General features: G+C 65.5%; 39 protein-coding genes and 1 tRNA gene (1 of these 40 running past the window's edge). 14 read left to right on the top strand and 26 right to left on the bottom strand.

The features are described from left to right. The 8 genes from ACYOEI_RS31335 to ACYOEI_RS31300 form a co-directional block, all read right to left on the bottom strand. Nucleotides 1-204 carry the start of a SpoIIE family protein phosphatase gene (locus ACYOEI_RS31335; RefSeq protein ID WP_462853735.1) on the bottom strand. The gene continues 999 nt to the left of window position 1, outside the view, so 204 of the gene's 1,203 nt are visible here — the first part of the coding sequence; it begins with the start codon at nt 202-204; the stop codon falls past the left edge of the window. A 12-nt stretch (nt 205-216) separates the two neighbouring features. After that, nucleotides 217-1,245: a chemotaxis response regulator protein-glutamate methylesterase gene (cheB, locus tag ACYOEI_RS31330; RefSeq protein WP_462853734.1), complete on the bottom strand. Its 1,029-nt coding sequence runs from the start codon at nt 1,243-1,245 to the stop codon at nt 217-219. Beyond that, the gene (locus ACYOEI_RS31325) at nt 1,242-3,698 is read right to left on the bottom strand and encodes a hybrid sensor histidine kinase/response regulator (RefSeq protein ID WP_462853732.1); all 2,457 of its coding nucleotides are present in this window, start codon (nt 3,696-3,698) and stop codon (nt 1,242-1,244) included. Before ACYOEI_RS31325 ends, cheB begins: the two co-directional genes overlap by 4 nt. Then, on the bottom strand, nt 3,695-4,390 hold the full coding sequence (locus ACYOEI_RS31320) for a chemotaxis protein CheW (RefSeq protein WP_462853730.1): 696 nt from the start codon (nt 4,388-4,390) through the stop codon (nt 3,695-3,697). Before ACYOEI_RS31320 ends, ACYOEI_RS31325 begins: the two co-directional genes overlap by 4 nt. Next, a complete protein-coding gene (locus tag ACYOEI_RS31315) occupies nt 4,387-5,667 on the bottom strand; it encodes a CheR family methyltransferase (RefSeq protein WP_462853729.1) in 1,281 nt (426 codons plus the stop codon). The genes ACYOEI_RS31320 and ACYOEI_RS31315 overlap by 4 nt, the downstream gene beginning before the upstream one ends. Next, complete coding sequence (locus tag ACYOEI_RS31310) at nt 5,667-6,128, bottom strand: chemotaxis protein CheW (protein WP_462853727.1); 462 nt, start codon at nt 6,126-6,128, stop codon at nt 5,667-5,669. The genes ACYOEI_RS31315 and ACYOEI_RS31310 overlap by 1 nt, the downstream gene beginning before the upstream one ends. 42 nt (nt 6,129-6,170) lie before the next feature. After that, nucleotides 6,171-8,240 carry a methyl-accepting chemotaxis protein gene (locus ACYOEI_RS31305; RefSeq protein WP_462853726.1) on the bottom strand — a complete coding sequence of 690 codons (2,070 nt, stop codon included), beginning with the start codon at nt 8,238-8,240 and terminating at the stop codon, nt 6,171-6,173. A 69-nt stretch (nt 8,241-8,309) separates the two neighbouring features. Beyond that, nucleotides 8,310-9,590, bottom strand: a complete 1,281-nt coding sequence (locus tag ACYOEI_RS31300) for an urea ABC transporter substrate-binding protein (RefSeq protein WP_462853725.1) — start codon at nt 9,588-9,590, stop codon at nt 8,310-8,312. 699 nt (nt 9,591-10,289) lie between these two features. Between ACYOEI_RS31300 and ACYOEI_RS31295 the strand changes: the two genes are divergently transcribed. Continuing rightward, entirely contained in the window at nt 10,290-12,254 is a 1,965-nt protein-coding gene (locus ACYOEI_RS31295; RefSeq protein WP_462853723.1) for a HEAT repeat domain-containing protein, read from the top strand. Nucleotides 12,255-12,322: 68 nt separating this feature from the next. Here the strand turns inward: ACYOEI_RS31295 and ACYOEI_RS31290 are convergent, their stop codons facing one another. Beyond that, nucleotides 12,323-13,678: an enolase C-terminal domain-like protein gene (locus ACYOEI_RS31290; protein WP_462853721.1), complete on the bottom strand. Its 1,356-nt coding sequence runs from the start codon at nt 13,676-13,678 to the stop codon at nt 12,323-12,325. Nucleotides 13,679-13,950: 272 nt separating this feature from the next. Beyond that, a complete protein-coding gene (locus tag ACYOEI_RS31285) occupies nt 13,951-14,445 on the bottom strand; it encodes a hypothetical protein (protein WP_462853720.1) in 495 nt (164 codons plus the stop codon). A 226-nt stretch (nt 14,446-14,671) separates the two neighbouring features. Here ACYOEI_RS31285 and ACYOEI_RS31280 point away from each other — a divergent pair, with 226 nt between their 5' ends. The 6 genes from ACYOEI_RS31280 (at nt 14,672) to ACYOEI_RS31255 (ending at nt 23,372) form a co-directional block, all read left to right on the top strand. Next, complete coding sequence (locus ACYOEI_RS31280; protein WP_462853718.1) at nt 14,672-16,558, top strand: FAD-binding oxidoreductase; 1,887 nt, start codon at nt 14,672-14,674, stop codon at nt 16,556-16,558. Nucleotides 16,559-17,337: 779 nt separating this feature from the next. Further along, nucleotides 17,338-17,751, top strand: coding sequence for a ComEA family DNA-binding protein (locus tag ACYOEI_RS31275; RefSeq protein ID WP_462853716.1), 414 nt, complete (start codon nt 17,338-17,340; stop codon nt 17,749-17,751). A 15-nt stretch (nt 17,752-17,766) separates the two neighbouring features. Then, the gene (uvrB, locus tag ACYOEI_RS31270; RefSeq protein ID WP_462853715.1) at nt 17,767-19,836 is read left to right on the top strand and encodes an excinuclease ABC subunit UvrB; all 2,070 of its coding nucleotides are present in this window, start codon (nt 17,767-17,769) and stop codon (nt 19,834-19,836) included. Nucleotides 19,837-19,939: 103 nt separating this feature from the next. Further along, on the top strand, nt 19,940-20,854 hold the full coding sequence (nadC, locus tag ACYOEI_RS31265) for a carboxylating nicotinate-nucleotide diphosphorylase (RefSeq protein ID WP_462853713.1): 915 nt from the start codon (nt 19,940-19,942) through the stop codon (nt 20,852-20,854). 74 nt (nt 20,855-20,928) lie between these two features. Beyond that, a complete protein-coding gene (locus ACYOEI_RS31260) occupies nt 20,929-21,888 on the top strand; it encodes a biotin--[acetyl-CoA-carboxylase] ligase (RefSeq protein ID WP_462853712.1) in 960 nt (319 codons plus the stop codon). A 269-nt stretch (nt 21,889-22,157) separates the two neighbouring features. After that, complete coding sequence (locus tag ACYOEI_RS31255) at nt 22,158-23,372, top strand: hypothetical protein (protein ID WP_462853710.1); 1,215 nt, start codon at nt 22,158-22,160, stop codon at nt 23,370-23,372. Between the two features lie 60 nt (nt 23,373-23,432). Here ACYOEI_RS31255 and ACYOEI_RS31250 read toward each other — a convergent pair whose 3' ends face one another. The 6 genes from ACYOEI_RS31250 to ACYOEI_RS31225 form a co-directional block, all read right to left on the bottom strand. Next, a complete protein-coding gene (locus tag ACYOEI_RS31250; protein ID WP_462853708.1) occupies nt 23,433-24,485 on the bottom strand; it encodes a protein-glutamate methylesterase/protein-glutamine glutaminase in 1,053 nt (350 codons plus the stop codon). Between the two features lie 491 nt (nt 24,486-24,976). Further along, complete coding sequence (locus ACYOEI_RS31245; protein WP_462853706.1) at nt 24,977-27,367, bottom strand: hybrid sensor histidine kinase/response regulator; 2,391 nt, start codon at nt 27,365-27,367, stop codon at nt 24,977-24,979. A gap of 13 nt (nt 27,368-27,380) precedes the next feature. Next, nucleotides 27,381-29,024: a methyl-accepting chemotaxis protein gene (locus ACYOEI_RS31240; protein ID WP_462853705.1), complete on the bottom strand. Its 1,644-nt coding sequence runs from the start codon at nt 29,022-29,024 to the stop codon at nt 27,381-27,383. Nucleotides 29,025-29,195: 171 nt separating this feature from the next. Continuing rightward, nucleotides 29,196-29,831 carry a chemotaxis protein CheW gene (locus tag ACYOEI_RS31235; RefSeq protein WP_462853703.1) on the bottom strand — a complete coding sequence of 212 codons (636 nt, stop codon included), beginning with the start codon at nt 29,829-29,831 and terminating at the stop codon, nt 29,196-29,198. Then, a complete protein-coding gene (locus ACYOEI_RS31230; RefSeq protein ID WP_462853701.1) occupies nt 29,828-31,366 on the bottom strand; it encodes a CheR family methyltransferase in 1,539 nt (512 codons plus the stop codon). Before ACYOEI_RS31230 ends, ACYOEI_RS31235 begins: the two co-directional genes overlap by 4 nt. Then, a complete protein-coding gene (locus tag ACYOEI_RS31225) occupies nt 31,363-31,854 on the bottom strand; it encodes a chemotaxis protein CheW (protein ID WP_462853699.1) in 492 nt (163 codons plus the stop codon). The genes ACYOEI_RS31230 and ACYOEI_RS31225 overlap by 4 nt, the downstream gene beginning before the upstream one ends. Nucleotides 31,855-32,162: 308 nt before the next feature. Here ACYOEI_RS31225 and ACYOEI_RS31220 point away from each other — a divergent pair, with 308 nt between their 5' ends. Beyond that, the gene (locus ACYOEI_RS31220; protein WP_462853697.1) at nt 32,163-32,567 is read left to right on the top strand and encodes a carboxymuconolactone decarboxylase family protein; all 405 of its coding nucleotides are present in this window, start codon (nt 32,163-32,165) and stop codon (nt 32,565-32,567) included. 273 nt (nt 32,568-32,840) lie between these two features. Here the strand turns inward: ACYOEI_RS31220 and ACYOEI_RS31215 are convergent, their stop codons facing one another. The 6 genes from ACYOEI_RS31215 to uvrA all read right to left on the bottom strand — a co-directional run bounded on the left by ACYOEI_RS31215 (nt 32,841) and on the right by uvrA (nt 44,626). Then, on the bottom strand, nt 32,841-33,686 hold the full coding sequence (locus ACYOEI_RS31215) for a leucine-rich repeat domain-containing protein (RefSeq protein WP_462853696.1): 846 nt from the start codon (nt 33,684-33,686) through the stop codon (nt 32,841-32,843). A 400-nt stretch (nt 33,687-34,086) separates the two neighbouring features. Next, entirely contained in the window at nt 34,087-34,992 is a 906-nt protein-coding gene (gene ftsY / locus ACYOEI_RS31210) for a signal recognition particle-docking protein FtsY (RefSeq protein WP_462853694.1), read from the bottom strand. Between the two features lie 83 nt (nt 34,993-35,075). Next, a complete protein-coding gene (locus ACYOEI_RS31205; RefSeq protein ID WP_462853692.1) occupies nt 35,076-35,981 on the bottom strand; it encodes a PHP domain-containing protein in 906 nt (301 codons plus the stop codon). Further along, complete coding sequence (locus ACYOEI_RS31200) at nt 35,974-36,405, bottom strand: TIGR03067 domain-containing protein (RefSeq protein ID WP_462853691.1); 432 nt, start codon at nt 36,403-36,405, stop codon at nt 35,974-35,976. The genes ACYOEI_RS31205 and ACYOEI_RS31200 overlap by 8 nt, the downstream gene beginning before the upstream one ends. A 55-nt stretch (nt 36,406-36,460) precedes the next feature. Further along, nucleotides 36,461-37,084 (bottom strand): transcription antitermination factor NusB, encoded by a 624-nt coding sequence (gene nusB / locus ACYOEI_RS31195; RefSeq protein ID WP_462853689.1) that lies wholly within the window; start codon nt 37,082-37,084, stop codon nt 36,461-36,463. 1,149 nt (nt 37,085-38,233) lie between these two features. Further along, nucleotides 38,234-44,626 carry an excinuclease ABC subunit UvrA gene (uvrA, locus tag ACYOEI_RS31190; RefSeq protein WP_462853688.1) on the bottom strand — a complete coding sequence of 2,131 codons (6,393 nt, stop codon included), beginning with the start codon at nt 44,624-44,626 and terminating at the stop codon, nt 38,234-38,236. Between the two features lie 808 nt (nt 44,627-45,434). Here uvrA and ACYOEI_RS31185 point away from each other — a divergent pair. Next, the gene (locus tag ACYOEI_RS31185; RefSeq protein WP_462853687.1) at nt 45,435-45,776 is read left to right on the top strand and encodes a hypothetical protein; all 342 of its coding nucleotides are present in this window, start codon (nt 45,435-45,437) and stop codon (nt 45,774-45,776) included. A gap of 362 nt (nt 45,777-46,138) precedes the next feature. Here the strand turns inward: ACYOEI_RS31185 and ACYOEI_RS31180 are convergent. From ACYOEI_RS31180 to ACYOEI_RS31170, 3 genes are all read right to left on the bottom strand, one after another. After that, nucleotides 46,139-46,209: transfer RNA gene (locus ACYOEI_RS31180), tRNA-Cys, on the bottom strand. 587 nt (nt 46,210-46,796) lie between these two features. Continuing rightward, nucleotides 46,797-47,210 carry a hypothetical protein gene (locus ACYOEI_RS31175; RefSeq protein ID WP_462853686.1) on the bottom strand — a complete coding sequence of 138 codons (414 nt, stop codon included), beginning with the start codon at nt 47,208-47,210 and terminating at the stop codon, nt 46,797-46,799. A 1,576-nt stretch (nt 47,211-48,786) separates the two neighbouring features. Beyond that, nucleotides 48,787-49,641 (bottom strand): HEAT repeat domain-containing protein, encoded by an 855-nt coding sequence (locus ACYOEI_RS31170; protein ID WP_462853684.1) that lies wholly within the window; start codon nt 49,639-49,641, stop codon nt 48,787-48,789. Nucleotides 49,642-50,004: 363 nt separating this feature from the next. On the opposite strand from ACYOEI_RS31170, the gene ACYOEI_RS31165 reads away from it, so the two are divergent. From ACYOEI_RS31165 to ACYOEI_RS31150, 4 genes are all read left to right on the top strand, one after another. Then, nucleotides 50,005-51,615, top strand: coding sequence for a DUF1549 and DUF1553 domain-containing protein (locus tag ACYOEI_RS31165; RefSeq protein ID WP_462853683.1), 1,611 nt, complete (start codon nt 50,005-50,007; stop codon nt 51,613-51,615). 115 nt (nt 51,616-51,730) lie between these two features. Beyond that, nucleotides 51,731-51,964: a type 2 periplasmic-binding domain-containing protein gene (locus ACYOEI_RS31160; protein WP_462853682.1), complete on the top strand. Its 234-nt coding sequence runs from the start codon at nt 51,731-51,733 to the stop codon at nt 51,962-51,964. Nucleotides 51,965-52,813: 849 nt separating this feature from the next. After that, a complete protein-coding gene (locus ACYOEI_RS31155; RefSeq protein WP_462853680.1) occupies nt 52,814-54,133 on the top strand; it encodes an esterase/lipase family protein in 1,320 nt (439 codons plus the stop codon). Nucleotides 54,134-54,420: 287 nt separating this feature from the next. Next, a complete protein-coding gene (locus ACYOEI_RS31150) occupies nt 54,421-55,110 on the top strand; it encodes a PIG-L deacetylase family protein (RefSeq protein WP_462853678.1) in 690 nt (229 codons plus the stop codon). Between the two features lie 57 nt (nt 55,111-55,167). Here the strand turns inward: ACYOEI_RS31150 and ACYOEI_RS31145 are convergent, their stop codons facing one another. Continuing rightward, on the bottom strand, nt 55,168-56,886 hold the full coding sequence (locus ACYOEI_RS31145; protein WP_462853677.1) for an RNA polymerase sigma factor: 1,719 nt from the start codon (nt 56,884-56,886) through the stop codon (nt 55,168-55,170). A 391-nt stretch (nt 56,887-57,277) separates the two neighbouring features. Between ACYOEI_RS31145 and ACYOEI_RS31140 the strand changes: the two genes are divergently transcribed. Beyond that, nucleotides 57,278-57,671: DUF1501 domain-containing protein (locus ACYOEI_RS31140; RefSeq protein ID WP_462853675.1), on the top strand; the 394-nt coding region annotated here is incomplete at its 3' end.

Below are 57,671 nucleotides of genomic sequence, written 5' to 3'. Positions count from 1 at the left end.
GTCCGGCATCACGAGGTCTTGGAGGATGACGGTGGGGCCGATCTTGTCGGCGGTCTCGATGGCCTTGGTGGGGTCTTTGCAGTAGTGGAAGACGATGCCGTCGTCGCCGACGAGCATCCGGCGGACGGCCTCGCCGATCATCGGCTGGTCGTCGACCAACAGGACGGTGATCTTATGCTCGGTGAGTGACGGTTCGACGCTCATCCGACGAGTCTCCTAGGCGGAGGTCTTGGTCCGCAGGTGTGAGACGAGGGCCTCGGCGATCCGGCCGACGGGGAGGACTCTCGAGGCGGCGCCGAGTTCGACGGCCGCCTTCGGCATCCCCCAGACGACGCTCGTCGCCTGATCCTGTGCGATGGTTTGCCAGCCTTCCTGCCGGAGCGTCAAGAGCCCCGAGGCCCCGTCGCGGCCCATGCCGGTCAGGAGCACGGCCAGGCCCGGGTCGGGCCAGTGGGCGGCGACGCTGGCGAAGAAGACGTCCAAGGAAGGGCGGAAGCTGCAATCGACCGGGTCGGCCGAGTACCACAAGGTACGGTCGGCGGCCATGACGAGGTGGTCATTCGTTGCGGCGAGGAGGACCTTGCCGGGCTCCGGACGTCGTCCCTCGACGACCAGGGAGACCGGCAGCGGCGAGTTGGCCCCAAGCCAGTGCGCCAGGCTCGGGGCGAAGGCCGCGTCGACGTGCTGGACGATGATGACGCCGGCCGGCCAGCCGGCCGGGATCCCGGAGAGGATGTCGGCCAGGGCCTTCGGGCCTCCGGTCGAGGCCCCCAGGAGCACGAGGTCGCCCAGTCGTTGCCGGGCGACGGGCGAGGGCGTCGAGCGCCGGGCGACGTTCGGGACCGAGGGCTTGCCTATCAGCTTCGCGACGGTCCTGATCTTCTCGAGCAAGGGCGAGGCCCCCGCGACCTTCCCGGACGGCCCGAGTGCCGGCGTGTCGACAGCATCCAAGGCCCCGTGACCCATTGCTTCGTAAACTTTGTGGATATGATCGCTAACCGATGCGGTCACGACGAGAATCGCGCAGGGGGACTCGGCCATGATCCGTCGGGTGGCCTCGGCCCCGTCGGTCCTGGGCATGATGAGATCCATCAGGATCACATCCGGGCGGTCCTTGCGGGCGAACGCGACGGCCTCGTCGCCGTCCTTCGCGAGCCAGGCGACCTGGTTTTCCGGGACCGACTGGACGACGCGACGAAGCGCCTCGCGGGCCATGGCGACGTCGTTGGCGATCCCAATCCTCATCCGCGAGCCTCGCCGATCAAGTCGACTACCGTGCGCAAGAACGTCTGGTCGTGGAAGCTGCTCTTGGTCAGGTAGGCGGTCGCCCCGGCATCGAGGCCGCGCATCCTGTCTTCTTCACGATCTTTGTACGAGATGATGACCACCGGCAGCGACTTGAGCAAGGGGTCCTGCTTGATCTTCCGGACGAACTCGATCCCGTCCATGCGTGGCATGTCGACGTCGCTCACGACGAGGTGGTAGAGGCCGCTGCGGACGGCGTTCCAGCCATCCATGCCATCCACGGCGGTGTCGACCGAATATCCCTGATTTTCGAGGAGCTGACGCTCGAGCTCCCGGACGGTGATCGAGTCGTCGACGACGAGGACTCGCTTCACGACCCGCTCCTGCCGAGCGGCGGTCGTCGGTTCGAGCCGTTTGAGCCGGCGCCCGGCGAGGAGGTTGTCGATCGACCGGACGAGGTCCTCGACGTCGATGATGAGGACGGGCCAGCCGTCTTCGAGCACCGACGCGCTGCTGATGTCGGGGACCTTGCCGAGCCTGGGGTCGAGCGGCCGGACCTGGAGGTCGCGCTCGCCCAGGAACGCGTCCACGACCATCCCGAACCGCTGCCCGCGGTCGCTGACGACGACGACCGAGAGATCCCCCTCCTCGGCTTCGACCGGCGGGAGCTCGAGGACCTGGGTCGCCGAGACGAGGCCGACCGGCTGGTCGTCGAGGACGAAATGCTGCCGGCCTTCCAGGACCTGGAGCGAGCTCTTGGGGACCTCGAGGATGCGGTCGATCCGGGTCAGCGGGAAGGCATAAGGCTCGCCGCCGATGTTCACGAGCAGGGCTCGGATCACCGACATCGTGATCGGGAGCTGGAGGGTGAACGACGTCTCTCGTCCCTGCTGCGAGGCGACTCGGACCGTGCCCCCGACCTCGCGGACCATGCTCTGCACGACGTCGAGGCCGACCCCTCGTCCCGAGAGGTCGGTCACCTCTTCCTTGGTCGAGAATCCGGGGAGGAAGAGGAATTCGAGGATCTCGGCCTCGCCCAACTGCGCGGCCATCGACTCGGCGACGAGCCCGCGTTCGACGATCCGGGCCCGGACCTTCTCCGGGTTGATCCCCTTGCCGTCGTCGGTGAGGGTGACCTGGAGCCTCCCCGCGCGGTGCCTCGCCTCGAGGCGGATGGTGCCGGTCTCGGGCTTGCCGGCCGCGAGCCGCTCTTCCGGAGTCTCGAGGCCGTGGTCGAGCGAGTTGCGGATCAGGTGGTTGATCGGGGCCTCGAGCTTCTCGAGGATGTCGCGGTCGACCCCGGTCTTCTCCCCTCGGATCTCGAGCCGGACCTTCTTGCCCAACTGCCGGGCGACGTCGCGGACCATCCTGGGGAACCCGGAGACACCGTCGGCCAGGGGGCGGACTCGGCTGGCGAGGACCTCGTGGTGGAGCCTCCCCGAGAGGTCTTCGATCCTCCTGGCAAAGTCATCGAACTCTTCGAGCTTCTCGTTGAGCAACTGCCGGCAGCGCCCCGCCTGCTGCTTCGCCCGCGAGACGACGTCGCGCTCGCGGGCCGGGTCGAGCCCTTCGGTCGACCAGCGGTCCTCCATCTGCCGGAGGCTCTCCCAGAGGGCCGTCTGGCTGTTCTTGAGCGCCAGGAGCGAGTCGACGAACGGCCGGAGCCGCCTGGCCTCGACGAGCGACTCGCCCGCGAGCCCCATCAGGTGCGTGAGGCTGTCGGCCGTCACCCGGACCACCCGCTCTGCCTGCTCGACGGCCCGTGCCTGTGCCGGAGCCGCCTTCGGAGGCTCGCTCGGCGTCGGCTTCGGCGTCGGCGTCGTGGTTTGCGTCGGCTTGGGGGGCGGTGCTGGTGCGGGAGGAGTCGGAGCCTCAGCCGTGGCCGGCGCAGGGACCTGGGCCGCGGCGGCCCCTTCCGATTCCGAGGCGACGCCGGGAGGCGTTTCCTCGAGGATCTCCGGCGTCGGAGCCGGCTCGGGGGGGGGCGGTTCTTCGGGGACGGTGTCCGGCGGGGCAGGGGGGGGAGGCTCGGATGAGACCGGAGTCTCGCCCGTGAGGATGGCCGCGACCTCGGCGATCGTCGCCTCGATCCGGGCGGCGTTCTCGGCCGCCCACGACTCGACCTCCTCCTCGGCGACCAGCGAGCACTGGGAGAGGAGGTCGATGCCTCGGAGCAGGATATCGACGTGGTGCGGCAGGATCCGGATCTTGTCGTGCTGGGCGGCGACGAAGCAGTCTTCGAGGACGTGGGCGACCTTGACCGCGGCGTCGAGCCCGACGATCCGGGCGGCCCCCTTGATGGAGTGCGCCGCGCGCATCATCGACTCGAGCGAGGACGGCGAGGCGTCGCCCCCTTCGAGCGCGAGCAGGCCTTCGGAGAGGACGGCCACCTGGCCTTCCACCTCGGCCCGGAAGAGCTCCATCAATGAGAATCCGCTCAGGTCGTCGCTCACTGCCCGAGGCTCCGAAGCGCGGCGAGGACGCGATGCTCGTCGAGCAGGCCGATGGAATGTCCACGCCAGGTGAAGACGGCCTGGCTGAAGCTGCTGACCTTGGTCAAGGTCGAGGGGACGACCCGGAGCTGCCCCCGGGGGATCCGCCCGACCCCGCGCACCTCTTCGGCCGGGAATGCCCAGCGCTTCGACTTCGACTCGACGACCACGAGCCTGGGCGTGATCATCCGGCCGGCGTCCTCGGTCGACTCCTTCGCCAGGGTCGATTCATCGGAGTCGACCCCGAGCAGGCCGTGCATCGAGACGCAGAGCTGCAACTGTCCCCGGACGTTCACGAGCCCCAGGAGCGTCTCGTCGGTCCGGTGCGGGATCCGGTGGACGGGCCGGGGGTGGGTGACTTCCGCGAGGACCTTCGTGCTGAGCGCGAGCCATTCGCCGAGGAGCCGGAAGACCAGGACGCTGAGCGAGTCGGCGTCGATGACCTGCTTCTCTCGGCCGAGCAGGCGGGTCCACTCGGCGAGGTAGCCGGCCGGGGCGGGACGGTCGAAGAAGGTCCGGGCGGCCGACGAGTAGACCGGGCAGCTCCGGCAGTGGACGTGGACCTCGAGCTCGGGGCAGCTCCGGTCGCCGCCGATCCCGATCCGCCTCCAGCAGTCGACGACGGGCAGCTCGGAGTCGAGTCCGTTACTCATCGCGCCCCTTTCCGCTGCGAGGCCCGTTCGGCCCTGCGACGGTAACCGGCCTCGGCCGACGGGTCGCCGCGCTTCTGAGCGTTCAGCGCGAGCGCGAGGAGCGCCTCGTCGTGCTGGGCGTCGAGATAAACGGCCTTGAGCAGGCAGGCGTCGGCCTGATCGGCCCGCCCCGTTGCCTGGTGGATCATGCCGAGCAAGAAGTAGGCCTGGGCACTCGGGCCCCGCTCGCGGTTCGATTGCTCGCAGAGCCGGATGGCCTCGTCATATCGCCGTTGGTTGGCACACTCGGTCGCCCGCTCCAGCAAGCCAGGGGCTGGGACGTTCGGGGCTTGGGTTGCTTCGAGCCCCGGCGAGGTATGACCAAGGTCGGCCCTGGAGGAGAAGAGCTTTGGCCGGGCCGTCGCGGTCTGGCGGAGGTCCGCGGGGCGATGCGGCCGGGAAACGACGGGGCGGGTCGGCACCGGTTCGGGAGTCTTCGCCAACGCCGACACGCGGCGATAGGCGAAGCATCCCCGCTCCGGGATCGGGGCGAAGCGAGGCGTGAGGATCGCCAGGGCCTCGGAGTGCCCCGCGAAGAGGATCCCGGTCGGGGCCAGAAGCCGGTCGAGCGTGGCCATCGCCCGTTCTCGGGCGTCCGGGGTCAGGTAGATCAGCAGGTTCCGGAAGAAGATGAAGTCATAAGGAGCTTCGTATTTCAGGAGACCGGCGTCGAGCAGGTTCCCGCGGTGGAAGCGCACGGACGCCTTCACGGCGGGGTCGAGCTCGAAGCCGTTCGCGGTCGGGCGGAAGTGCCGACGGTAGTCGGGGAAGGCCTTGCTTCGGAAAGCGTTCTCGCTATAAACCCCGCGCCTCGCGCGGTCGAGGACCCGCGTGCTGATGTCGACGCCGTCGATGTGGAAGCGGTGCGTCGGGAGACCAACCCCTTTGAGGGCGAGCGCGATGGAGTATGGCTCTTCGCCCGAGGCACAAGGGAGGCTCAGGGCCCGCAAGGGGGGCTGGGATGGGTCGCGGAGCCAGCGCTCGCGGGCGAGGCGCTGGACGAGCTCGAAGGGCTGGACGTCGCGGAAGAACCAGCTTTCCGGGATGACGACCTCGTCGATCAGGGCCTGGAGCTCCTCGCCGGAGCCCTGGAGGGCCGCGACGTACTCCTCGACCGACGCGACCCCTCGGGCGGCCCGGCGCGTCTCCACGGCCTTGGCGATGGTGCCGGCACCGACCGCGGCGGGGTCGAGGCCGATCTCTCTCGAGAGCAGGTCTTCGACGCGAGTTCGCCACATCACGACGCCTCCAATGCCCCGAACAAGGCCTCGCGCAACGCCTCCGGCAACACCTGCTCGACGTCGATTAATTGGACCAGGGTCTCGTCCGCCTGGATGATCGGTCCCAGGTACGGGGCTCCGCTCAGGGGCATCGCGGGGAACATCGCCCGCTTCCCCGACACCGATTTCAGGTCGTCGACTCGCTCCGCCATCAATCCGAGCAAGAACGGCGCCCCTCCCGCGACCGGGCTCTGGACGAGGATGATCCGGGTGCTCAATCGATCCCGGCACGGGTGGCCGTCGATCAACTGATTCATGTCGATCACGGGTGCCATCGTATCACGGTAGTGGAAGAGTCCCGCCAGATATTCCGGCGCGTGCGGGACGGCCCGAAGGTTCACCCGGGGCACGACCTCGACGACCTTCTCGGCGTCGACGGCGTAGGCGTCATCGGCGATTTTGAAGACCAGCAAGAGCATCGTTGCACCTTCGCAGTAGGGACGTCTTCGTCGTTGTCGACCTCAGAACGAGTCGGGGCCCGTCGGGGCCTCGGCCGGGCCGAGGGTAAAGCGCGAGACCTCTTCCTTCAGGCCGTTCACCGCCTCGCGCAGGTGGGTGTTGGCCTCGTTGAACTCGCGGAGCGACCCGGCGGTCTGGTTCGCCCCTTCGCTGAGCCGGACCATCGCCTCGCGGATCTGGTCGGCCCCCTGGGACTGGGCCCGCATCCCCTCGTTGACCTGGTCGAATCGCGCCGTGAGGGCCTGCACGGCTCCGATGATCTGCCCGAGCTGCTCACCGATATGGTTGACCTCGGTGACCCCCTGGCGGACCTGGTCGCTGAACTTGTCCATCTCCATCACGCCGGCCGAGACGCTGTACTGCATCTCCTTCACCATCCGCTCGATGTCGAGGGTCGCGACGGCCGTCTGGTCGGCGAGCCTGCGGATCTCCCGGGCCACCACGAGGAAGCCTAGGCCATATTCGCCGGCCTTCTCGGCCTCGATCGCCGCGTTGATCGACAGGAGGTTCGTCTGGTCGGCGACCTTGGTGATCGTCGTGACGACGAGGTTGATGTTCCCGGCCCGCTCGCTGATGACCGAGAGCTTCGAGCCGATCGAGCTCGTCGAGTCGGCGAGCTGTCGCATCGTCCGGTCCATGCCCGAGAGGCTGTCCTGGCCGGATGTGGCCATCGAGGCGGTATGCTCGGCGACGCTGCTCACGTCGTTCATCGTCTTGAGCAGCTCCTGGCTGGTCGCCGAGATCTGCCGGACGGCGGCGACGGCCTGGTGCATCGAGGCGCCGTATTCGTTGACGGTCTGCTCCTGTTGCCTCGAGGTCGCGGCGATCTCCGTCGCCGTGGACATGAGCGCAACGCTCGACTTCTGGATCCGGCCGATGAGCGAGCGGAGGTACTCGGTCATCGTGTCGATCGCGGTAAGGAGCTGCCCGGGTTCGCCCGTCGCCTTCTCGGTGACCTTGGACGTGAGGTCACCCGCGGCGACCCGCGCGGCGACCTGTGCGGCGTCGCGGATCGGCCTCGAGAGCGAACGTGCCACCAACCGGGCGACGAGGATGACCGGCACGCCCGTCAGGATCAGCAGGGCGATCGTGGCGTACCACTGGTGCCGGATCGGCGCATAAGCTTCGGCGATGTCCTGCTTCACGACCATCGCCCAGCGGAACGAGGGGATGTAGGTCCAGACGGCGATGACAGGCACGTCGCGGTCGTGTGCGTAGTCCACGACCTCGCCCGAGCCCCGCTCGCCCTGGACCCCCTTCTGGAGCCCGAGGGAACGTTCGCTCCCCATCGGGATCTTGTGGCGGAAGCTCGCCTCGGGGTCGGATCGCATCGGGGCGGCGACGATCACCTCGTCGCCCGACCGGATCGCGACCTGGGTCTCGCCCGTCAGGCCGAGCCCGGTGTAGTCTTCGACGACCTGGTAGATCTGCTCGTTGTTGAGTTGGTAGACGATCACGCCGACCACGGTCCCGGCGTCGTTCAGCACCGGGCTGGCGATGAACAGCGCGGGGGCCTTCAGGCCGGGATAGATCTGGTAGTCCGACATCTCCGACTGGAGCAGCGTCCGGGCGCGATCGAATACGCCGGCGAGCTCGGTCTCCTTGAGCGGGCCGGACTCGATCGAACGGCCGATGTCGAGGTCGTCGTGGAGCCGGAAGAGGAGGTCTCCCTCGGGGGAGAAGAGGTAGAAGTTGGGGTACTCGAACGCCTCGGCGATGTAGGTCAGGAGCGGTCCCAGGTCCTTCTTGACCTCCTGATATTCGGGCGAGTTCATCCCGCCAGGCTTCTTGATCCCATCGCCGAAGCGGGTGGACGACATGACCATCGTCCGGGTCCGGGCCATCGCCGTGACGCTGCGGAGCCGCTCGGCCGCGAACGTCTCGAGGGTGGCAGACTTCGCCTCGGAGATGACCGTCAGCTCGCGGAGGATGGATTGCTCGAGCGCCTTGCCCGAGATCCAGGAGGACACGCCGGTCAGCAAGGCGCAGGGGATCAGGGCGATCGCCAGGAACCACGAGAGGAGGCGGCCGGCGATGGAGCTGTTGATGCGTGAGAGGCTCAGTCTCGGCATGGTCGTCTCGTTACGGGTCGGCGAGTTCGAGGGGGCATCGCAGGCGGGGGTTGTCCCTTCGGGGCCCGATCAGCCCGGTGTGATCGGGCTCACCTTGCGGTGCGGGTTGGCCCAACTGTTCCCCCACTGGGTGTAGAGGCCGTTGAGGAAGGCCTCCCAGTCCGTCTTCGAGCGAGAAATCGGGTAGGGGACGGGGCGCACCGGCTTGTCGGAGGTCCAGACGATGTCGAATTGCCCGTCCGCCCGCATCTTCGCGATATAGACCGGCCGCCAGGTGTGCTGGGTATCCGGGTCGACCGAGACGACCCCTTCCGGCGCGTTCAGGCTCTGGCGGAGCAGGAAACGCCGGACCGTGTCGACGTCCTCGGTCCCTGCCTCGCGGACCGCCCCCGCCCAGAAGAGGACGCTGTTGTATGCGGCCGTGATCACGTCGCTCGTCACCCGGTCCTGGCCCCACCTGGCCTTGAACCGCTTGACGAACGAGATGTTCTCGGGGCGGTCGATACTCTGGAAATAGTTCCAGGCGGCGTAGTTGCCGACCATGTCCTTCGCGGAGAGCTTGCGGAGCTCGTCCTCGGCGATGCTGAAGGAGATGACCGGCGTCTCCTCCGGGCGGATCCCCGCCTGTCGGAGCCGTTCATAGAAGGCCAGGTTGGAGTCGCCGACCACCGCGCTCAGGATCACGTCGGGCTTCGTCTTCTTGATCTTCGCGATCGCGTCGTCGACGTCGTCACTCCCGAAGAAGATGTATTCCTCGCCGACGATCTCGGCGTTCAGCGCCTTGAGCTGGTCCTTGACGATCGCGTTGACGGACTGGGGCCAGACGTAGTCGGAGCCGACCAGGAAGAACTTCCTCGCCTTCAAGATGTCGTAGCTCCACTTCACCGTCGGGATGATCTGCTGGTTGGGCGCCGCGCCGGTGTAGACGATGTTGGGCGACTGCTCGAGGCCCTCGTAGGCCATCGGGTAGATGAGGAGGTGATCCTTCTCCTCGACGACCGGCAGGACGTTCTTCCGGCTTGCCGAGGTCCAGCACCCGAAGATGACGCTGACATGGTCCTGTTCGATCAGCTTCCGGGCCTGGATCGCGTAGGTCGGCCAGTCCGACCGCCCGTCGGCGACGATCGGCTTGATCTCCCGCCCGAGCACCCCGCCTCGAGCGTTGATCTCCTCGATCGCGAGCAGCTCGGCCTCGATCATCGATTTCTCGCTGATCTTCATCGCGCCGGTTTCCGAGTGCAGGATCCCGACGTAGATCGGCTTGGTCGACCTGGCGTACGAGCTCAAGGCTAACCAGCCCAGCACCCCGATGGCCGAGACGACGACGATGGAAACCAGGAAATGTCTCATTGGCTCACGCCCCCGCCTAAACAACCCTGAGACCTCTTCAGGGCATGGCCGGGAGGCCCACCCCTCGCGTTCCCCTTAACTACGCTCGGACGGTTCGGCCGGCCCACGGATCTCGCGCTCCTCGAACCGGTGTGTTGATTTGAAAGAGGACACCCTAGATTGTCTCGTCATCGTAGATTACCTAGTTTGTCTTCCTGGTGCAAATCGTAGGTTTAGATTTCGAGGGTCTTCGGTCGGGGCTTCGGCCGGTGTCCAAGGCAAGTTGTGCGGGGCAGGGCGTCATTCAAGATGGCTTGGGCGACGGTTCGCCGTCCGTCTCGGGGCGGAAGTCGAGCTCTGGTTGGTCGGTCGGTTAGGCCTGCGGGAATGCTCTCAATGGTCGGTTGGCGCTGAATTCTTTCGTGGTTTCGACGGTTCGGCGAAGTTCACTGGGCGTTGGGGCGTTTTATTGATAATGTTTGCCTTGTTAGAATGGTAGCACCACTCCAGGCGCCCTTCGCGAAAAAATGATCCCACTCGGCGCCGATGCCGAGTTCTTCGCAAAGGCCCCGTCCGTGGACAAGGAGTGGCCGAGCTGTTGTGACGGGCCGAGGGCAACCGCCTTCAAGCCCCCGCGGTCGAGATGGCGCGAACGGTTAGAGCCTCCCCCCCCTCTATCAGTCGCAGGCGATAATCGGACCCGAGGCAAAGGGAAGGGATATGGCGATTGTTTTCGATTGCGAGCAGTGCGCCAAACCGTTCGATGTCGACGACCGCTTAGCCGGGAAGCGCGGGAAATGTGCCCGATGCGGGCACGTCTTCATCATCCCGTCGGCGACGATCGCCCCCCCCGCACCCCGACCATCGAGTCGTCCTGCCATGGCCGCCCAGAGGCCGGCCCCGGCCCGGACGCCACCGAATAAGCCGTCGCCGCCGCCGAAGCGACGCCCGGCCACGGCCCCCGCCGTCGACGATCCTTACGGCTTCGACGACGAATATGAGGCACCGCTCCCCTCATTAAGTGAACTTGAGGACGAAGTCCCGATCCGGCACCCGATGCGGGGCGGATATACGCCGAAGCAAGAATCGTCCCGACGACACCAGAATGAGTACGGGCTGGTCTTGGGGATGCCGGCCTGGGGCTACCTCGGCCTCTGTGTCGCGATCGGGGGGATTTCGGCGATCCTCGTCACGCAGACGTCGCCGCCGACCTCGACACTGATCATCGGGCTCGTGGTGGTCCTTGGTATGGGACTATCCTTGGTCGGGTCGATCATCTCCATCGTCAAGGCATTCCAGGAGAGTGTCGAGACCGGACTGCTGCACTTGTTCGTCCCCTTCTACGCCCTGTATTACCTGATCACGCGATGGGGGGTGATGCGGGCCTCGTTCTTCATGTCGCTGGGAGGGAGCGCAATGTTCATCAGCGTTGCGATCTTCGTTCCGGCGATTGCGGCGGCGCAGCATGCTGCCGAGCTCGCTCGGCAGCAAAATGCCGCCCTCGCGGCGAAGGCGGACAATCCGGCGGCCGGCCAGTGGGCACCCCCCCCGGCGCAGGGGGGTGGTGTCGCGAACGCCCCTGTTCAGCAGGTCGCCAATCGACGATCGCCGTCGGGGCTCCGCTATGAGCAGGATCTCAACAACCTCGTCTCCATCCTCGACCAGGCGACGGCCCTCTACGACTCGATGCGCGACCGGTTCTCGGTGCTTCGCGGGGAGTCGCGCCTGAGGAGGATGGAGATGCAGCTCAAGATGACGTTCGGGCTCCGGCCGCACCGGACGATGATCTTCGCCCCGGGCGAGATGGAGCGACTGAAGGCATCGCACGGGGAACGCGTCCGGTCGGCGCTCACGAGGCTCTTCGCGGCCCAGAATCGATTCCGGACGTTCACCCACCAACCTGCCGTGGTCTCGGCCTACCCGAAGCTTCCCGACGGCAGGCCCGACATTGATATCCTCTTCCCCGCGGGTGTCCCCGTGGGAGATCCGGTCGTCGCGACGCCTTCGCCGGCTCCCGCCCCGACTCAGGAGTCGAGCGAGCCTGCCGGCAACCACATCCCGGCGAACGAGGTGAATCGACCGGCGGTCGTCGATGAGCCGCCCGCCAGCGGCGACTTCGTCGATGTCGTCCTGCACGACCTGTCATCAGCCTCGCCCCAGAAACGGAAGGCGGCGTTGGGAAGGCTGTCGAGGGCACCGGCCAACGACCGCCGAGAGGAAGTTGCCAAGGCCATCGAGCCCATGCTCCAGAATCCCGAGGTCTTCGAACGAATCGAAGCGGCCAAGGTCCTTGCGGTCTGGGGAGGCCCGGAGAACATCCCGGTGTTGGTCAAGGCGCTCAAGGATCCCGAAGTCTTCGTGCGCTGGGCCGTCCTCGACGCGCTCAAGTTGCTCAAAGATCCCAGCTCGGCCGATGCCATCGCCGACGCGATGAAGGGCAACCACGACCGCGCCAAGGCCGGCGAGGCCCTCCGGGAGATCGGGACCCCCGCGGAGGACGCGGTCCTCAAATGCCTCAACAGCGGCGAGATGTTCCTCCGGATGGACGCGTGCAAGATCCTCGCGGACATCGGGACGAGCAAGAGCATCCCCGCCCTCCGCAAGCTCGCCCAGCGTCGCAACGGCCTCGACAGCATGGCCGCCCGCGACGCCTTGAACCAGATCGGAAACCAGAGCCAACGCTGATCGCCGGCCCAAGGCGCGCTGAATACCCTCCCCTGTGACGCGGGACACTCCTGTCCCGCGGCTCCAACTCAGAGCAGTTCGCCGGTCCAGCCCGGTTCGAGCTTGCGCATCAGGGTCGCATCCTCGCGATCCCGCATACCGCACTTCTTGAAGACCTCGTGGGCGCGGGCGAGCTTGTCGCGATCGAGGGAGACGCCGAGCCCCGGACCTTCGGGGACGGCCATCATTCCACCCCGGATCGCGAGCTTGGGACCCTCGATGATGTCGGCGTCGTCGGGCAGCCAGGGGTAGTGCGTGTCGCTGGCCGAGGTCAGTTGGGGTACCACGGCGCCGAGGTGAATCATCGCCGCCATGGTGATCCCCGCGTGGTTGTTGCTGTGCTGGCCCAGGGTCCACCCCGCGACCTCGGCGATCGGCCCGAGCGCGAGGCAGCCGGCGTACCCGCCGAAGTAGTGCAGGTCGGTCAGGAGGACGTCGATCGGCTTGAGCCGGAGCGCCTCGGGGATGTGCTCGAATCGGGTCACGCACATATTCGTGCTCATCGGCAGGCCCGTCGCCTTGCGGACCTCGGCCATCCCCTCCTGGCCTCGGACGGGATCTTCGTAATACTCCATCGGCAGCCCGACCATCCCCTTGCCGATCCGCTTGGCCGTCTCCACCTTCCAGCGGCCGTTGGGGTCGACGCGGAGTGGACAACCTCCCCCGAGCGTCGCATTCATGGCCTTCAGCGACTCAAGCTCGAGGTCCGGTGAAAGCACGCCCCCCTTCAGCTTGAAGAAGCGGAACCCCCAACGCTCCCGAAACGCCTTGGCCATCGCGGCCATCGCCTCGGGCGTCCGGACCTCTCCCCAGGAATCCAGGGCCCGATCGCCCCGGCCCCGAGCGTCCGCCAGGTGGGGATCGGCAAGAATCGTGGGGTGGTCGGCGGCATACCTATAGAACAAATACGCGGCGAACTCGACCGAGTCGCGAGCGGGCCCACCCAGCAACTCGCTGAGCCGTCGCCCCGTCGCCCGACCGCACGCGTCGAGACACGCGACCTCGATCCCCGCATAGCACGCCGGGCTCAATGCCAGCAGCTCTCGGGCGAAGCCGCGATACGCGAAGGCGTTTCGTCCCATCACGACCGCCCGAGCCTTCTCCAGGGCCTTGGTCGTCCCCTCTCCCCCCGTCGTTTCCCCGATCCCGACGAGCTTGCCGTCCACCTCGAGCTCAACCATGTTCCGCAAGAAATACGGCCCGTGGCACCCGCCGATGTTCAGCAAGGGCGGATCCGGCAACGCGATCGGCGTGATCTTCAAACCCGTGATCGTCAGCGGAGAGGTCGCCCGACCGACCGGGCCGTCCGCCCCCAACGCCCGAGATCCCGTACCCAGGAGCCCGACAGCCGCCATGCGTAACCAGTCGCGCCGGTGGAGAGTCATCGCTCTGGTCCTTATGTCACTCGAGAATCGCCTTGGGAAGTTTGATCAAGTTACCTCGACGGTGAGTCCTTGACAATTGCGACCAACGAGGCCTGCTGACCCCGATCTTAGGTCCCTCGATGCGATCCCGTGACTGGTCGACGCTTGACCGACACTAGGCGAACCTGTCGCCGTGAGTTGCCACCTTGAGGAAGGTTCATCATTGGGTTGCAGTGCTCAAGGCAAGGGAGGCCGCATGCCGAAATCGTGTCGGATCGGCTTTGGACCCAATGCTACAGATTGAGTTCAACATCATAAACGAAGACCTGCTCGAAAGGCCTGTATTCCAGGGACCTTCGGTTTCCGTTCACTTCCTCTGATCGCTTGATCACAGGGAGCGGATACCGGCCGTTGACGGTGTCTTTAGGTCCGCCGACGCGGTTCATTCCCCAGATGATCTCGAACCATTCTTCGGTTGGCCGGTTCTTGGGCATCCGGAACACGACTCTTCCGTCGCCGGCCCAATCTCCCTCTTTGGCGCTAACGACCTGGGCCTCGGCGGGGATCGACATCAAAGAGTCGGCCTTCATTTTCGGGGTCACGGTGTGATTCGGACGGGTTGCCGCAAGTCTGATTTCCATGGCAACCAGTACCACGATTCCGACGGCGCTGATGATGCCTGTCCTTTTCCAACCAAAGATCCAGCCGCCAAGAACCAAGCAGGATAAACTGCCCACGACGACGAAAGCCAATAAGGCTAAGACGATGAAAACGCCCATCATCGGCATCCAAGAGTCCTTTCGTTTCGTCGTTCGACAAAAGATCGGTCCTACGGTCGTGTGTCGGTACCACCCGACTCATCGTAGTTCTGCGTGCCCTTGCGTCAGTCCGAGAAAATGGTCGTTCGACGAGGCAAGATCGGCACTTTCGATAAACCTGTGAGATTTGTTGCCTGAGAAGGTCGCTGCCGGGTTAAATTAGAGGAGGTTTCGATTTAATCGGAGGATGTATGAGATGAACAGCCGCGAACGCGACGCCTGGATCCCGGAAACCGTGGAACCCTGGACGATCACGAACGTCCATCGGGATGAGGCGGCGTGTCGCGTCGTGGTGTTCCTGGAGCGAGCGGCCGATTCGCCCCTGTCTTGCCCCGAGTGCGGCCGTGCCTGCGATGGCTACGATCTCCAACGCCGGCGCTGGCGGTATGTCGATGCGGACCAGTTCCAGGTCACGCTGGACGTGAGCGTGCCTCGCTGTTCATGCCCCGAGCATGGGGTCAATCCGATCCGCGTGCTCCGGGCCGAGTTGGGCGATTCTATGACCGATATCGTCGAATGTTCCGAAGCTGACCCTCACGACGTTCTGCCCGTCCACGGGTGGGATCATGCCAGTCGCCGAGGCTTCTTCATGTCGACGATCAAAGCCGCTGCCGCCCTCTTTGTGGGAGGCGCGTTCCTGCCGGAAGGCGACGGGAGAGCCGAGGCGGCCGCACCGGCCGAGTCCGATTGGGGGGCGCTTCGGGGTCGCATCAAGGGTGAAGTGATCCCGGCGAACGCCCCGGGATTTGCCGGGGCCCGCGACGGCCTTGTCTGGAACAAGATCAAGCCCGACCGCTCTCCGGATGCGATCGTCCGGGTCAAGGACGACCGCGACGTCATCGAAGCCGTCAACTTCGCCCGGGAAAACGGCCTGAAGGTCGTGACCAAAGGCGGCGGACACACCTGGTGCGGCCTGGCCGCTCGCCACGGTGGCATCACCATCGACCTCTCCGCGCTCACCGAATCGAGCATCGACGTCGCGAGTCGGACCGCCGTGATCCAACCCGTGATCAGCAATCGCGAACTCGCCCGCCGCCTGGGCGAGCACGGCCTGGCCTTCCCGACCGGCCATTGCCCCACGGTCAAGGCCGGCGGCTATCTCCTCAACGGCGGCATGTCCTGGAACATGGGGCACTGGGGGCCGGCCTGTTTGAGCGTCGAGGCCATCGAGCTCGTCACCGCCGACGGCAGGTTGGTCAAGGCGAGCGCCACCGAGCATCCAGACCTCTTCTGGGCGGCCCGAGGCTGCGGGCCGGGCATGTTCGCCGTGGCGACGCGGTTCCACCTCAAGTGCTACCCATTGCCCAGGGCCATCGCCTCGAGCACCTATTTCTTCTCGTTGAACGACCTGAAGGAAACCGTCGACGACGTCGTGGCCCTCGGGCGGACGATGCCCGACAACGTCGAGCTCTCGATCTTCCTGATCCAGGCCCCCTCCGAACTCGCCCACGCCTGCAAGGACCGCAACGGCAGGGTCTGCATGGTCGCCGCCGTGGCCTTCGGGATGAACAAGGAAGAATCCGAGGCCGCCCTCACGCCCCTCGACAAGGGCGAGGTCGTCAAAAAGGCGCTCGCCCGGACGTTCAACGAGCCTTCCAGTTTCGACCAGTTGGCGGTCGCCTCCGGGGCAACCTGGCCCGAGAACCATCGCAACCTCTGCGAGAACCAGTGCTCCAAGGCTAATCCCTCCGACATGCTGATGGCCTTACGTGACAAGTTCGTCGACGCGCCTTCCGCCAAGTCCGTGATCGTCTTCTGCCAGAGCACCGGGCCCAGGAATCTCCTCGAACCCCATCCCGAGGTCGCCCTCTCGATGGACGCCACCTCCTACGGCGGGTTGTGGACGATCTGGGAGAAGGAAGACGACGATGCCGCGAATCGGAAGTGGCACGATGAAGTCATCGCGATCATGAAACCCTTCACGAGCCAGCACTACATCGGCGAGACCGACATCGTCCAGGACCCCACGCGAGTTCAGGAGTCCTACTCCGCCGAGAAGTGGAGGCGGTTGGAAGCGATTCGCGACAAGTACGATCCGGATCACGTCTTCTTCGGATTCTTGGGTGGGACGAGCAAAGTCTGAACGCTGAGTCCTGGCCCGAGACCGTTGCTGGCGGGGGCTACGCGGCTGACTCTCGCTCTAGACGACATCCCGACAAGCGAGATTGAACCACAAAGGACAGGCATAGCGAAGGATCGTTTCCACGACGGTTCTAGAGGTTGGCGGACGTGAGCCCCGGCTCTCGCGACCACCTCGGGCCGTCGGCTACGCCGATCTGAAACCCGACGTCTGTGCCGACACAGCGGTTTCACCGAAGATCGCGCGATTGCACGGCCTGGGGTGCATGAGGTGGCGGCCCCGACAATGAGTAGGTGCACACTCGGCCTTGGTACGCATCTCAGTCGGTCGGACACCCGTTGAGGTCTGTGACGCACCCCTGTCACCAAACCCGTAAGAACGAGAGTTAGCGAACCCGGATCGTAACGAGCCTGACAGGGGTTCAGTATGGCGATAATACGAAACATTTGTATGAAAATCCCTGTGTCGCCGATGGCCTTCGAGGCAACCAGCCGTCGGTGTATCGCGAGGATTGAGGCGGTGGGCCGGTCCTGATCCGCACGAGTTCCGAAGAACACGGAGCACCCACGAATCTGTTCACAGCCCCGATTTCGCTCCATGAACTAAGGACGTCTTTGAGGGCTTATCGAGATTAGGGACCGTCCTGCCTTGCCCGGCGAGACCCCAGTGGCGTCATCCCTTGAGAGTCGGGCCGTGCGGACTTATACTGGGGCCGATCGTGAACGCCTGACTCGCAAGGACGGGACGGGGATCGGAATTGCTCGCGGCGTGAGAGGACCGGCATGACCCTCGCTTCGACCGGGAGCCCTTGGGGATGGAACGCCCCGGCTCGCGTGGTGCTGGTTGCCCTGGCGTTCGCCGGCGCGGTCGGGCTCGGGGTCGTCTCGCCGAGGGAGGCCCCGAGGGATTCGGCCTTGCCGGAGCTGGTCGTCGACCCGAACACGGCGCCCCCGGCGGTCCTGGGGGCTTTGCCGAGGCTGGGACCGGCCCTCGTGGCGAGGATCGTCGAAGCCCGGGAAGTGGCCCCGTTCCGGTCGCTCGACGACTTCGACGACCGGGTCCGCGGGATCGGCCCGGCGACGATCGCCGCGCTCCGACCCCATCTTCGCATTCGCAACGAAACCGCCGCGCCGGCTTCGGAGAAATTACCCTCCGGGCCCTCGGCTTCATCACGGATGGCCCATAACGACCGTTGAGTCGATCGGACGACCATGTCAGACTTCCAGTTGGCGGCCCCTTACGGACCGGCCGGCGACCAGCCCAAGGCGATCGAAGGGCTTGTCCGGGGGATCCGGGACGGGCATAAGCACCAGACTCTCCTCGGCGTGACCGGCTCCGGCAAGACCTTCACGATGGCCAACGTCATCGCGCAGATCAACCGCCCCGCGCTCGTCATGTCGCACAACAAGACGCTCGCCGCCCAGCTCTACGGCGAGTTCAAGGAGTTCTTTCCCAACAACGCCGTCCGCTACTTCGTCAGCTATTACGACTACTATCAGCCCGAAGCCTACATCCCCCAGCGCGACATCTACATCGAGAAAGACGCCTCGATCAACGACGAGATCGAGCGGCTCCGGCTCGCGACCACCAGCGCCCTGGTCAGCCGCAACGACGTCATCGTCGTGTCCAGCGTCTCGAGCATCTACGGGTTGGGCTCCCCCGAAGACTATCGCAAGATGATGGTCCGGCTCGAAGTCGGGGGGATCATCGACCGCGACGAGATGCTGTTGAGACTCGTCGACATCCAGTATGACCGCAACGACATCAGCTTCGAACGCGGGAAGTTCCGGGTCCGGGGCGACGTCGTCGAGGTCTGGGCCGCATACGAGGAGGTCGCCTACCGGATCGAGCTCTTCGGCGACGAGATCGAGACCCTCGCCGTGATCGACCCCCTGACGGGCTCGGTCCTCGAGAAGAAGACGGAGATGTATATCTATCCGGCCAAGCACTTCGTCTTGCCCGAGGAGCGGATCAAGGGGGCCGTCGAGGCGATCCAGCAGGAGCTCGAGGAACGGCTCAAGACGCTCAAGGACCAGGGGAAGCTCCTCGAGGCGCAACGGCTCGCGGCCCGGACGCGCTACGACATGGAGATGCTGCTCGAGTCCGGCTATTGCTCGGGCATCGAGAACTACAGCCGGCCGCTCTCGGGACGCCCGCCGGGGTCGACCCCCAATACCTTGCTCGACTTCTTCCCCGCCGGCAGCCTCATGTTCATCGACGAGTCGCACGTCTCCATCCCCCAGGTCCGGGGGATGTTCGCGGGCGACTTCAGCCGCAAGAGCACCCTGGTCGAACACGGGTTCCGGCTCCCCAGCGCCCTCGACAACCGCCCCCTGCGGTTCGACGAGTGGGAGCAGAAGCTCGGCCAACGCGTGTATGTCTCGGCGACTCCCAGCGATTATGAAATCGCGATGTCCGGCGGCGAGGTCGTGGAGCAGGTCATCCGCCCGACCGGCTTGATCGACCCGGTCGTCCGAGTCGAGCCGGCGCGTGGCCAGGTCCCCGCACTCTTGCAGGAGATCAAGAAGCGGGCCGAGAAAGGGGAGCGCGTCCTGATCACGGCGCTCACCAAGCGGCTCGCGGAAGACCTCAGCCGGTTCCTCAAGGAACAGGGGCTGCGGTCCAAGTGGCTCCACTCCGAACTCGACGCGATCGAGCGGGTCAAGATCCTCCGCGAGCTCCGCGAAGGGGCCTTCGACTCGCTCGTCGGCGTCAACCTGTTGCGCGAGGGGCTCGACCTCCCGGAAGTCTCGATGGTCTGCATCCTCGACGCAGACAAGGAAGGGTTCCTCCGGAGCGAGACCTCCTTGATCCAGACGATCGGCCGCGCCGCCCGACACGTCAACGCCGAGGTCGTGCTCTATGCGGACACGGTTACGCAGTCGATGCAGCGAGCCATCGACGAGACCCTCCGCCGTCGGGCGCTGCAACTCGCGTACAACGCCGAGCACGGCATCACCCCCGAGTCGATCGTCAAGGCGATTCGGCGCGGGATCGAGGAAGAGATCCAGGCGAAGGCCGAGGTCCGCAAGGCTGTCGGCCGGGACGAGAACACCGACGCCACCGAGGAATACCTCAACGAACTCGAGGCCGAGATGCTCGCCGCCGCCGAGAACCTCGAGTTCGAACGCGCCGCAGCCCTCCGCGACCGGATCATGCAGCTCCGCGCCAAGCAGGGCGGGGGGACCGCACGCCCATCCGCCAGCCCCCAGGCCACCAGTGCGAAGGACAAAGCGCGAGCGGGCGGGAGCAAGAAGGGGCCGCGCAAGGCGAAACAGTGACGATATCCAAGACGCAGGGGTGCGTGCCAGGTTGGCGAGGTCGGTTCGTCCCGCAGGAATCCGGGCCGCCTGTCCGCCCCGGCGTGGTTCGTTCGAGGTAGGGATGGAAACGAGATTCGGGAACGTCGAACGTCAGAACGCCGAGACCCTGATCGAACTGGCCTTGGCCGAGGATCTCGGCGAGTTGGGCGACATCACCGCGACCGCCACGATCCCCCGGGAGGCCCAGGGTGTTGCCCGCTTCGTGGCCCGCTCGGAAGGGGTGATCGCCGGGTTGCCGGTCCTCGAGTTGCTGGCCCGCCGATTCGCGCTCGAGGCCGGCTGGTCGGCCGTCGCGAAGGATGGCGATCGAGTCCGTCCCGGCGATGAGGTCGCTCGGGTCGCAGGCGACATGCGCTCGCTCCTGGCGATGGAACGCTCGGCGCTGAACTTCCTCCAGCGCCTCAGCGGCGTGGCGACCCTGACGGCCCGGTTCGTCGCCGAAGTGGCCGGGACCAAGGCCGTGATCCTCGACACCCGCAAGACCACGCCCGGCTGGCGTGCGCTCGAGAAATACGCCGTCCGCTGCGGAGGAGGCCGGAACCACCGGATCGGCCTGTATGACGCGGTCCTGATCAAGGACAACCACCTCGCCTGGCTCGCCTCGGGGTCGGATCCGATCGGGACCGCAATCTCGTCGGCCAGGGCCCGGGCCCCCGAAGGCACGGTCGTCGAAGTCGAGGTCGACTCGCTCGAGCAACTCGACCGGGCGCTCGAGTGCGCCCCCGACATCATCCTCGTCGATAACCTCGGCGCCGAATCCCTCGCCGAAGCAGTCCGGCGACGCGACGCGAACGCCCCCGGCGTCCTCCTCGAAGCCTCTGGTGGTATCACACTCGCGACTGTCGGCGCACTCGCCCGGACCGGTGTTGATCGTATTAGTGTCGGGTCGCTGACACATTCGGCACCGGCTCTGGATATCGGGTTGGATTACGGGGAGGGTTCACCACAAAGGCACAAAGGACACAAAGATCATTAGAAAATAAAGTTGAAATTGTTGATTTTATTGAATTTGACTTTGTGTCCTTTGTGCCTTTGTGGTGAACCCTCCCCATGAACATCCCGCTCCTCCGACAACTACGAGAGGCCCGAGGCGAGTTCGTCCCCCTCGACGGCCTGTCCGGGGCGGACCTGGATGAGCTCGAGGCGTTCGGGTTTGCGTTCGAGCGGCACCCGTATTGGGGGGTGGCATATCGGGGGCCGGCGGCCCGGCTCTGTCCTGACCAGATTGAGGACGGCCTGGGGACGCGCCGGGTGGGGCGGAGGGTCGCGATCTGGAATCGCGTGGGCAGCACCAACGACGTCGCGGCGCGGGCGTCGGCGTCGTCGGCGAACGAGGGGCTCGTGGTCATGGCCGAGGAGCAGTCGGCCGGGCGGGGGAGTCGCGGGAGGGTCTGGACGGCCCCGAAGGGCTCTTCGTTGCTGATGTCGATCTTGCTCTTCCCCCCCTCCTCCCTGGCGGAGACGGGCTGGCTGACCGCGCTCGGGGCCGTCGCCGTGGCCGAGGTCGTCGCCGAGTGGACCGGCCTCGAGACACGAATCAAGTGGCCGAACGACGTCCGGGTCCGCGGCCGGAAGATCGCCGGCATCCTCGTCGAGCGAGGTGCCGGGGCCGTCATCGGGGTCGGGGTCAACGTCAACCTCGAGCGGCGTGACTTCCCCGAACCGCTCCGCGAGACGGCGACCTCCCTGAGGATCCTCAAGGGCGAAACGGTCGACCGCTCCGAACTGGCGCGCGAGTTGATCCGTCGCGTCGACGACTGGTATGAGGCCGGCCTTCATCGAGGGCCCGAGAGCCTGAACCTCCCCTGGCGTAATCGGAGCGAACACCTCGGCCAGTTCGTCTTCGTCGACACCCCCTCGGGGCGATTGGAAGGACGCGTCGAGGACCTCGATCTCCTCCGCGGACTCACCCTCGCCCCGAGCGACGGCTCGCCTTCGCGACGGATCGCCGCCCACAACATCCTCGCCCTCTCGGCTTCCCATGTCGAAGCGGTAGAGCCCTCGGCTTAGCGCTGCGTCAACGGCGCAAGTTGCGGGCCGAATTGACGGCTTCGTTCGCAGAAGGATCCTCCCCTCGGTAGGCGGGGCACTCTTGCCCCGCGGATTTCGCCGATCCCCCCGGTAGGCCCGTCGCCTCGGCTTTCGCAGGAGGAGCGGGGCAAGAGTGCCCCGCTTACCGAGGGGAGGCCTCAGGCCGCGTCCACACCGGGAGCGGGACAGGCCTTCAAGACCGCGGCATTTCTTGAAACCAGGGCGGGCTCGACGTTGTATTGACTGTCATGAACGACTTTATGGTTGCGGACGCGCCGTTCGGAGCGCCGGCCGCGGTCGAGGGCTCTGGGACGATCGCGTTGCCATCCGACGGGGATCTCTCCGAAACGGATCGCGTCGCGAGGCGAAGTCGTTGGCGACGGCTCAGGGATGGGGTTGGCTCGGTCTGCGAATGGGGCTTCGGCGCCCTGGCGATCGTGCTCGGGCTGGCATTCCTCGCGGCGCTCCCGGGCCTGCAACTCCTCAGCTTCGGGTATCTCCTCGAGTCGGGGGGCCGGGTGGCGCGCACGGGCAGGATCCGCGATGCCTTCATCGGCGTGCGACTCGCGGCGAGGCTCGGGAGCATGGCCGTCGGCCTCTGGTGCATGCTCTTGCCCGTCCGCTTGACGGCGTCACTCGCGCGCTCGGCCGAGATCATCGACCCGGGCGGGGTGATCGCCAGGCGTTGGCAACTCGGATGGATCGTCTTGACGACCCTTGTGACCCTCCACGCGATCGCCGCGTGTGCCCGAGGGGGCCGGCTCCGGGACTTCTTCTGGCCGTTCGGAACACCGGGTTGGCTCCTACGACGGCTGAGACGCGGTGGACTGTACACGTCGACTCGAGACGCCGCCTGGAATTTCGTCGCCGCGTTGCACCTGCCCTATTACCTCCGCATGGGAACCCTCGGCTTCATCGGGACGTCGCTCTGGCTGGTCCTGCCGGTGACCTTCATCGCGATGGGCCGACGTGCCCCGCTTGTCGGGTTCCTGGGAGGCCTCTTGCTGGGAATCGTTGCACTCGCATTGCCGTTCTTGCAAATGCGGTTCGCCGCCGAAGGCCGGTTCAAGGCGTTCTTCGAGTATCGATGTGTTCGAGAACGGTTCCGTCGGGCCCCCTGGGCGTTCGCCGTCGCGGCGACGCTGACGCTGACCTTCGCAGTCCCGCTCTACCTGCTCAAGATCGAGATGATCCCTCGCGAGACGGCGTGGCTCCCGAGCCTGCTCTTCCTCGCGTTCATCGTCCCCGCCCGGACCTTGACCGGCTGGGCCTATGCGCGGTCGGGAAGTCGGGATGTCCCCCGGCACTGGTTTTTCCGCTGGACGGGCCGGGCCTGGATGCTGCCGATGGGCCTGCTCTACGCCCTCATCGTCTTCTTCACGCAATTTACCGCCTGGCAAGGCATGTGGAGCTTGTACGAACAGCACGCGTTCCTCTTGCCTGTGCCGTTCCTCAACATGTGAATCGGCCTTCCCAGTGACCAGGCCAAGGGTCGACGCCGGTTCGGTTGCGCCTCGAGGAGGTCAGACGAGGGTCGTGAGCCGGTGGGCGATGAGGTCGATCGGGAGGACCTGGTTGGCGACCCCCGCGTCGATGGCGCTTTTCGGCATCCCGTAGATGACGCAGGTCGCTTCATCCTGCGCGATCACGTGTCCGCCCATCTGTCGGACCGAACGGAGTCCGGGGAGGCCGTCCGAGCCCATGCCCGTCAGGATGACGGCCAAGGTCGAAGCGCCGAAGGAGGCCGCGACCGAATCGAACAGGAAGGTCGCCGACGGCCGGAATCCCGCGATGGGCTCGGCGTCGGAGAGCAGGGTCGTCCCTTTCTTCGAGACGCCCAGGTGCCGATCATCGGGGGCGATATAGACGGTGTGCGGCAAGAGTTCCTCGTCATGTCCCGCGACTCGGATGTTCAAACCGCTCGAGGTGTTGAGCCAGGACGCCAGGCCTTCGGTGAAGCCGGGGGTGATGTGCTGGACGATCAAGACCGGCACGGAGAAATCGCGAGGCAACGCGGTGATGAGTTGCTGGAGCGCCGCCGGCCCCCCCGTCGAGGCGCCGATCGCCACGATCCGACCTCTGACGTCTTTTCGGCTGGCGAGGCTCGGCGTGGTAGGCGACGGGATGAGGGCCGCCGATGGCATCGTCGCGGCCGAAGTGCGCCAGTGCCGGACGACTTTCACCTGCGACATGGTCTTTACGGCGGCGATGATCCGCCGGGCCGCGGTTTCGAACCCGAGGGAGACCGGGGATGGCGGCTTGTCCAGGACGTCGAGGGCGCCGATGCGGAGGGTCGAGAGCGAGGCGTCGACTTCGCGGGCCTTATTGCTTGCCGTGATCATGATGATCGGCGTCGGCGTCGTGATCATGATCTCCTTGGTCGCCGCCAGGCCATCCATCCGAGGCATCAGGATATCCATCGTCACGAGGTCGGGCCGAAGCTTCGCGGTCATCGCGATCGCCTCGAGGCCATCCGAAGCCTCTCCGACGACCTGGATGTCAGGGTCCTCGCTCAGGATGCGCACGAGAAGCGCACGGACCGTCGCCGAGTCATCGACCACGAGCACTCGAATCACTGGCCTCATCCCTCCCGAGAGGACCGCCTGGATCTTAGGCCGAGGCGGTGCAGGGGCCTCGACGAGCGATCCCGAGACGACCCGGCTCTCACCGACGCCGCACTCCGAGCGACGACAACGAAACGTGTCTGCGACCGAGGGGTGAGATTCACACCACTGCGGTTCGGCCTGAATGTCGAATCAAGCGACGCGACGCCTGGGTGACCCATCCCCGTGCCCGGCACTCTCCTGACATCTTAAGAGCGTTATTTTTTCGAGGCCAGGGCTCGCCCGCCCCCTCGCAGGGATTCCTGAGGCGGGGGCGTCGCGACCGGCCCAACGGTCAGGCTCAGAGTGCGGCCTTCGAAGGTCGCGGTCCTCGGTTCTCGGGGCCGAAGGTGGGGACGAGGCGGGTTCGAGGTCGTCAACGCTGTTCCATCCGCCATAACATGCAAGGCCGGTGCCATTCGGCACAATCCATGGATTCCCTCGAGCGGAGGGCCGATGATCGATCAGAGGAGCTGGGTGACCGTCTCGAGGAGGTCGTTCTGATCGAAGGCCCCCTTGACGATATAAGCGTCCGCGCCGACCTCGATCCCTCGGGCCTTGTCTCGCTCGCTCGCCCGGGAGCTGATCAGGATCACGGGGAGCTTGGCAAATCGGGCGGACGCGCGGATGGCCTGGGTCAGCGAGAAGCCGTCCAGCCGGGGCATCTCGATGTCGGAGACGACGAGGTCGGCCCCCTGATCCTGGATCAGTCGCCAGCCGGCCTCGCCGTCGATGGCCGTCGAGACTTCGAAGCCGGCGGCTTCGAGGATGCTCTTTTCCAGGGTCCGCGTGGTCACCGAGTCGTCGACGACGATCACCCGTTTTCGCGCCTCGACCGAGGCCGCTTCGGGCGAGGAAATCGCAAGTCCGGCCCCTCGGCCGCCGAGCCCGGAGCGGACGAGCCCGGCCACGTTCAAGACCAAGGCGATCCGGCCCGAGGGGAGGATGGTGGCCCCGGAGATGTTCCGAACCCGGCGGATCCGCTCCCCGAGATTCTTGACGATGATCTCCTGCTCGGTCAGCAGTTCTTCGACCACGAAGGCCATCTTACGTTCGCCGGACGAGACGACCAGCGCGGGATACTTGCCCTTCAGCGGGGCCCCATGGGCCGAGAATCCCAGGGCCTCGGACATGGGCACGATCGGGATGGGGGGGCCGCCCAATGTCAGCATCGGCCGCCCCTCGACCGAGCGGAGGTCCGATGTGTCGACGCGTACAAGCTTGTTCACGTTTACGCTCGCCAGTGCATAAATCTGGCCGCCCGCCTTGACCAGGAGAGCCCGGAGGGTCGTCAGGGTCAGCGGGACGACCAGCGTGAGCCGCATCCCCCGACCGGGCTCGCTCGCGAGCTCGATCGTGCCGTGGAGCGCCTCGAGCCGGCTCTTGACCACGTCGAGGCCGATCCCCCGGCCCGAGATGTTGGTGATGATCGTGGACGTGGAGAATCCGGGCAGGAAGATCAGGTCGGTCAGATCTCGCGAATCGGCCGGCTCGGCGATCCCCCGGCGCCTCGCGGTCTGCTGCAGCCCTTCGCGATCGAGTCCGCCGCCGTCGTCGGCGACCACGACCTCGACCTGGTCCCCCCTGAGCGCGGCCCGTACGACGACCCGCCCGATCCTCGATTTCCCGGCCGCGAGCCGGCGGTCCGGCGTCTCGATCCCGTGGTCGACCGCGTTCCGGACGAGGTGGAGGAGCGGGTCTTTGAGCCAACCCAGGACCGAGCGGTCGAGCTCGACATCTCCCCCTTCGACGACGAACTCGACGAGCTTGCCGGCCTCTCTCGCCACGTCCCTCACGACACGCTCGAGACCCTGGCAGGCCTCGGCGAACGGGAGCATCCGGACCCGGCGCACTTCCTCGTCGAGGGCCCCGGCCGCCCTCGCGAGCTGGCGGCGGTCCCCGGCCATCTTGGCGACGAGCGTCTCGAGCTGGTTCTCGAGCTCGGCCAAATGCTCGCCGGCACGCAAGACGGTCTGGATCGCCCGACGCGGGATCGTGCTGGTCTCGGAGGGTTCGCCGTCCCGGTTGAAGGACGTCTGCAGCAGCTTGGCCGCACCACGCCACTCGTCCGACCAGTGGGACAATGAGTCCCGGAGCACCGCGAGGTCGTCGGCCTGGGACTCGACCCGCCGACGCGCCACGTGGAGTTCGCCGCTGCTGGCCAGCATCGTGTCGAGCTTTTCCGCCGGGATCCGGACGAACGCCGCCGCACCGGCAGGCCGTTCCGGCTCGGCCGAGGTCGCCGTCGCCGCCGCGACCACCGGCCCCTCGGTCTTCGTCTCCGTCGGCGGCTCCGGGAGAGTCGGCGGAGCGGGGGGGGGCTCGGCCGGCTCCGTGGGTGGGACGGTCGGAGCCGAGGGTGGGGGTGGGAGCGAGCGAGACTCCAGGAAGCGGGCCGGCGGAGCGGAGCTCGGCGGATTCGACGCCGTGGCCCGCGACGCCCTCGTCGGGAGGTCCTCGGCCGTCGCCTTGAGCCGGGTCAGAAGGCCGGCCAGTGGCGAGCCGGCCAGGTCGCGTTGTTCGCGCAACCGACTCCCGGCGTCCTCGATTGCGTCGGCCGTCTGGAACAGGAGCCCGAATAGCTCCGACGGGAAGGGGGTCCCAAGGTCTCGGACCCGGGTGAGGATCTCTTCGAGTTGATGGCAGGCCTCCTCGACCACGCCGACCCCGACCGATCGGGCGGCCCCCTTCAGGCTGTGGGCCGCCCGGAAGAGCGACTGGTAACGCTCGGTGTGGTCCGTCCCCAGCGGGTCCTTTTCGAGGGCGAGGAGGTCGTCGTTGATCACGCGGACGTGATCGCCGAGCTCGCCCAGGAATGTGACCATCAGCCGCTCGATCAGCTTGCCGCGGTCCATGTCGACTCGCCCGTCAATCGTTGGTGAGCCCGGCGAGCGTGGCGCCGAGCGAATTCAAGTTCTGGGCCGCCTGCTCGACCTGCCGGGTTGCCGCGAGGTACTGGCGGGCGACCTGGTCGAGGTTCTTCATCGCCTGACTGATCTGCGACATCCCCGTCGCCTGCTGGCCGGCCGACGCCACGATCTGGGCGGCGGCCTGCGAGGCTTCGGTCAGGGTGTCGGCCAGCGTGTTGATCGTCTGCCCCGACTGGCTCCCCGCTCGGATCGCCGAGGCGACCCCCTTGGTCACTTCCTCGGTCGAGAGGACCGCCGTGTTGGTCGCCCGCTGGATCTCCCCCAGGATCTTGCGGACCTGCTGGGTCGCCCGCTTCGACTGGTCGGCCAGCGCCTTGACCTCGCCCGCCACCACGGCGAACCCCTTGCCGTGCTCGCCGGCTCTCGAGGCCTCGATCGCGGCGTTCAGCGCGAGGATGTTGGTCTGGTCGGCGATGTCGTTGACCGTCGTGATGATCTCGCCGATCGCCTGGGCCTGCTCGGCGAGCATGAGGATGTTCCCGGCGGTGGACTCGACCTGCTCCTTGAGCTGATTCATCGCGATGATCGAGCTCTCGATCGCCTGCCGCCCGGACTGGCCGATGTCGATGTTGCGCTGGACGGCCTCGCCGACCCCCTTGGCCCGCTCGGCGGCCTGGGCGGCCGTCTGGCTGATCTCGTCGACGGTGGTGACCGTCTGGGTGATCGCCGCGGCCGACTCCTGGGCCCCGGCGGCCTGCTCGGCCGTGCTCGCGAGGATCTCCGTGCTCGCCGAGGTGAGTTGGGCGACCGTCTCCCGGATCGTGTTCAGGAGCTTCTCGACCCGTTCTCGGCTCTCCCGCTCGACGTCGACGTTGACCATCGTCCTGCGGAGGTCCGAGACCATCTTGCGGACCGCGCCGCCGAGCTCGCCGACCTCGTCGCGCGACTGGATGTCGATCGGATAGTCGAGCTGGCCGCTGCCGATCTTTGCCGAAGCCGTGACCAGAGTCTGGAGCGGCCGGGTGATGCTCCTCGCGATCGCGAGCCCGACCAAGAGCGAAATCAGGAACGCGACGATTGTACCGACCACGATACTTGAAGTGGTGAACCGGGCCGTCGTTGCCGCGTCACGGTCCCGCTCCTGGAGCACTTTGTGCTCCTCTTCCTTCATCTCGGTAACGAGCCTCCGGATGTCGTCCATGACCGACTTTCCTCGGTCCGTCAGGACCACGGCGAGCGCCGCCTCGGCCCCTTTCTCCCGCCGCAGGACGATCGTCTCCTTCAGCTCGGCCAGTTTACTTTCACTCAGGGGCCTGACCAGATCGAGCCGGCGCTGCTGCTCGGGTTCTTCCTTGGTGATCTTCCGGAGATCATCGAAGGCCTGATCGATCGCCTGGGTCGCGGCGTTGTAAGGTTCGAGGTATTGTTCCTTCCCCGTCAGGACGAAGCCGCGCTGCCCGGTCTCGGCGTCTTTGAGGAGCGCGATCACGCCGTCGATCCCCTGGAGCACGTCGTGCGCCCGGGCGACCCGGTGGCCCGTCTCGATCAGCCGGTTGGTCCCCGAATAGGACACCCAACCGACGATGATCAGGAAGGCCGGCGCGATGCCGAAGCCCAGCAACATCTTCCACCGGATCTTCATCGCTTACCTCGCAATTCGACCCCGGAATTGACCCTGAGAGACGGGATGACGCTTTCCCGCCGGGCCCCGAGCTTCGAACTTGTAAAACGAATCGTGAACGTGATAACAAAGTTGTGGAACAAGGATTCGTGAATCATTCACCAACTCGAGGGTCGCCGAGGTCCTCACGACTCACCGGCCTGAATCGTCCCCCTGGTTGATGACGAGGCGTTGGTCTTGGAGCAGGGCGTCGCCGTCGATGACGATGAGGGCGTCGGTCGTGATCCCGCGGAGCAGGTGCCGAGCCGTCCCGTCGAGGGAGCCGGGTGGTGCGAACAGGTCGTCGTGTCGGAGGACCACGACCTCGTGGGCCGCGTCCGCGAGGATCCCGAACTCCTCGTGGTCCTCGCCGAGGACGATGATCCGGGTCTGCTCGGTCGTCTCCTGGCGCACGCCCCCGACGAGGATCCGGAAGTCGAAAACCGCGAGGATCTCACCCCCCGCGTTGGTGACGCCCAGGAGCAGGTCGGCGACCCCCGGGACCGGCGTGTAGTGGCCGAGCCGGGTGATCCGCCGGACGAAACAGGTCTCGATGGCGTAGCGCTCGGAGCCGAGCGAGAAGGTCGCAAGTTCGAGGACTTCGGCGGCGTCCGGCGACTTGATGGGGACCTGGGCCAGCGTCCTCGCCCGTTCGTCAAGGATGGTGCGGACCTGTTCGGCCGTGAGCCGACGGTCCTCGTTGCCGGCCTCGGCCTCGGTCTCATCCAAACTCGCGAGGGGCTCGTTCCGGTCCCTCGACCGTCCGTACGCTCGACTCGTCGCGTTCATCGAGTGCCCTCATCCGAGCCGAGCGATTCCAACTGAGCCCGTGCGGCTTCGGCGAGCCGGCCGGCCAACTCGCCATCGGAGAGGGGCACGACCTCGTCCGCGGGCCTCGAGATGCAAAGCTCCCGGGCGTTCCGAAAGGCACGTTTTGCCCCCGAGGTGTCGCTAAGGCGACGGAGGAGTGCCCCGAGGAAGAAATGGCCGATCGCCAATGTTCGGTCGAGGTACACGACCCGCCTCGCCGCGCCACACGCCTCTTCGTCCCGGCCGAGCTCGGACAGGATCGCCGAACGCAGGAGGTTGAGTTCGCACGAGAACGGGTGCCGAGCGATCGCCTTCGCGGACGCCTCGCCAGCCCCGGTGACATCGACGTTGGCCAACGCCCGGATGTAAAGCGAGCACGCGTCGATATCGTCCGTGAGGCCACGGGTCTTCTCGATCACCCGAGAATAGTCGCCGCGGGCCAGGTCGCGTTTGGCGTCTTCGAGGGGATCGTCGGCCTTCGGTCGGGCAACCGGTTCCTCAACCTTCGGGCGAGACGTTGGCAGCGGCGTCGAGGGCCCGGGCCCCAGGCGGCTGCCTGCCGGCTTCGTCGGGCCCGCCCCGAGTGTCGAGGTGAGTCGGCCCGGATCTTTTGCAGGCGTCACGTGATCGGAAGAGAGCCGGAGGTCGATCGACCCCTCGAAAGGGGATGTCTTCGGCTTCGGGACTTCGACGGCCGCCGGGCCGCGACGGTAGAAAACCCCGTAGTCGGTCAGCACCGTCTCGAAAGGGGCCTCGCCGCCGAGCGGAGGGTCCGACGAGGCGGTGAGGAGCCATCCCCCTTCAGCGAGGCTCGCATAGAGCCGGTTCGCAACCTGCCGGATCATGGGTCGGTCGAAATAGATCAAGACGTTGCGGCAGAAGATCAGGTCCATCCCCCAGACCCCGACGGTGAACGACGGGTAGTCTTCGCTCGCCAGGTTGAGGGTCGAGAAGCTGACCTTGTCTCGGAGTGACTCCGGGATGACGTAGTCATTCCCCTGGCGGTCGAGGTGGCTGCGGGCCATGTCCGCGTCCTCTCCTCGAAAGGACCAGGACCCATAAACGCCCCGGCGGGCCTTGGCCAGCGCCACGGGCGAGATGTCGGTCGCCGAGATCTTGGAACGCCCCGCCAGCCCGACCTCCTTGAAAAGCAGGGCCAGCGAATAAGCCTCCTCCCCGGAGGAACAGCCGGCGCTCCAGGCGCGGATCGCGTGCGAAGGCCCTCGGGTCTCGAGGAGCCTCGGGATGGCCACCCGTCGCACGAACTCGAAATGCCCGGGCTCGCGGAAGAAGTACGTCTCGCCAATAGTGAGCTCGCCGATCAGGTCCTCGAGCAAGGTCGGGTTGTCGACGATCCTCGCCATGTAAAGCGAAGGGTCGTTCACGCCGGCCCGCGACATGGCGCGTCGGATGCCCAACTCCACACCCGCTCGACGCTCGGGGAGGAAGACCAGGCCGGTCCGGACGCCGACAAGGCGTGCCACGGCATCGAATGCAGGCTCCGTCCAGGTCACGATCGTTTCTCCTGTTCCGCAAAGATCTCGGATCGCGGAAGGACCGCGTCGATGGCTTCCGACTCTCGTTCCGCGAACAGCACTTCCAGATCGAGGATCGGCGCCAGGCCTCCCTCCAGCTTCGCCACCCGGGCCGATCCCTCGCGCACTCTCCCCGACGTGTCGTCCGACCCGGATCCCAACCCGGGCGAGGTCATCAGCTCCACCGCGCGATCGACCCGGACCGCGACCAGTCGCCCACGGGTCCGGGCGATGATCAACTGGTCGCTGAGCTCAACCGCCTTGGCGGGCATCCCCAGTCGAGGACGGATGTCGAGCACCGGGACGATCTCGCCTCGGAGATTCACGATCCCCTCGACGATCGGGGGCATCGACGGGAGCGGCACGATCGTGACGACGCGCACGAGCTCCCGAATGTTGGCCACGGGGAGGCCGAAGAGCCTGCCCTCGACCTCGAAAATCAAAATCTCCCGAAGAGCGTGGTGCACGACGTGGATCCGAGTCCGCAAGCCGATTCCCGAAGCCGAATCCGCCGGCCCCACCTGGCCGAGGCGTGATTCGTCCTACTCACCCTATTTTAGCACGTGAATATCGGCGATTTGACGAATGTTTCGGGGAAGGACCCCCGGAGACTCGCGAAGTTTTTATCAATTGTTTGGATTGTAGCGATGAGCGGAATGGCGCGAGTGTCACGTCCGGCTTCACCCGATTTGCGAGTGGTGAGGACTACGGGACAACGCCCTGTCGAGTTCCTAACAGGCGATGATCCGGATCGGGTCCCAAAGACGTGGAGACGTTGCGAGATGGACAAGGCGGTTCGCATCGAGCGAGCGGAAGAACTGTTGCGAAGGATGCTCGGTCCCGAGGGGCGGAGCGGACCCGGGAGGTCTGGCGAGAGATCTGCCCCGACTTCGACTCCTACGTCGTCGAGTTTCTCGCCGGGGCGATCCGGAGCCGGTCGGGGCTCGACTTGCGGACCATGAGCCTGGTGACCGTTGCCACACTGGCGGCGATGGGGCGACCGCTCGCCCTCGAGCTCAACATCCGCATGGCGATCAATAACGGGGCGACCCGCCAGGAGGTCGTCGAGTCGCTCCTCCAGATCGCCCCCTATGCCGGCTTCCCCGCCTGCTGGGAACGACTGGCCGTGGCTCGAAGAGTCTTCCGAGAGACCGCCGAGACCGGTACGCCCATGAAATGAGGGGCCGCGTGTGGGCGCATCGCGCCTGGGGTGCACCCTTTCACTCGGCTTGCCGAACGGATGCTTACAAGCCCGAAGCGCCAGCGAGTAAATCCGGCATCGAGAAATCGAAGAAGATTCACTCGCTTACGCTTCGGGCTTGTATTCCGCAAGCGGTGACTCGAACGTCATCGGCTCTCGTCCCGGTCGTCTCGCCACCGCCCCGCCCAACGATGGTCGGCATCGTTGGACGGTTGGTGGTGGTGTCGAGGTCAGCCTCTGCGCCAGGCGTTTTCAGCTCTCGATCCGGACCCCAGCCTCGCGGCATGCGGGGAGTTGGCTCGACTTGGCGTCGTCCGTGAGCGGGTTGCCCGAGAGGAAGAGCCTGAGGAACGGGGCGAACCGTTTCGGCCCCGCGGAGTCTTCCTTGAACGCCTTCAGCAACGCGCCGAGGTCCTTGATCTTGTTCCGCTCGAGGATCATGATCCGAACCTCGGTCTGCTTCGCCAGCGGTGTCACATCTTCGATCTCGTTATCCTGGAGCTCGAGCATCGACAGCCGCGTGACCTTCTCCAGAGGGGCCAGGTCCTTGACCTTGTTCTTGCCGAGGCAGAGGGACGACAGCTTCGTGAGGCCGGAGAGCGGGGCGAGGTCGGCGACCTTGTTGCCCGTGAGGTAGAGCGCCGAGAGGTTCGTGAGGTCCTTGAGCGGGGCGAGGTCGGCGACTTCGTTGTCCGAGAGCTCGATGTACTGGAGGTTCTTGAGCCCCGCCAGCGGCGTGACGTCCTTGACCTTGTTCCCCGCGAAGTCGAGCGACTGGAGATTCGTCAGGTCCTTGAGCGGCTTCAGGTCTTCGACCTGGTTCTTCGAGAGCCGGATGAGCGCGAGGTTCTTGCACTTCTCCAGGCCGGTCAGGTCGCGGATTTCCTTGCCGTTCGCCTCGAGGACGTAGACGTTCAGGAGCTTCTCGTCGGTCAGCTCGACCTTCGGCTCGTGCTTCAGGACCGCGCGGATGGCGGCCTCGAGGTTCTTGTCGGGGAAGGGGCCGGCGGCCAGGGCCCGACCCGCCTGGGCCTGGGCGAAGAAGCCGGCGAGCAGGGCGACCGCGATCGCCTCGAAACGAAGTGCTCTGAGTCTCATGGGTCGCTCCTCAACAACTTCGGTAGGAAAGACGGCTGGGCACTCGGGGCCGCAGCCTGGCGGGGTCTTCTCTCGCGGCGGAGGGCGGGGCGCGTGTCGGGCCCGCACCGGGTCGTTCGGGACGCCCGGCGAAAGACCGCCGGGCCCGCGATCCGGTCGAACTCGGGTCGCCGGACGATTCAGTGGTCGCTGACCCGGTAAGGCGCCTCGGACTGTCGGCAAGCGTAACCCGTCGGCAAGCGGGTTGCCAGCGGGGACCGTCCAGGTTACCGGATGCCCCGACGCCGTTTCAATTCGCATTTCGTAGGGTGGGCACTGGTCAACGAGCTTTCGAAAATGCCAATACCCGACGCCCATCCTACTGGTTTGAGAGGCCGAAGTTGCGATCCATGCTCGGTGGTTACGTGAAAAGCGACTCGACAAACGTGTCGGGGTCGAACGGCTGGAGGTCGTCGATCCCCTCGCCCACACCGATGAACTTGACCGGGAGGTTCGTGGTCTGGCGGACGGCGACGACCACCCCCCCTTTGGCCGTGCCGTCGAGCTTGGTCAGGATCACGCCGGTGCAGCCGATCGACTTCGTGAAGACCTCGGCCTGGCGGATGGCGTTCTGACCGTTGGTCGCGTCGAGGACGAGAAGGACCTCATGGGGGGCGCCGGTGATCTTGCGATGGAGGACGCCCCGGACCTTCTCGAGCTCGCGCATCAGGTGCGTCTGAGTGTGAAGCCGGCCGGCGGTGTCGACGATGAGGACGTCGACCCCACGCGCCAGGGCACGATCACAAGCGTCATGGGCGACGCTCGCCGGGTCGGCGCCCGCGGCCCCTCGGACGATGTCCGCCCCCGCTCGGGTCGCCCAGACGGTCAACTGATCCGCCGCCGCCGCGCGGAACGTGTCGCAGGCCGCGAGGAGCAGGCTCTTCCCCTCGTCCTTCAGGTGCTGGGACAGCTTGGCGATCGACGTCGTCTTGCCCGACCCGTTCACCCCGGCGATCAGGTAGACCGTCGGCTTGTGCGGGGCGACGGCCAAGGTCCCCGGCCTCGGGTCCACGAGGAGCGACTTGAGCTCATCCTTGACGAACTGGAGCAGGTTGTCGTCGGCGGTCTTGTCGCCATAGGCTTCGCGGACGCGTTCGATGATCCGTTGCGTGGCCTTGACGCCCACGTCGGCCTGGATCAGGCGGGCTTCGAGGTCGTCGAGGAACGATTGATCGACTTTACGGCCGAACCATGAACGAATATTGAACAGTTGGGCGGTCTTCGACAGCCCTTGACGGAGACGATCCAAGAAGCCCTTCATCGCCATGACGTTCCTCAGAAGACCCGTCGCCGCGCGGTTGCGAACTGTTTAAGTAGTAAGGAAAGGACGGACCGTCCTCTCCGTATCGCTCATCGAGCGACGGCCCGCGATCTCGCCCTCAGGCGTTCGAGGTCTGGGCCTGGTGTGGAGATCGAGCCGACCCAGCGGCCGGGACGGTCGGCCGCGTGGAAGTCGGAGCCGGCGACCGGGACGAGGTCGAATCGCCCGGCCCAGTCGCGCCAACGTTGGCCGTGGAGTCGATTGATCCCCGGCCCGTCCACCTCGATGGCACCCATCCCGGCCTCGGCGAGCGAGGCGAGCACGCATTCTCGGAGATCATAGGGGGGGTGGGCCAGGGCGGCAACCCCGCCCGCACCGACGATCAGGGCGATCGCCTCGGCCGCGGCGAGCCTCGGCTTGGGGACCTGGGCGGGCCCGCCGTCGCCCAGGTAGCGTGCGAACGCCTCGCGAGGCCCGGCCACCTGGTGTGTCTTCGATAGCCACTCGGCCAGGTGCCGACGTCCCAGCGTCGCTCGCGGGAACAACCGCGCGAGCGCCTCGAGATCGACCGACAGGCCGAGGGACTCGAGCCGTTCCGACATCGCCCGGAGTCGCTCGGCCCTCGCGATGCGGAGGGCCAGGGTGGCGGAGACGAGCGCGGGGTCGTCGTCCCGGACGAAATGGCCGAGGACGTGGATCTCTCGGCCGTTGAACTCGGACGTCAGCTCGATCCCCGAGATCAACTCGATCCCCAACCGCGCCGCCTCGGGCCGGGCGACCTGGAGTGCGGAGAGCGTGTCATGATCGGTGATCGCGAGGGCCGAGAGCCCGACGTTGGCGGCGGCGACGACCACCTCGCACGGTGAGCAGACGCCGTCCGAATGCGTCGTGTGGATGTGCAGGTCGCCCGACGGTTCGCGACGGATCCCGCCGGCGACGGCCTGACGACCCCGGGCCGGTCTCGCCCGCGACCTCCCGGGAGGGGGGCTACTCACGCTTGTAGACGACCAGCGACATCCCGTCGCCAGCCTTCGTCGCGAAGTCGCTCGGCCTTTCCTTGCCGACCGCGGCGATGCAGATCGTCAACGTGTCCCCCTCGAGCCGATAGATCCCACGCCTCGGTCGGCCATCGTTGTACGTGCGGTCGTACACCCTGGGGGTCTTCGAGGCGTCGATCGTGAACGTCCCCAGGGCCACCGCCTTCTCACCCGACTTGGCGAGGACGCGGTCCTCCTCGAAGGTTAGCTTCACCTTCTTGTCTTTAAGCTCTTCCGAGGGGACGACCTTGCCGTCTCGCTCCGTCGAGACGACGACCCAGGTGCCCTGGAACTTGTCTTGATCGCCCTGGGCGGTGTCGTTGGCGGGGTCGGCGAGGGCGGTCAGGCCCATCGCCAGGATGAAGAGTGGTTGCCAAATCACGGCCGGCCTCCTACGCGGCAGCGAAAAGTCACGGATCGACTACACGACAGACGGGTCACGCCTCGTCCGGAGACGAGGGCGAGGGTGGGACCTCCGAGGGGGTGTCGGCCGCAGCCTCGGCAGGACGAGCCTCGCCTTCGGCGGCCGGTACGTCCTCGGCCTTGGCAGGGCGAGTCTCGCCCTCCGCGACCGGTACGTCCGCGACCTCGGCCGGGCGAGCGTCGCCCTCGGCGACCGGTACGTCCGCGGCCTCGGCTGTTGCCCCCGTGGACGACGCCTCGGCGGCCTGGAGTCGGTCGAGGATCCCGTTGACGAAGCGGCTCGACTGCGCGGTGCTGTACCGCTTGGCCAGTTCGAGCGACTCATTGATCGCGACCTTGGTGGGCACGTCCGGGCAGAAGAGCATCTCGTACGCCCCGAGCCGGAGGATGTTCCGGTCGATGGCGGCCATCCGGTCGAGCCGCCAGTTCTCGGCAACGGCCGAGATCAAGGCGTCGATCTTCGGCTGGTGCTCATGAACCCCGGAGATGAGCGCGTCCGCGAAGTCGCAGAGTTTGCGGTCGCCCCGAAGTCGGCGATCCACGAACCGGCGAACCTCATCGGGAGCAAGCCCAGGGTTCTGCTCGGTCTGATAGAGCACTTGAAGTGCGATCTCTCGGCCTCGAGTACGTCGGGTCATGGCGGTCTTCGGGGGCAGCAGCGACCGTCGTTCTTCCCGGCCGTTCGCCCGGCGGGTCGCATCGGTCTGGCAAACTTCACGAATGAAATCATACGCCAAAACGGCCCAAATCGAAAAGGCCAGCCTGATCGTCGATCTCGGCGGGAGGACTCGAGTCGTCATCCAGAAGTCCCAGGTTGACCCTGCATCGGCCGTTCTCCGAAGCGTCCGACCCTCAAAACCTTGGGAGTTCTCCCCGGGCCCACAGCCACCGACAGGATCGAGATCACGCGCTCTCTCTCTCTCTATCCTCGAGAAACGCTCGCCCAGGAGCTAGGGCTCAATCGGGAAGCTGGCGTCTCTCGTCATGCCTATCCTGAATCGGGAATGAGTGTGCGTGTTTGCGTTGCCTGATTCCTGTAAGGGAGTGATCTTGCTCGTTGTTTTTCTTTTTTTGGGTTTATAAATCGAAGCGATCGGGGCCTAGAGGATTGCACGGAAATGCGCGTGCCCTCGATTGGCACCTGGGTATGAGGGATCGTCCCACTTTGAATGATGACCCGCGGGAGAAATCCCTGCGGATCAAATTGCGGGTAACGATAACTAATTCAAGGCAGTGGCCGACCATGACAATTCGCACCCTCCCAAGAACGAGTTGCGGGGCTTCGGCATAAGTATAGATAAGATCCCCAAAGAAGCTGTCTCTCTTGTAGGCTTATTTAGGCGAGTTTTTTTTAGATATGTAACTGCGGATTGAACAGCGTCTTCCCGAGACGGTCCCTCGGAAGAGTCTGGTCGTCGTCGTTGTGTCCTTCGGGCATGAGCGCCGCGACTTCTTCTCTGCTCGAGGGGGAGGTGAGTCGGCACGCCTGGCTCACCCCTCGTCGATCGTATCGGGTCAGGGACACCAAGCTCTCGGGCTATTGTCCTTGATGGGGATGGCCGGGTACGCGGCGACCTTTCCGTCCTCTTCGGCTGGCGTGTATCGCCGCCACGGGACTCCGATCGGGTGTCCCTGGCGGCGATTCTCGACGGCCGGCATCATCCCTCCTCCCTTCCCCTCCCCACAGAAGGACGGTCCCTGGGTCGCCGCCGGGGGATCAAGATCCGATTCGGGTTTGCAGCCCCTCAACTTGGGTCACGTCGTCCCATTTCTGAGCCAGGGCTTGCTCAGCCCAGTTCGTTCGCCGTGACGAGGGCCGCGGCCTTCCCGACCTTCTGGTAGGAGGCGACCGCCCTGGACAGGAACGCTTCGAAGGGTGGAGTCTCGAGGTCATCGGCCGAGTGGCAGGTGATGAGGACTTCCTGCGTCGGCCCCTTGCGGTTGCTCACGGCGACCCGCGGGGCGTCGCTGTGGACGGGAGGCGAACTGTCGTGGAAGGCGGGGAGCTGGAGTTGATCCTCCAGCAAGCTGGCTTTGAAGGTGTTGCGGGCGACGTTGAATCGGAGGGTGACGATCCACTCGGAGCCGGTGAGTGCCTGGAAGAACGGGATGGCACCCGGATTGGTCCCGGCGATCGAGACACTCACGCGTTGCGACCAGTCGGTCGGCGCGAAGGATCCGAGGGCCTCGATCCTCTCGACGACCCGTTCGAGGATCCGCCCGTCCCACTTGGCGGGCCGGCCGCTCCGCCCGATTCGGTCACGCGTGTGCCATCGCCGGCCGTCGATCTCCCAAGGGGGTTTGACGCCGTTGGTCAGCTCGTCGACCTTGGCGGCCTTGCTCTCGGCCAGGAGCTTGAGCGCGACGGCCTTGGCATCGTAGCGGGGGCGCTCGGTGCGAGGGCCGGCGGCGAGGACGCCCTTGAGGATCGCGCCGGTGAGGCTCCGCTTTTCCTTCGCGATCACTTCGGGAGGCCCGGCCGCCACGACCTCGCCCCCGGAGGCCCCCGCCTCGGGGCCGATGTCGATGACCCAGTCGGCCGTCTTGATCACCTCGAGGTTGTGCTCGATGATCACGACGGTGTTGCCCAGGTCCGAGAGGCGATGGACGACGTCCAGGAACTTGCGGACGTCGTCCATGTGCAGCCCGGTCGTCGGCTCGTCGAGGATGTAGAGCGTCTTGCCGGTGTCGGGCCGGGCGAGCTCGGCCGCGAGCTTGACCCGCTGGGCCTCGCCCCCCGAGAGTGTCGGCGCGGCTTGGCCGAGCGGGACGTACCCGAGGCCGACGTCGTGGAGGGTCTGGAGGATCCGGCGGATCTTGGGCACCCCCGCGAACAACTCGAGGGCCCCGTCGACCGTCATCGCCAGCACGTCGGCGATCGACTTGCCTCGGAACTTCACGGCCAGGGTCTCGGGCGTGTAGCGCGAGCCGCCGCACGCGTCACACGTGACCCAGACGTCGGGCAGGAAGTGCATCTCGATCCGCTTCTGACCGGCTCCCTCGCAGGCCTCGCAGCGCCCGCCGGGCTGGTTGAAGCTGAATCGGCGCGAGGTATAGCCGCGGACTTTCGCCTCGGGGAGCTTGGCGAAGAGCTCTCGGATGAGGTCGAAGACCCCGGAGTACGTGCCGGGCGTCGATGTCGGCGTGCTGCCGAGCGGATCCTGGTCGACGCTGATGACCTTGTCAATCCGCTCGATCCCCTCGATCGCGTCGTGCCCTCCCGGCGTGACCTGGGCCCGATGAAGGGCCTTGGCCATCGCCTTCCAGAGGGTGTCCTCGATCAGCGAGCTCTTGCCCGAGCCGCTCACGCCGGTCACCACGGTCACGACGCCCAGCGGGAATGCGACGTCGATATTCTTGAGGTTGTGGTGGCGCGCCCCCCGGATCACGAGCGCCGGGCCGTCGGTCGTGCGGCGGTTGCTCGGGACCGGGATGGCGGCCTTCCCGGAGAGATACTGGCCGGTGAGCGACTTCTTGTTCGCCTTGACCTTCGCGGGGGTTCCGGCGGCGGTGACCTCGCCGCCTCCGTCACCGGAGGCCGGCCCGAAGTCGACGAGGTGGTCGGCCGCCTCGATCACTTCGCGGTCGTGCTCCACGAGGACCAGGGTGTTGCCCAGGTCGCGGAGATGCTTCAAGGCCGTGAGTAGCCGGGCATTGTCGCGAGGGTGCAGGCCTATCGTGGGTTCGTCGAGGACGTAGAGCACCCCCGTCAGGCCGCTCCCGATCTGGCTCGCCAGTCGGATCCGCTGGCTCTCGCCCCCCGAAAGGGTCGGCGTCCCTCGCGCCAGGGTCAGGTAGTCGAGCCCCACGTCGACCAGGAACTTGAGACGGTCGCGGACCTCGCGGACGAGGTCGCCCGCGATATGCTTCTCGTCGGCGTCGAGCTTCAACCCTTTGAAGAAGGTGTAGGCCCTGCCGAGCGGCCAGTGGCCGATCTGGTCGAGCGTGAAGTCGTGGAAGCGGACTGCGGCCGAGTCGTCGCGAAGCCTCGCGCCCATGCACGAGGCACACGGGACGTCGTCGACCATCCCCTGGAGCTTGAAGCGATAAATAAACGAGACACGCGAAGCTTCTTCGATCGCCGGGAACAGCCCCTTATATTGGAAGGAGAACTCGGGCTGGCCTCCCACCGCGGGGACCCGGAACCAGGCGTCACCGGCCCCATGCAGGATCAGTCGCCGGTGCCGCCCTTCGAGGTCGTCGAATGAGAGATTGATGTCGATCCCTTGGGCGACGGCCATGGCCCCGATCATCCTCGCGAACGCCAGGTTCTTGGTGAAGTCGGGCCAGACCGCGACTGCCCCCTCGCGCAGGGAGCGGGTCCCGTCGGGGATCAGCACGGCCGGATTGGCCCCGTGCTGCACGCCCAGCCCTTCGCAGACGGGGCACCATCCGAGCGGGCTGTTGAACGAGAAGTTGTGGGGCGAGAGCTCCTCGAAGCTCCGGCCGCAACCGTCGCACGACCGATGCTGACTGTACCGATCGACCGTCCAGTTCGTCTCATCCGCCTCGTCGTCCACCCGAGCGACGAGGACGACTCCCTTGCCCAGGTCGAGCGCCGACTCGATCGAGTCCGCGAGGCGTGAACGGGTCGACCGCCGGACTACCGCGCGGTCGATGACGACCTCGATGCGGTGCTTGCGGCGATGGCTCAATTTGGGGGGCGAGTCGAGGCTGACGGATTTGCCGTCGACGCGGACGCGAGTGAAGCCCGACCCGCGGAGGTCGTCCCAGAGGGCGTCGTAGGCTTCGCCGTCGCGACGCTCCACCGGCGCCATGACGAAGACCTTCGTCCCCTCGGGGAGGTGCAGGATCTTCTCGACGATCTCGTCGGCCGTCTGCGTGCCGATCGCCAGGCCGCAGCTCGGGCAATAGGGCTGCCCGAGCCTGGCGAAGAGGATCCGGAGGTAGTCGTGGATCTCGGTGACGGTGCCGACCGTCGATCGTGGGCTCTTGCTCGTCGTCTTCTGCTCGATGCTGACCGCGGGCGAGAGGCCGCTGATCCGCTCGACCTTCGGCTTCTGGAGCGGAGCGAGGAACTGCCTCGCGTAGCTCGAGAGGCTCTCGACGTAGCGCCTTTGGCCTTCGGCATAAAGCGTGTCGATCGCCAGCGAGGTCTTACCCGACCCGCTCGGGCCGCTGCAGACCGTCATCTTGTGCCGGGGGATGTCGACGTCGACCCCCTTGAGGTTGTGCTGCCGGGCGCCTCGGACGGTGATCGCCTCGAGCCCCTCCTCCGACGACTTCCTCTTTCCCTTCGCCCCCTTCTTGCCCTTCGCGGTCGAAGGGATCGGGGCCGGTCCCGCGAAGATCTTCTTGAGCGCCGCACCGGTGTGGCTGCCGCGGACCTTGGCGACGTCTTCCGGCGTCCCCTCGGCGACGATCGTGCCGCCCCCCGAGCCCCCTTCCGGGCCGAGGTCGATCACCCAGTCGGCCGTCTTGACCACATCGAGGTTGTGCTCGATGACGAGCACCGTGTTCCCGAGCGCCGTGAAACCGTGGAGCACTTCGAGGAGCTTGCGCACGTCATCGAAGTGGAGCCCCGTCGTCGGCTCATCCAGGAGATAGAGAGTCCGCCCGGTCCCTCGTTTCACCAGCTCGCGGGCCAACTTGATCCGCTGGGCTTCACCCCCCGAGAGGGTAGGGGAGGCTTGCCCCAACTTCAGATAGTCGAGCCCGACGTCGTGCAAGGTCTGGAGCATCCCCGAGATTTTGGGGACGTTGGCGAAGTGCTCGAGTGCCTCCTGCACGTCCATCTCGAGGACGTCGCTGATGCTCTTCCCCTTGAACCGGACGTGCAGGGTCTCGCGGTTGAACCGCTTCCCCTCGCAGACGGGGCAGGTGACCCAGACGTCGGCGAGGAAGTCCATCTCGAGCCGGTTCGACCCGTTCCCCTGGCAGGCCTCGCAGCGCCCCCCTTCGACGTTGAAGCTGAACCGGCCCGCCTTATAACCTCGGGCCTTGGCGTCGGGGAGCTTGGTATAGAGGTCGCGGATCAGGTCGAAGAGCTTGATGTAGGTCGTCGGGTTCGAGCGTGGCGTCCGCCCGATCGGCGACTGGTCGATGTCGATGATCTTGTCGAGATGCTCGATCCCCTCGATCCGGTCGTGCTGTCCGGGATCGGTGATCGCCCCGTTGAGGTCTCGAGCGAGGACATCGCGGAGGATGTCGCCGATCAGCGAGCTCTTGCCCGAGCCGCTCACGCCGGTGACGCATGCGAAGAGCCCAAGCGGGATCTCGACGTCGATGTTCTTGAGGTTGTTCTGCCTCGCCCCGACGACCTTGAGGCGCCGCTCCGTCGGCGGCCGGCGTTCCTTGGGGACCTCGATCGCCTTTCGGCCCGAGAGATACTGGCCGGTAAGGCTCCGGGGCGACTCGGTGATCTTGGCGAGCGGCCCTTCGGAGACGACTTCGCCCCCCTTGACGCCCGGACCGGGTCCGAAGTCAACGAGGTGGTCGGCCGCCCGCATCGTGTCTTCGTCATGCTCGACGACGATCACCGTGTTGCCGACGTCCCTGAGCCGCTGGAGCGTGGCGATGAGCCGGTCGTTGTCGCGTGGGTGGAGCCCGATCGAGGGCTCGTCGAGGATGTAGAGCACACCCACGAGGCCCGCGCCCACCTGGCTTGCCAGGCGGATCCGCTGGGCCTCACCCCCCGAGAGCGTCGGTGCCGATCGGTCGAGGGTCAGGTAGTCGAGCCCCACATTGGTCAGGAAGCCAAGTCGCCCCCGGATCTCCTTGAGCAGCTCATCGGCGATCGTCCTCGAGAGCGCGTCGAGCGGGACCGCCGGCTCGGAATCCCCCGCGCCGGCGAGACCGTCGAAGAACTGGGCCGCGCGGCCGATCGGCATCGCCCCGAGTTCAATAAGCGTCTTGCCGCCGACCCGGACGGCTCGGGCTCGTGGGTTGAGCCGCCCTCCTTGGCAGTCGGGGCAAGTCATGCTCCGCATGTACGGCTCGAGCTTGGCGCGGAACGGGCTGTCGCCCGACGACCGGAACTTGGCGAGCAGCTCGGACGCGATCCCTTCCCACTTCTCCGTATGCGACCAGCTCTTCCCCTTGCTCCGCCAACGGTGGACGATCATCCGATCGCCTAACCCGTAGAGCCAGGCGTGTTGCCAGCGCGGGTCGAGCTCGCGCCACGGGCCTTTGAGCATCGTCCCCTTGGCGGGGCCGTCCTTGTCGGCCTCGACGTTGGCGGCGACCCCCTCGAAGATATGCCGCCTCCACTTCCCCATCCCGCTGATCGGCCCGAGCGGTTCGATCGCCCCTTTCCAGACCGAGAGCGTCGGGTCGGGCACGAGCAAGGCGGGGTCGAAGTCGTGGCGGATCCCCAGGCCGTCGCACGAGGGGCACATCCCTTGCGGGCTATTGAAGCTGAAGAGCTGCGGGCTCGGCGGGTCGAAGCTCAGGCCGCAGGCCGAGCAGGCGTAGTGCGAGGACAGCAGGAGGTCGGGCTGATCTTCCCTCGCGATGATCACCGACCCTTCGCCGAGCCGGAGCGCCGACTCGATGGCCTCGGCTAGCCTGGGGCGAATGCTCGGCCCTGCCTTGACTCGGTCGATCACCACTTCGATGTGGTGCTTCGTCTGACGGTCGAGCGCCAGGTTGTCCGATAAGGCGACGACCTGCCCGTTCACGCGGGCGCGGACATAACCGGCCTTCGACAGGTCGTTGAAGAGGTCCTTGTATTCCCCCTTCTGGCCTCGGATGACCGGGGCCAGGATGCTGTAGGCCGTCCCGTCGGGCAGATCGAGCACTCGCGCGACGATCTGTTCGCGCGTCTGAGCCGCGACTGGCCGGTCGCAGTTCGGGCAATGCCCCTGTCCCACCCGCGCAAACAGGACCCGGAGATAGTCGTTGATCTCCGTGATCGTCCCGACGGTGCTCCTCGGGTTCCGGCCCCCGGTCTTCTGCTGGATCGAGATCGAGGGGCTCAGCCCGTCGATCCGATCGACCTCGGGCTTGGGCATCTGGCCGAGGAATTGGCGGGCATAACTCGAGAGACTCTCGACGTAGCGCCGTTGCCCTTCCGCGTAGAGCGTGTCGAATGCAAGCGAGCTTTTCCCCGAACCCGAGACCCCCGTGAAGCAGATGAGAGCGCCTCGAGGGAGGTTGAGCGAGACGTCGCGTAGGTTGTGCTCGCGTGCCCCTCGGATGACAATGTCCGTCGTCGCCATCCCTGGTAGGCCCCCCTAAATATCCGTCTCGATCCTGTTCCCGAGCCCGATCCTCCGTCGCCTGGGATACTATACGGGTGTCATCAACTCCTTGTCCATGCCAACGAATACGGGCCCGAGGCGGATTCCTCCGGGCCCCGTCGCGGACCATCCAGGCCTGAGAATACTGGTCCCTAACACTCGCGGGGCTTCGGGCATGCGATAGATCGAGCGAAACCGTCCAACGGCATGCGTCGATGCAATCGGACATCCTCGTCTCTCGTGACAAGGCGTGCATTCCGGTAGGATCAGTCCAAGACCGAGGGTTTGCATCAAATCGGCGAGGCGGCTTCGTGACCAAGCGGAAAATCCAAATCCAAATCCAAATCCGAACCTTGATGATCCTCGCGGCGATCGTCGCCGGAGCTCTCTCGGTGTACGTTGCAAAGACCGATGCCGGCCGACCCCCAGGCAGGATAACGGTCCGGCATTATGAATAGGACTCAGCCACCTTCGAACCGCTCTCACCGGGTTGGCAGGCGGGCTTGGCAATGGAAACGAGACTTGGCCTCGCGGTCCTTATCACGGCGGTCGTTCAGTGGCGCGTTCGGCGGCGTCACCGCGAGTAGATCGCCGAGAGGCGGGAGACAATCCGGCCGAATCTCGAATCTGAATCCAAATGCAATAATAATTTTTTTTGTTATGATTTGTATGTGTTAATGGGATAGTATTTATAAAATGGCAACGACTTGGGCGGGCCGAACCGCGGCGTCGTCCCGGGCGCGTTGATGAAACTACGATCGGGGTAATCCGGCCTGGAGGGGCGAGGATGGACAACGAGTTCAAACTGTTCCCGGCCGGGATGTTGCGAGCGATGCTAGGTTTGACCGCCGAGAATCGGCCGACGATCGTCCTCGACCCCGCCAAGGTTCCCCCGTCTCTGCGCCATCTCATCCCCCCGGCCGAACGATTCGGGGTTTCGGACGACCTCATCCGACTGGACATCGTGGAGAAGACGAGCGCCGAGGACCTGGACGCGTTGAAGCACGCCGTGAGTGCTCATGACGACGCGTTCGACGAATGGCTCGCCGGTCCCGAGGCCGATAGCTCGCCGCCACCGGAAGAATACCTCGCGTTCACTTGCTTGAGGATGGTTGCCGACGAGGTCTGACGGCCAAGCCCCGAGCCTGATACGGTCGATCCAGGTGCTCGAAGGGAGTGGGCGGCTGAAGTAACAATCCGGTATCAGAAGAAGGAAGCTTTAAGTGATCGCTTGAGCACTCCCCGTGCGATTACCAGCGGCCAGGCCTCCGCCACCCATTCGAGCTCGAAGAACAAGCTGTGATCCGTCCCTCGGCGATCTGCCTCAACAGTGTCACTTCGATCGTCGGCAAAGGTGCGAGTGGTAAGGCAGAGGTCTGCAAAACCTCCACCCCCGGAAGGTCTGGGTTCGCTCGAGTTTGGCTGTGATGTGAGAGGAGACTGCTTTCGAAACGCAAAAGCCCTGGTTTCCCAGGGCTTTATATCGTCGAGAGGCGCCGCCCGGATTCGAACCGGGGGTGGAGGTTTTGCAGACCTCTGCCTTACCACTTGGCTACGGCGCCTTACACTCGAATCGGCGTGTTGAGGGGATTATCGTACCGACCATGCCGGATGACGACAAGGTGCTTTTCGGCGTTGACGCTCCTGTTTCGTGAAGGTTTGTCCGCGAGAGGGCCGGGGCGAACTCCGGTTCCTCCGCAATGGATTTGATCCAACGTCAACCCACGACTCATCTTCTTGAGGCACCGGCGGGACTTGCGAGAGGGGCCGATTTTGGTTCAGTCACGACGAAGCCCGAGAGACTCTAGAGAGCTTCGCGGTTGACTTGCACGCGGGTCTGACGAAGTGGGGAGCCTCCGTCCCCAACTCATCCTGGCGGGGCAAGAGTGCCCCTCCCAACGCTGCGAGTTCCGCAGACTCCTGGTAGGCGGGGCACTCCTGCCCCGTATTTGTGGGCAATCCAATTGGGAAGCGTTCTTGATCGACGCTTGGGAGTGGCCTTCGTTCCCGACTCTCGAGTGACAGCCCCACGGCGTGAATCGTCGGCGAGGGTTGCCGCTTTCCACACCCTAAGGATTCCCTAGGGTTTTCTGACGATCTCCAACGTGCGTCCAACCTAATTTTTGAAAAGAACGGACTTGCAAAAAGGTCACGACGCTAGATAATTGACATCGACGGACGAATGGCGTTCCTCCAAATGTGGGAAGCTCGTCGCTCTATGAGCCTGTTTTTTCACTATTTTTCCTGTTTGCTTCTCTTTCTCCCTTCCTTGGGTTTCTGGTCCTCCGTCCCTGTTGAGCATCCTGCGGTTCCGCTTGTCCTCCAATCGACTGAAGTCCATGTTCCTGTCGATCTGGTCTACTGCCCCGACGAATATCCCTCTCCATCCGCTCCCCTGCTTGCCGACATCGACGAAACCGCGTTTGAAGAAGATACGGATACCGAGGAAGACACTCACGAATTCGAGATCTCCTCGATCTTCCCCTATCTCCCTTACGGTGACACCGGTTTTGTTTCGGACCTTGTGATTGATTCCTCGGCCCAAGGTCTCCACTCGCGGCATAAGCTTTCCTCGCCCATCCTTCGCTGCTGATCCTTTCCCTCGAATCCGATCGTAGCCTTGTCTTCCCAGTCCCACTCTCCTGGCTGGGTCGCGCAATGCTTACGTCATGTTTGAATCGTGGCGAGACGCGATTGGCGGTCTCGAGGATTCAACAGACGCGATCGCCGAGGATTTGGGATGTGATGTCCTCAGGTTTTTTGTCCCCGCGCGTGGTGACAATCCGGACGGTCTCGATTCAAGCCCTTTGCTTTGGGATTGGTGGACACGTTCGATGATTGGGCGTTTTCTTCTTGGGAGAAAGCGGGCCAGACGCGGAGGCAGGAACCACATACGTTAAGTGTCGTGACGCTTATGGTTTCGGTCGGTCCGAGGATCCCGGCCTATACGGTCGATTCATGCTCCCGGGGGGGAAGGCATGAATCGGTCATTAGGCCGGGATCCCCGGGCCGGGTGCCCGGCCTCATGCGTTGCGACGCTTCGGGATTCCTTCGAGGAAGGCGGCGATAAGCTCGTGGTCGACCGATTTGCGGTCCGAGGATCCCGACCTACGCGTGGGTTCATGTCCCCGGGGGGGAAGACATGGGCTCACTGTAGGTCGGGATCCCCAGGCCGCGGGACACGGTCAACCCGATCGACTCGCTCCAAGTGGAGGTCTTGGTCTATGCTCCGCGACCTGAGGATCCCGGCCGATCGCAAGTCCACGCTCCCGGGGGGGAAGGCGTGGTCTTGGGACCGGTCGGGATCTCCGGGCCGCGGGGAACGGGACCTCGCCTTGCTCGGTCGTTCTCCTCGACTCGAGGGTCCCGGCCTGTATGATTCGTCCATGCTCCCGGGGGGGAAGGTATGGGCGGTCGATGGGCCGGGACCCTCGGGCCGAGGAGGTTGCCCTGCTTGGCATTCACAAGACCCTCAGGGCCCGAGGGTCCCGGCCCACAGCGAACCCTTGCTCCCGGGGGGGAAGGCATGGATTCACTGCGGACCGGGACCCCTTGGCCTCAAGGACGCATTCTCAATTCGGGGACGAGTTGCCTGCGACTCGGGGGTCCCGGCCTATCGGACGAATTCACGCTCCCGGGGGGGAAGGCGTGAGTTCTCTGTGGGCCGGGACCCCCGAGCCGGGGAGATCGCCAAGGGAGGTCTCACAGCCCTTGGCACGGGGCGAAGGCCCCGGCCGATCGAGAGCCCACGCTCCCGGGGGGGAAGGCGTGGACTCACGATCGACCGGGACCTCCGCCCCGTGCCGAGAGGCCTTGATCCGGCTTTTGGACGTCAGTTGATCGCGACCCGAGGGTCCCGGCCGATCGAGAATCCCTACCCCCGGGGGGGAAGGTATGGATTCGTGACCGGCCGGGACCTCCGGGCCGCGAAGGCCATGGAGAGATTTTTCGCATCTCTTGGCGCGGGGCGAGGGCCCCGGCCGGTCGAGAGTCCACGCTCCCGGGGGGGAAGGCGTGGAGTCGCGATCGACCGGGGCCCTCGGGTCGACCGGAGTGTCGGATCCGCAGAGTGGGCGTGCGGAGCACCTTACTTATCGAGCGGTGGGAGGTTCGCGGAGCGGGGCAGGGGTTGGGCCTGCTTACTCGCCTTCGGCTTCGAGGGCGGCAACGGCCTCGCGAAGCCCGTCGCTATACGGTTGAAGCCGCAGGGCACGGCGGAAGGTCTTCAGGGCCTCGCGTCGTTGGTTCATGCGGAGCTGGCACTGCGCGAGCCCCGAGAGGGCCCCGAAGTGGTAGGGGTTACGCTGGAGGACCCGGCGACAGTCGGCGGCGCTCTCGTCGAAATGGTCCTGGGCGAAATGGGCGATCGCCCGCTGGTTGTAGGCCTCGGCGAACTTGGGCGTTCGTTCGATTAGCCGGGTCGCCAACTCGACGGCCTGGTCCGGAAGCTGGTGGCCGATCAGTCGGCTCACCTCCTCGAGCGTCTTGTTGTTCTCGGGCGTGTCGGCGCGGAACCAGATGGCCCAGAGGGCGTCGCCGGCCAGTCGGCGGACGGTCAGGTCGTTGTCGCGGAGTCCCCGCGCCACGGCCGCGTTGGTCTCGTAACTGCCGAAGAGTCCGAGCCCGAGCACGGCGGCCCGGCGGGCTTGAGTGCTCCCGGTCTCCACGAGCCGGGCCAACGTCCCCTCGGTATAGCGCGTCGAGACCTGCGTACGGAAACCCTCGATGTCCTGATCGCGCAGGAAGGCTTCGTAGTAGTCGACGAGTAACGACCCGGTGTGAGGTTCCAGCATGCCGGGGGCTCCAAAGCGGGGGGAGTCGAGGGAGACGCCGGCCAGGGCAGCTGCGGGAACCACGGCCAGCGTGAGGGCGAGGGCGAGGGTCAGTCGGGGAAATGGCGCCGGGCCGGTGACATCGCCGCGGGACATTGGGCTCGCAGCGATGCCCCCCTGGGCCATGTCGGCCATGCGGCTCCGATCCGATTGTCGGGCCATCTGTCAGACTCCGAAGCTCGAGGCGGGGAAACCAGCATCCTACCCGAAGGCTTGGACCAATCGAAATCCTTCCGTCGCGGGCGACACCGGTTTCTCTGGCGAGTTTAGCAACGGATTCCTCGCCAGGCCAGAAGTTGAAGACGATTCCCTTCCCGGATTTTTGCCCAACCCGACCAAGTGTCCGCGAAAGTCACCGAATCCTTCCCAGAGTCCTGGTTTCTCGCTCGAAATCCGAGACCATCGAGACGATCGAACCCGAGCTGGTTCGCACGCGTCGGCTCTCGAACCGAAGGCGCCCGGATTGTTGAAACGCGCGGCCGACTCGCCTGGTATCCCCCGCAAGAGAGCAGGAGGGGGCCAGTCATGATTGGGATCCGCGACCTCGGTTTTTTCGGAGTCGTCGTTCTGGGGGCGACGGGGCTGGGCATGAACATGCTCCCCTCTCGCTCTTCGGCCCGCCCAGGGCAATCCCCGGCCCTTCGGGCTGAGGGTCGCGGACCGCTTCCCGTCGTGGGCGAGGTCGACCGCGAATTCCGCCGCCGTTGGGCCGAAGATCGGGTCGAGCCGGCGAGCACGGCCCCTGACCTCGCCATACTCAGGCGCCTGTCCCTCGCCTTGACCGGCTCGATCCCTTCGCTCGAGGAGATCCGCCGATTCGAGGCAACCCCCAGCCCGGACCGCCTTGCGGCGTGGTTGGAGGGGGTGCTCCAGGATCGCCGCTTCTCCGACTATTTCGCCGAGCGGCTCGCCCGGGCGTTCGTCGGGACCGAGGACGGGCCGTTCCTCCTCTACCGCCGGCGTCGGTTCGTGAACTGGTTGAGCGACCAGGTGCTGGCGAATCGACCCTATGACCAGGTCGTCCGCGACATGATCGCGGGCCAGGGGCTCTGGACGGATCATCCGGCGACCAACTTCGTCTCGGTGACCATCGACCCCGAGAAGAAGGAACCCGACCCTGAGCGGCTCGCCGCGCGGTCGGCCCGGGCCTTCCTCGGAGTCCGGATCGACTGCGCCCAGTGTCACGACCACCCGTTCCAGCCCTGGAAACAGCGGGATTTCCAGGGGATCGCCGCCTTCTTCGGCCAGGTCCATCACGGCTTCACGGGGATCCACGACGCGGACGGTCGCTTCGAGGTGACCGACCGTAAGACCGGGAAGCCGACAACCATCGAGCCTCGCGCCCCATTCCTGCCCGAGCTCTGGACGCAAAAGGGGACCCGACGCGAACAACTCGCCCGATGGGTGACCCACCCCCAAAACCCGAACTTCGCGCGGGCGACCGTCAATCGCGTTTGGGCCTTGCTCTTCGGCAAGCCGCTCGTCGAGCCCGTCGACGACCTCCCGGCCGACGGCGAGCTTCCCAAAGTCCTCACGGTGCTCGCCAACGACTTTCAAGATCATCGATATGATTTGAATCGGCTAATTCGTGCTCTCGTGACGACCGAGGCCTTTCGGCTCGCTAGCGGGACCCATGGCGACGTCAGCGAGGCCCAGGAGCGGTCCTGGGCCGTGTTCCCCCTGACCCGGCTCCGGCCCGAGCAGGTGGTCGGCGGGCTTATCCAGTCCGCCTCGATCGAGACCATCGATCGCGACTCGCACATCCTCGTCCGCCTCGCCCGTCTCATCGGCGAGTCGGAATTCGTCCGGCGCTACGGCGACACCGGAGAGGACGAATTCACCGACGGCTCCGGGACCATCCCGCAGCGGCTCCTGCTCATGAACGGCGAGCTCGTCGGCGAGAAGACCAAGCCCGATCTCTTCAACGCCGCCACCCGCATCGCCGCCTTCGCCCCCGACGACCGTGCCGCCGTCGAGGCCCTCTACCTCGTCGTCCTCACCCGGCGCCCGACCGCCGAGGAATCCCGGCACTTCGTCGCCAAGCTCGCCGGTAGCTCGGGCGACCCACGGAAAGAAAGACTGGCCGACGTCTCCTGGACTCTGCTCAATTCGACCGAGTTCTCTTGGAACCACTAATGTCCGCCCGAAGCACACCGGGCGTTCCGAGTTCAAGGACTGTCCATTCGTCGGCCTACAGCGTCCGGACCCGATCCGAGAATGACTGATCTCGGGCCCGGACGACGCTCTAATCTTGGGCCGAAAAATCAGCACAACCTCCGTCACCGTGATCAAGGCCGTGATCCGCGAGTGGGACGCACTCTCTCTCGCTTTTCCCGACATGGTCCGCGCGGAACGGGCCGGCGGCGAATTCGTGCGGCTCGACTTCAACTCGCCCCGCCCCCATCGCCCCTCCGGGGTGGTGACGTATGGCTTGCTGGCAGGTCAGTTTCGTCGGCCGGGCTCGCCTTCATCCGCGAATTATTGATCGAAGTCGGCCTCGAACCCAACTTATCGTTGTAATAAAACGCGGCTATCGGTAAGGACACGTCTTTCCTTGAATTGATTCTCCACCCAATGCCGATAAGACCCCCCACTCGGACGATTGCCGCGTTTCATCGCGGCCCTTGACATCCGATCGGCACGGCTCGACCCGGGCAAGGCTATGTCTTATTTTGCATAAAATTATAATTAAATGTTGAAATAATGAATAATTCGATGAAAAGTCGGGTCCTGGTCTCGCGATAGGTCGCGTGGCCTCTGCTTGAATCTCGCACCGGATCGGGCGAGTTTCTTCTCCGTGTCTGTGCCATCCACCGAAGATAGGCGAATGTTTGTGCGTAAACAGCTTTGGGGTTTGGTTGTTTTTTCGCTGAGCCTGACGGTCCCAGGGTCGGGTTGTCGGAGCCCTCGAATCAAGGAGCGACCTTTCGCTGCGCACCCGTACGTTCGCGCGGGTGTTCGGGGATTGATCCCGGGATCGTATGCGTCAGCCTCGTCGGAGGAGTTTGCGTATTCGCGCCTGGTTGGTGAAATCGAAGAATCGGACCGGCCGTCGTCGACGCGAATGCTGGAGCTCGCCGACATGGCCGATGGGATCGGCACGCGTCTCTCACTCCACGATCCGAACATGGCACTCCCCTGGTTCCGAGAGGCTGCGGCCTACTCGGCGTTCGCTCTGATGTCCACTCCGATCGATGCGAGACCCGACGCGGCCTTACAAACGAGGGCTTTCGCTCGGCACAATCACTCTGTCGAACAAATTCTTCGTTGCGCAAGAGCAGGACCGAAGCAGGTAAACCCCGTCTGGCGCGAGCAACTCACCGCTTCGGGAGTCGTGCTCACTTCGTCAAGCTCTCAAGACGCAACGATCCCGTACGAGGAACTTTGGATCTCCGCCGACTATCGCGTCACCAATCTTGAGCGCATCGGTTGGCCTGGCCTGGGAGTTCCCCTCATCACGCTGAGCAGCTTGGCGGGTTACCAGGCCGTATCCGCCAAGTTCTTGCCCCAGCGGCTAAGGCTTCCTGCCACGGTTGTGCTCCAGCCCTACGGCCAACTCCATGGCGGTGATTGGAGGGGACAGCCCGCCTCGCTGATCTTGCACGATCCCTTCCATGAGTCGAAGGTGACGCTCGGACCGAACGGCGTTGTCGTTCCCCTGGCGGCGGATTTGACGACCCCGCTTGCGCATCAAATGATCATCACGCCCTTGAGGCAGTTCGCACTCGGCGGCTTGCTGCAACCCGAGAAGTACGAGCCGATTTCCGGGCTCTTCATGCGCTCCCCGTACCAGCCGGGCAGGATTCCGGTCCTGTTCGTTCACGGGCTCTTTTCGAGCCCCTTGAGCTGGTTGCCGATGATGAATCGGCTCCAGGCCGATCCACTGCTTCGCGAACGCTACCAATTCTGGTTCGCCTACTACCCGACCGGGGCTCCGGTCGGGTTTTCAGCCCAACGACTGCGGCAGACCCTCCACGAACTCCGTGGAGCCATCGACCCTTCGCATTCCGATCCGTCGCTCGACCGGATGGTCGTCGTCGGGCACAGCCTGGGCGGCGTCCTGAGCAAGCAAATGATTCAGTCCAGCGGGCGAAAACTTGAACAAGCTTTGTTCACAAGGCCGTTGGGCGAAGTCTCGATGCCGGCCGGGACCCGCGAGACACTCTCGAGACTGCTCTATTTCGAGCCGGAGCCCTCGATCGCTCGTGCCATATTTATATGCGCGCCCCACCGGGGGAGCAACACCGCCAACCGGCTCGTCGGGCGATTGAGCTCGTCACTCGTCCAGCGTCGCGGCAAGATCGAGGCCATGCACGCCGAAGTGCTCGAACGGAACGGTCCCGAAGTCTTCCAGGAAGCGTACCGTCGCCGGCCGCCGAACGGCATCGACAACCTTACGTATGACAGCCCCGTGTTGAAGGCCCTGTCCGAACTGAGCCTTGCGCCCGGCGTCCCCTATCATTCGATCATCGCGTCCCTCTTCCCCGAGGCTTCGCCCGACCACTGGACAGACGGCGTCGTGACCTACGAAAGCGCCCACCTCGATGGGGCCACGTCCGAAAGCTTGATCCGTCACAACCATTTCGCGAACGAGACTCCCGAAGCCGCGGCGGAGGTTCGGCGTATCCTCCGACTTCACATCGGAGTTGAATGACGATGGGGCAAGTCCCGAGGGCCTCGATCCCACGCGATTCTTCTTGGCTTTCGGCGTCGAACCAATCGGTAAGCATGACACGAACGACGGCCCGTCCTACTCACCGTGTTGGAGCCATCCGAGCGATCGGATCGAATTCCAGGACGTGGCCCAGTTGGCAAGGGGCTGGCTTCATGGGCCTGTCGCTTGCCAGTGCCGAAGGGTAGCCTGGTTTTCGGGTTTCGCACAGAAATCGCCGTTCGACGTGCGATTGTGCCGAGAAGGCCGACGTTGGATCCGGAGCCGCCATGCCGCCGACCTTGCTTGCGATGGGGGCGCACTATGACGATTGCGTCTTCGGGATCCCCGGGATCTTGCTCCAGGCCATCGAGAAGAACTATCGCGTGGTGATCCTCGCGATGATCGGCGATTATTCGAACTGGGCGCCGGTCAAGGGACGCGAGGACGAGTTGATCCGGGGGACGACCGCGATCTGCAAGGAGTATGGCGCCGAGCTGCGGTATCTCGACTTCCAGTCGTACCACTTCGACGTGAACCTCGAGACGAAGCGGGCCGTCGCGGAGGTCGTGGCGGACGTGCGGCCTGATGTCGCGTTCATGCTCTGGCCGCACGACCACCACGACGACCACATCGTCGCCTCGAGGCTGAGCGAGCTCGCGCTCCGACGCGCCGGGCTCTTGCTCGACGGCACGCCGGTTCCTGCACCTCGCCGGATCTACGCCTACGACAACGGCCCGCGCCACACGATCGGCTTCGAGCCCGACACCTTCGTCGACGTGACCGCCCAGTGGGACAAGGCGATCGACTGGCTCGGCCGGTTCATGGCCCTGGTGCGGAACGAACCCTACCGGACGGGGAGTCGAGACGCGGCCCAACTTGGCAAGGAAGCGCTGGCGAGCTACCGCGGCACGACCTGCGGGGTGCGATATGCTGAGGGCATCTTGGCCGTCGACAAGTCCCCTCGAGAGATCCTGTAGTTTCCCTTGGCGAATCTCAAGCGTGCTCGCTTGGCGACCCGCAGACCCCGACATGACTTACTGAAAGCCATTTCTTCTCGGAGAATCGGGCTTGGACTCGATAGTTTCCCAGTCGAGTCGCTCCCACTTCCCCTCTTCGACTACGAAAACATACAGGCTTTGACCGTCTTGATATCCGGGGCCCAACGGGGTTTTTAGCCGGGTTGGAGTGGACCCCTTCGCCATTTCCACGACGTCCCACTTGTTGACAATCGTGCTGAACGCATAGACGCGGTTTCCGAGCACGTAGAATGCGGTCAAACCGTCGACGCTCGGCGAAGCGTCTCCCTTGAAGGGTGGTTCGACCTCCTTGGTATACCACTCTCCGGTTTGAGCACAAAAGACGGCGAGTTGATGGACCTCCGGCCCCTTCGACCAGAGCGCGAGCAGTTGGTTATAGAGGACGGGCAGAACCTTTGTGCCTTTCGGAGGAACATAAGTTCTCCATCGTCCGTTAAACTTGCTGAAGGCTCGCACGCGATCTTGTTGCTGAGGGGTCGCGGCGATCAGGCTTCCGGATTCGGATAGGATCGGGATCGTGGACTTGGTCGCCGGAACTTCCTTGTCTTTCGCCGGGTCGTCCGGACGATTTCCTTGCGCCTCCGCCGATTGGCCGGGAAGGATACGCTTTCCGGGAGGCGTGGATCCTGGAGCCAAGGAGGTGCTTCCCGCGACGGGCAACGGGAGCCCTGGTACCCTACTCAAAGTCTGCCGCAACGACTTGATCTCCTGTTCAAGCTCAGCCTGCCGACGCTCGAGTGCGTCGGCACGGCCCCGGATCGCCCGGTATTCGGCGGCGGTCGGCGGATTGGCACCGGCCGACTCGTCATCGACCGGGGCCGATCCCGCGACGGGCGGGGGGTCGGAGGCTGGCTTGCCTCCTTCCTGCCGGGCGAAGGCGCCCGCACTTCCGGCGACGAGCCCGGCCGCGATGAGGCTGATGAGTCCGAACTTCCACGCATTCAAGGACATGGTCAAGCTCACTCCTTCCATCAGGGCGATCGCGCCGGCCGAGACAACCCCGGTCGTCGCCTTGCTGGTCGCGATGCGGGTCGCGACGTCGACCGTTGAAACGATGAGGGCCGCCGGGACGGCCTCGGAGGCCAGCACGACGCCGAGCAGTCCGCCGGGGAGGGCCACGCCTCGGCGATTGAGGCGGCTCCGGAGCCGGTCGCGGGCCCAGGACATCCGGGTGTGGACCGTGCCGACCGGGCAGCAGAGCCGACGGGCCACCTCCTCGTGGGTCAGGCCCTCGAGGTAGCAGAGGATGATCGGCGTGCGATACTTCTCCGGCAGCCGGCCGATTTCCTCATCGAGCAACTCCTTCAACTCGTGCCGGCACGGTTCGCAAGCCGCCATCGTCTCGACTTCCGGGCCCGATCGTTCTCGGTCCCGTCGCCGGGCCGCCCGGATCCGGGCGCGGACGGACACACGATGGGCGACACCGTAAAGCCAGGGGCCCAGGTGGTCGCGGTCCCGGATCGACGCGGCCTTCTTGACCAGGATCAGGAAGGTCGCCTGGAAGGCGTCCTCGACGTCGCGAGGGTCGTCGAGGAGTCGGCGGCAGACTCCGAGCACCAGCGGACCGAGCCGGGACACCAGCGCCTCGAAGGCGACCTCGTCGTTACGGTCGACGAATCGCTCGAGGAGCCGTCCTTCTCCCACGCCGACGGCTGTCCCGTTCTGGAAGAGACGGTGGAGATAGCCCAACGTCGCCCCATAATGGTCGCTTCTCATGTCGCCACTCCGCGCCGATTGAGCCCCGAATGACTCTCTACTGCACCCTCGGGGGCATCCCCATTGAGGATTCTCGCATTTTCCGAAGATTTCCGGCGGGTCGTGATCGAAACCGGTCGCGGCGGTCTTGGGTATCTTAAGCCGGAGACGCGAACGAGCTCGACGTGTGTTGCTTGGCCGTGGTCCTTCCGAAATGCACGCGCTTGCGTTCGGAACGGTTCTGTTGGGGATCGTCGGCAGGGGCACCGAGGGCTGGCCGCCGAGTGGGACCTCTTTGATACAAGCCCGAAGCGCCTGCGAGTGCATCTTCCCAATTTCTTGCGACGTGATCCACTCGCTGTCGACTCGCGCTTGTAAGAGGCCGTTCGGTCCCTTTGCGAAGGAGAATCCGATGGAACCACGACGCGAACTCGCCTCGGGCCATACCCACCGCTCTCGACTCGACGAGGGGCTCCTGTTCCCGACCCGTCGAGATTTCTTGCGAGGAGTGGGCCTCGCGGGGATGGGGTGGCTCACTCCGGTCGGGCATCTCCTCGCCGCCCAGGCCGTGCGGGGCAAGCAGCCCGCTCGTTCGATCATCTTGATCTGGCTGTCCGGCGGCCCGAGCCAACTCGAAACATTCGACCCGCACCCGAACACGCGCATCGCGGGGGGGACTCGGGCGATCGAGACCGCCGTCAAGGGGATCCGACTCGCCGAGGGGTATCCCAGGCTCGCCGAAGTGATGCCGTCGGTCTCGCTGATCCGCTCGCTCGTCAGCAAGGAAGGGGACCACGAGCGCGGGG

This window comes from Singulisphaera rosea (assembly GCF_054877945.1).
This window is presented reverse-complemented; position numbering and strand designations above follow the sequence as displayed.

Bases quoted from the DNA above. Each gene is read 5' to 3' on its own strand.
- cheB (WP_462853734.1), bottom strand. From the start codon at position 1,245: ATGAGGATTGGGATCGCCAACGACGTCGCCATGGCCCGCGAGGCGCTT.
- ACYOEI_RS31320 (WP_462853730.1), bottom strand. From the start codon at position 4,390: ATGAGTAACGGACTCGACTCCGAGCTGCCCGTCGTCGACTGCTGGAGG.
- ACYOEI_RS31315 (WP_462853729.1), bottom strand. From the start codon at position 5,667: ATGTGGCGAACTCGCGTCGAAGACCTGCTCTCGAGAGAGATCGGCCTC.
- ACYOEI_RS31310 (WP_462853727.1), bottom strand. From the start codon at position 6,128: ATGCTCTTGCTGGTCTTCAAAATCGCCGATGACGCCTACGCCGTCGAC.
- ACYOEI_RS31305 (WP_462853726.1), bottom strand. From the start codon at position 8,240: ATGCCGAGACTGAGCCTCTCACGCATCAACAGCTCCATCGCCGGCCGC.
- ACYOEI_RS31300 (WP_462853725.1), bottom strand. From the start codon at position 9,590: ATGAGACATTTCCTGGTTTCCATCGTCGTCGTCTCGGCCATCGGGGTG.
- ACYOEI_RS31295 (WP_462853723.1), top strand. From the start codon at position 10,290: ATGGCGATTGTTTTCGATTGCGAGCAGTGCGCCAAACCGTTCGATGTC.
- ACYOEI_RS31290 (WP_462853721.1), bottom strand. From the start codon at position 13,678: ATGACTCTCCACCGGCGCGACTGGTTACGCATGGCGGCTGTCGGGCTC.
- ACYOEI_RS31285 (WP_462853720.1), bottom strand. From the start codon at position 14,445: ATGCCGATGATGGGCGTTTTCATCGTCTTAGCCTTATTGGCTTTCGTC.
- ACYOEI_RS31280 (WP_462853718.1), top strand. From the start codon at position 14,672: ATGAACAGCCGCGAACGCGACGCCTGGATCCCGGAAACCGTGGAACCC.
- ACYOEI_RS31275 (WP_462853716.1), top strand. From the start codon at position 17,338: ATGACCCTCGCTTCGACCGGGAGCCCTTGGGGATGGAACGCCCCGGCT.
- uvrB (WP_462853715.1), top strand. From the start codon at position 17,767: ATGTCAGACTTCCAGTTGGCGGCCCCTTACGGACCGGCCGGCGACCAG.
- nadC (WP_462853713.1), top strand. From the start codon at position 19,940: ATGGAAACGAGATTCGGGAACGTCGAACGTCAGAACGCCGAGACCCTG.
- ACYOEI_RS31260 (WP_462853712.1), top strand. From the start codon at position 20,929: ATGAACATCCCGCTCCTCCGACAACTACGAGAGGCCCGAGGCGAGTTC.
- ACYOEI_RS31255 (WP_462853710.1), top strand. From the start codon at position 22,158: ATGAACGACTTTATGGTTGCGGACGCGCCGTTCGGAGCGCCGGCCGCG.
- ACYOEI_RS31245 (WP_462853706.1), bottom strand. From the start codon at position 27,367: ATGGACCGCGGCAAGCTGATCGAGCGGCTGATGGTCACATTCCTGGGC.
- ACYOEI_RS31240 (WP_462853705.1), bottom strand. From the start codon at position 29,024: ATGAAGATCCGGTGGAAGATGTTGCTGGGCTTCGGCATCGCGCCGGCC.
- ACYOEI_RS31235 (WP_462853703.1), bottom strand. From the start codon at position 29,831: ATGAACGCGACGAGTCGAGCGTACGGACGGTCGAGGGACCGGAACGAG.
- ACYOEI_RS31215 (WP_462853696.1), bottom strand. From the start codon at position 33,686: ATGAGACTCAGAGCACTTCGTTTCGAGGCGATCGCGGTCGCCCTGCTC.
- ftsY (WP_462853694.1), bottom strand. From the start codon at position 34,992: ATGGCGATGAAGGGCTTCTTGGATCGTCTCCGTCAAGGGCTGTCGAAG.
- nusB (WP_462853689.1), bottom strand. From the start codon at position 37,084: ATGACCCGACGTACTCGAGGCCGAGAGATCGCACTTCAAGTGCTCTAT.
- uvrA (WP_462853688.1), bottom strand. From the start codon at position 44,626: ATGGCGACGACGGACATTGTCATCCGAGGGGCACGCGAGCACAACCTA.
- ACYOEI_RS31185 (WP_462853687.1), top strand. From the start codon at position 45,435: ATGGACAACGAGTTCAAACTGTTCCCGGCCGGGATGTTGCGAGCGATG.
- ACYOEI_RS31175 (WP_462853686.1), bottom strand. From the start codon at position 47,210: ATGCCGCGAGTGGAGACCTTGGGCCGAGGAATCAATCACAAGGTCCGA.
- ACYOEI_RS31170 (WP_462853684.1), bottom strand. From the start codon at position 49,641: ATGGCCCGACAATCGGATCGGAGCCGCATGGCCGACATGGCCCAGGGG.
- ACYOEI_RS31165 (WP_462853683.1), top strand. From the start codon at position 50,005: ATGATTGGGATCCGCGACCTCGGTTTTTTCGGAGTCGTCGTTCTGGGG.
- ACYOEI_RS31150 (WP_462853678.1), top strand. From the start codon at position 54,421: ATGCCGCCGACCTTGCTTGCGATGGGGGCGCACTATGACGATTGCGTC.
- ACYOEI_RS31145 (WP_462853677.1), bottom strand. From the start codon at position 56,886: ATGAGAAGCGACCATTATGGGGCGACGTTGGGCTATCTCCACCGTCTC.